Source organism: Massilia orientalis, assembly GCF_030411975.2.
Classification (GTDB): domain Bacteria; phylum Pseudomonadota; class Gammaproteobacteria; order Burkholderiales; family Burkholderiaceae_D; genus Telluria; species Telluria orientalis.
The window spans coordinates 1-57,117 of the sequence record NZ_JASNRB020000001.1; the positions used below are offsets into that span (position 1 = coordinate 1).

General features: G+C 66.2%; 53 protein-coding genes and 2 pseudogenes (1 of these 55 only partly in view). 33 read left to right on the top strand and 22 right to left on the bottom strand.

Going from position 1 to position 57,117, the window contains the following annotated elements; genetic code table 11:
- From QPK29_RS00005 to QPK29_RS00020, 4 genes and pseudogenes are all read left to right on the top strand, one after another.
- Positions 1-180, top strand: a pseudogene (locus tag QPK29_RS00005) (sodium transporter); the annotation flags it as partial.
- Positions 181-418: 238 nt separating this feature from the next.
- Complete coding sequence (locus QPK29_RS00010) at positions 419-3,037, top strand: TonB-dependent receptor (RefSeq protein WP_371769177.1); 2,619 nt, start codon at positions 419-421, stop codon at positions 3,035-3,037.
- Positions 3,038-3,045: 8 nt separating this feature from the next.
- A complete protein-coding gene (locus tag QPK29_RS00015; RefSeq protein WP_371769178.1) occupies positions 3,046-5,481 on the top strand; it encodes a beta-galactosidase in 2,436 nt (811 codons plus the stop codon).
- A 270-nt stretch (positions 5,482-5,751) separates the two neighbouring features.
- Positions 5,752-6,228 carry a hypothetical protein gene (locus QPK29_RS00020; protein ID WP_371769179.1) on the top strand — a complete coding sequence of 159 codons (477 nt, stop codon included), beginning with the start codon at positions 5,752-5,754 and terminating at the stop codon, positions 6,226-6,228.
- Here QPK29_RS00020 and QPK29_RS00025 read toward each other — a convergent pair.
- On the bottom strand, positions 6,197-7,789 hold the full coding sequence (locus QPK29_RS00025) for a rhamnogalacturonidase (protein ID WP_371769180.1): 1,593 nt from the start codon (positions 7,787-7,789) through the stop codon (positions 6,197-6,199). The genes QPK29_RS00020 and QPK29_RS00025 overlap by 32 nt on opposite strands.
- A gap of 134 nt (positions 7,790-7,923) precedes the next feature.
- Between QPK29_RS00025 and QPK29_RS00030 the strand changes: the two genes are divergently transcribed.
- Entirely contained in the window at positions 7,924-8,511 is a 588-nt protein-coding gene (locus QPK29_RS00030; protein WP_371769181.1) for a LysE family translocator, read from the top strand.
- A 3-nt stretch (positions 8,512-8,514) separates the two neighbouring features.
- Here QPK29_RS00030 and QPK29_RS00035 read toward each other — a convergent pair whose 3' ends face one another.
- Complete coding sequence (locus QPK29_RS00035) at positions 8,515-9,339, bottom strand: helix-turn-helix transcriptional regulator (RefSeq protein WP_371769182.1); 825 nt, start codon at positions 9,337-9,339, stop codon at positions 8,515-8,517.
- Positions 9,340-9,468: 129 nt separating this feature from the next.
- On the opposite strand from QPK29_RS00035, the gene QPK29_RS00040 reads away from it, so the two are divergent.
- Together QPK29_RS00040 and QPK29_RS00045 are read left to right on the top strand one after the other, a co-directional pair.
- Complete coding sequence (locus QPK29_RS00040) at positions 9,469-9,600, top strand: hypothetical protein (RefSeq protein ID WP_371769183.1); 132 nt, start codon at positions 9,469-9,471, stop codon at positions 9,598-9,600.
- A 44-nt stretch (positions 9,601-9,644) separates the two neighbouring features.
- A complete protein-coding gene (locus tag QPK29_RS00045) occupies positions 9,645-10,943 on the top strand; it encodes a hypothetical protein (RefSeq protein ID WP_371769184.1) in 1,299 nt (432 codons plus the stop codon).
- A 47-nt stretch (positions 10,944-10,990) separates the two neighbouring features.
- On the opposite strand, the gene QPK29_RS00050 is transcribed toward QPK29_RS00045, so the two are convergent.
- The 6 genes from QPK29_RS00050 to QPK29_RS00075 all read right to left on the bottom strand — a co-directional run bounded on the left by QPK29_RS00050 (position 10,991) and on the right by QPK29_RS00075 (position 15,742).
- Complete coding sequence (locus tag QPK29_RS00050) at positions 10,991-11,593, bottom strand: 2-dehydro-3-deoxy-6-phosphogalactonate aldolase (protein WP_056129809.1); 603 nt, start codon at positions 11,591-11,593, stop codon at positions 10,991-10,993.
- Complete coding sequence (locus QPK29_RS00055) at positions 11,590-12,498, bottom strand: 2-dehydro-3-deoxygalactonokinase (RefSeq protein WP_371769185.1); 909 nt, start codon at positions 12,496-12,498, stop codon at positions 11,590-11,592. The genes QPK29_RS00050 and QPK29_RS00055 overlap by 4 nt, the downstream gene beginning before the upstream one ends.
- Positions 12,499-12,507: 9 nt before the next feature.
- Positions 12,508-13,482, bottom strand: coding sequence for a LysR substrate-binding domain-containing protein (locus QPK29_RS00060; protein WP_056129803.1), 975 nt, complete (start codon positions 13,480-13,482; stop codon positions 12,508-12,510).
- A gap of 120 nt (positions 13,483-13,602) precedes the next feature.
- Positions 13,603-14,199: an NADPH-dependent F420 reductase gene (locus tag QPK29_RS00065; RefSeq protein WP_371769186.1), complete on the bottom strand. Its 597-nt coding sequence runs from the start codon at positions 14,197-14,199 to the stop codon at positions 13,603-13,605.
- Positions 14,200-14,226: 27 nt separating this feature from the next.
- Positions 14,227-14,994 (bottom strand): SDR family NAD(P)-dependent oxidoreductase, encoded by a 768-nt coding sequence (locus QPK29_RS00070; RefSeq protein WP_371769187.1) that lies wholly within the window; start codon positions 14,992-14,994, stop codon positions 14,227-14,229.
- A gap of 13 nt (positions 14,995-15,007) precedes the next feature.
- Entirely contained in the window at positions 15,008-15,742 is a 735-nt protein-coding gene (locus tag QPK29_RS00075) for an SDR family NAD(P)-dependent oxidoreductase (protein ID WP_371769188.1), read from the bottom strand.
- A 124-nt stretch (positions 15,743-15,866) separates the two neighbouring features.
- Here QPK29_RS00075 and QPK29_RS00080 point away from each other — a divergent pair, with 124 nt between their 5' ends.
- Positions 15,867-16,412: a TetR/AcrR family transcriptional regulator gene (locus QPK29_RS00080; protein ID WP_056129793.1), complete on the top strand. Its 546-nt coding sequence runs from the start codon at positions 15,867-15,869 to the stop codon at positions 16,410-16,412.
- 68 nt (positions 16,413-16,480) lie between these two features.
- Here the strand turns inward: QPK29_RS00080 and QPK29_RS00085 are convergent, their stop codons facing one another.
- Positions 16,481-17,362 (bottom strand): LysR family transcriptional regulator, encoded by an 882-nt coding sequence (locus QPK29_RS00085; RefSeq protein WP_371769189.1) that lies wholly within the window; start codon positions 17,360-17,362, stop codon positions 16,481-16,483.
- Between the two features lie 98 nt (positions 17,363-17,460).
- Between QPK29_RS00085 and QPK29_RS00090 the strand changes: the two genes are divergently transcribed.
- From QPK29_RS00090 to QPK29_RS00130, 9 genes are all read left to right on the top strand, one after another.
- Positions 17,461-18,060: an NADPH-dependent F420 reductase gene (locus QPK29_RS00090; protein WP_371769190.1), complete on the top strand. Its 600-nt coding sequence runs from the start codon at positions 17,461-17,463 to the stop codon at positions 18,058-18,060.
- A gap of 53 nt (positions 18,061-18,113) precedes the next feature.
- Entirely contained in the window at positions 18,114-18,617 is a 504-nt protein-coding gene (locus QPK29_RS00095; protein ID WP_371769191.1) for an SRPBCC domain-containing protein, read from the top strand.
- Position 18,618: 1 nt separating this feature from the next.
- The gene (locus QPK29_RS00100; protein WP_371769192.1) at positions 18,619-19,413 is read left to right on the top strand and encodes an SDR family NAD(P)-dependent oxidoreductase; all 795 of its coding nucleotides are present in this window, start codon (positions 18,619-18,621) and stop codon (positions 19,411-19,413) included.
- An 80-nt stretch (positions 19,414-19,493) separates the two neighbouring features.
- On the top strand, positions 19,494-20,270 hold the full coding sequence (locus QPK29_RS00105; RefSeq protein WP_371769193.1) for a hypothetical protein: 777 nt from the start codon (positions 19,494-19,496) through the stop codon (positions 20,268-20,270).
- Between the two features lie 10 nt (positions 20,271-20,280).
- Entirely contained in the window at positions 20,281-20,562 is a 282-nt protein-coding gene (locus QPK29_RS00110) for a hypothetical protein (RefSeq protein ID WP_371769194.1), read from the top strand.
- 281 nt (positions 20,563-20,843) lie between these two features.
- The gene (locus QPK29_RS00115) at positions 20,844-21,155 is read left to right on the top strand and encodes a hypothetical protein (protein ID WP_371769195.1); all 312 of its coding nucleotides are present in this window, start codon (positions 20,844-20,846) and stop codon (positions 21,153-21,155) included.
- A 124-nt stretch (positions 21,156-21,279) separates the two neighbouring features.
- A complete protein-coding gene (locus QPK29_RS00120) occupies positions 21,280-21,660 on the top strand; it encodes a DUF7677 family protein (protein ID WP_371769196.1) in 381 nt (126 codons plus the stop codon).
- 813 nt (positions 21,661-22,473) lie between these two features.
- Complete coding sequence (locus QPK29_RS00125; RefSeq protein ID WP_371769503.1) at positions 22,474-22,974, top strand: hypothetical protein; 501 nt, start codon at positions 22,474-22,476, stop codon at positions 22,972-22,974.
- Between the two features lie 304 nt (positions 22,975-23,278).
- Positions 23,279-24,106 carry an alpha/beta hydrolase gene (locus tag QPK29_RS00130; protein ID WP_371769197.1) on the top strand — a complete coding sequence of 276 codons (828 nt, stop codon included), beginning with the start codon at positions 23,279-23,281 and terminating at the stop codon, positions 24,104-24,106.
- Positions 24,107-24,196: 90 nt separating this feature from the next.
- On the opposite strand, the gene QPK29_RS00135 is transcribed toward QPK29_RS00130, so the two are convergent.
- The 3 genes from QPK29_RS00135 to QPK29_RS00145 form a co-directional block, all read right to left on the bottom strand.
- Positions 24,197-24,970, bottom strand: a complete 774-nt coding sequence (locus tag QPK29_RS00135) for an SDR family oxidoreductase (protein WP_160408198.1) — start codon at positions 24,968-24,970, stop codon at positions 24,197-24,199.
- A gap of 70 nt (positions 24,971-25,040) precedes the next feature.
- Positions 25,041-26,189 (bottom strand): galactonate dehydratase, encoded by a 1,149-nt coding sequence (gene dgoD, locus QPK29_RS00140; RefSeq protein WP_371769198.1) that lies wholly within the window; start codon positions 26,187-26,189, stop codon positions 25,041-25,043.
- Positions 26,190-26,270: 81 nt separating this feature from the next.
- Complete coding sequence (locus tag QPK29_RS00145; RefSeq protein ID WP_400189704.1) at positions 26,271-27,005, bottom strand: substrate-binding periplasmic protein; 735 nt, start codon at positions 27,003-27,005, stop codon at positions 26,271-26,273.
- 73 nt (positions 27,006-27,078) lie between these two features.
- Between QPK29_RS00145 and QPK29_RS00150 the strand changes: the two genes are divergently transcribed.
- A complete protein-coding gene (locus QPK29_RS00150; RefSeq protein WP_160408194.1) occupies positions 27,079-27,291 on the top strand; it encodes a DUF7661 family protein in 213 nt (70 codons plus the stop codon).
- A gap of 80 nt (positions 27,292-27,371) precedes the next feature.
- Positions 27,372-28,001, top strand: a pseudogene (locus QPK29_RS00155) (sterol desaturase family protein); the annotation flags it as partial.
- Positions 28,002-28,005: 4 nt separating this feature from the next.
- Here the strand turns inward: QPK29_RS00155 and QPK29_RS00160 are convergent.
- Positions 28,006-29,127, bottom strand: coding sequence for a PepSY-associated TM helix domain-containing protein (locus QPK29_RS00160; protein WP_371769200.1), 1,122 nt, complete (start codon positions 29,125-29,127; stop codon positions 28,006-28,008).
- A 94-nt stretch (positions 29,128-29,221) separates the two neighbouring features.
- Between QPK29_RS00160 and QPK29_RS00165 the strand changes: the two genes are divergently transcribed.
- The 4 genes from QPK29_RS00165 to QPK29_RS00180 all read left to right on the top strand — a co-directional run bounded on the left by QPK29_RS00165 (position 29,222) and on the right by QPK29_RS00180 (position 35,020).
- Positions 29,222-31,240, top strand: coding sequence for a TonB-dependent receptor (locus QPK29_RS00165; RefSeq protein ID WP_371769201.1), 2,019 nt, complete (start codon positions 29,222-29,224; stop codon positions 31,238-31,240).
- Between the two features lie 121 nt (positions 31,241-31,361).
- Entirely contained in the window at positions 31,362-32,573 is a 1,212-nt protein-coding gene (locus QPK29_RS00170; protein WP_371769202.1) for a hypothetical protein, read from the top strand.
- A gap of 24 nt (positions 32,574-32,597) precedes the next feature.
- On the top strand, positions 32,598-33,692 hold the full coding sequence (locus tag QPK29_RS00175) for an acyltransferase family protein (protein WP_371769203.1): 1,095 nt from the start codon (positions 32,598-32,600) through the stop codon (positions 33,690-33,692).
- A gap of 110 nt (positions 33,693-33,802) precedes the next feature.
- The gene (locus QPK29_RS00180; RefSeq protein WP_371769204.1) at positions 33,803-35,020 is read left to right on the top strand and encodes an NHL repeat-containing protein; all 1,218 of its coding nucleotides are present in this window, start codon (positions 33,803-33,805) and stop codon (positions 35,018-35,020) included.
- A 4-nt stretch (positions 35,021-35,024) separates the two neighbouring features.
- Here the strand turns inward: QPK29_RS00180 and QPK29_RS00185 are convergent, their stop codons facing one another.
- Positions 35,025-35,423 (bottom strand): VOC family protein, encoded by a 399-nt coding sequence (locus QPK29_RS00185; RefSeq protein ID WP_160408183.1) that lies wholly within the window; start codon positions 35,421-35,423, stop codon positions 35,025-35,027.
- A gap of 83 nt (positions 35,424-35,506) precedes the next feature.
- Between QPK29_RS00185 and QPK29_RS00190 the strand changes: the two genes are divergently transcribed.
- Positions 35,507-36,460, top strand: a complete 954-nt coding sequence (locus QPK29_RS00190; protein WP_371769205.1) for an NAD-dependent epimerase/dehydratase family protein — start codon at positions 35,507-35,509, stop codon at positions 36,458-36,460.
- Here QPK29_RS00190 and QPK29_RS00195 read toward each other — a convergent pair.
- Entirely contained in the window at positions 36,450-36,743 is a 294-nt protein-coding gene (locus QPK29_RS00195) for an H-NS histone family protein (protein ID WP_371769206.1), read from the bottom strand. The two genes, QPK29_RS00190 and QPK29_RS00195, sit on opposite strands and share 11 nt — an antisense overlap.
- Before the next feature lie 225 nt (positions 36,744-36,968).
- Between QPK29_RS00195 and QPK29_RS00200 the strand changes: the two genes are divergently transcribed.
- The gene (locus QPK29_RS00200; protein ID WP_371769207.1) at positions 36,969-39,641 is read left to right on the top strand and encodes a sensor domain-containing diguanylate cyclase; all 2,673 of its coding nucleotides are present in this window, start codon (positions 36,969-36,971) and stop codon (positions 39,639-39,641) included.
- Between the two features lie 10 nt (positions 39,642-39,651).
- Here QPK29_RS00200 and QPK29_RS00205 read toward each other — a convergent pair whose 3' ends face one another.
- The 5 genes from QPK29_RS00205 to QPK29_RS00225 form a co-directional block, all read right to left on the bottom strand.
- A complete protein-coding gene (locus tag QPK29_RS00205) occupies positions 39,652-39,939 on the bottom strand; it encodes a hypothetical protein (RefSeq protein WP_200948949.1) in 288 nt (95 codons plus the stop codon).
- A gap of 18 nt (positions 39,940-39,957) precedes the next feature.
- Complete coding sequence (locus tag QPK29_RS00210) at positions 39,958-42,348, bottom strand: sensor domain-containing protein (RefSeq protein ID WP_371769208.1); 2,391 nt, start codon at positions 42,346-42,348, stop codon at positions 39,958-39,960.
- 212 nt (positions 42,349-42,560) lie between these two features.
- Entirely contained in the window at positions 42,561-44,159 is a 1,599-nt protein-coding gene (locus QPK29_RS00215; protein WP_371769209.1) for an SDR family oxidoreductase, read from the bottom strand.
- A 15-nt stretch (positions 44,160-44,174) separates the two neighbouring features.
- Entirely contained in the window at positions 44,175-45,182 is a 1,008-nt protein-coding gene (locus QPK29_RS00220; protein ID WP_371769210.1) for a DUF2156 domain-containing protein, read from the bottom strand.
- Positions 45,183-45,229: 47 nt separating this feature from the next.
- On the bottom strand, positions 45,230-45,880 hold the full coding sequence (locus QPK29_RS00225; RefSeq protein ID WP_371769211.1) for a class I SAM-dependent methyltransferase: 651 nt from the start codon (positions 45,878-45,880) through the stop codon (positions 45,230-45,232).
- A gap of 285 nt (positions 45,881-46,165) precedes the next feature.
- Between QPK29_RS00225 and QPK29_RS00230 the strand changes: the two genes are divergently transcribed.
- The 7 genes from QPK29_RS00230 (at position 46,166) to QPK29_RS00260 (ending at position 55,352) form a co-directional block, all read left to right on the top strand.
- Positions 46,166-47,380: a DUF4861 family protein gene (locus QPK29_RS00230; protein ID WP_371769212.1), complete on the top strand. Its 1,215-nt coding sequence runs from the start codon at positions 46,166-46,168 to the stop codon at positions 47,378-47,380.
- Positions 47,380-50,058: an exo-rhamnogalacturonan lyase family protein gene (locus QPK29_RS00235; RefSeq protein ID WP_371769213.1), complete on the top strand. Its 2,679-nt coding sequence runs from the start codon at positions 47,380-47,382 to the stop codon at positions 50,056-50,058. The genes QPK29_RS00230 and QPK29_RS00235 overlap by 1 nt, the downstream gene beginning before the upstream one ends.
- A gap of 9 nt (positions 50,059-50,067) precedes the next feature.
- Positions 50,068-51,363: a right-handed parallel beta-helix repeat-containing protein gene (locus QPK29_RS00240; RefSeq protein WP_371769214.1), complete on the top strand. Its 1,296-nt coding sequence runs from the start codon at positions 50,068-50,070 to the stop codon at positions 51,361-51,363.
- A 19-nt stretch (positions 51,364-51,382) separates the two neighbouring features.
- Positions 51,383-52,648, top strand: coding sequence for a rhamnogalacturonan acetylesterase (locus QPK29_RS00245; RefSeq protein ID WP_371769215.1), 1,266 nt, complete (start codon positions 51,383-51,385; stop codon positions 52,646-52,648).
- On the top strand, positions 52,645-53,619 hold the full coding sequence (locus QPK29_RS00250) for a family 43 glycosylhydrolase (protein WP_371769216.1): 975 nt from the start codon (positions 52,645-52,647) through the stop codon (positions 53,617-53,619). The genes QPK29_RS00245 and QPK29_RS00250 overlap by 4 nt, the downstream gene beginning before the upstream one ends.
- 114 nt (positions 53,620-53,733) lie before the next feature.
- Positions 53,734-54,165 carry a YsnF/AvaK domain-containing protein gene (locus QPK29_RS00255; RefSeq protein WP_400189705.1) on the top strand — a complete coding sequence of 144 codons (432 nt, stop codon included), beginning with the start codon at positions 53,734-53,736 and terminating at the stop codon, positions 54,163-54,165.
- 20 nt (positions 54,166-54,185) lie between these two features.
- Entirely contained in the window at positions 54,186-55,352 is a 1,167-nt protein-coding gene (locus QPK29_RS00260; RefSeq protein ID WP_371769218.1) for a DUF2382 domain-containing protein, read from the top strand.
- Positions 55,353-55,383: 31 nt separating this feature from the next.
- Here the strand turns inward: QPK29_RS00260 and QPK29_RS00265 are convergent, their stop codons facing one another.
- Together QPK29_RS00265 and QPK29_RS00270 are read right to left on the bottom strand one after the other, a co-directional pair.
- Complete coding sequence (locus tag QPK29_RS00265) at positions 55,384-56,304, bottom strand: NAD(P)/FAD-dependent oxidoreductase (RefSeq protein WP_371769219.1); 921 nt, start codon at positions 56,302-56,304, stop codon at positions 55,384-55,386.
- A complete protein-coding gene (locus QPK29_RS00270) occupies positions 56,285-56,740 on the bottom strand; it encodes an Rrf2 family transcriptional regulator (protein ID WP_371769220.1) in 456 nt (151 codons plus the stop codon). The genes QPK29_RS00265 and QPK29_RS00270 overlap by 20 nt, the downstream gene beginning before the upstream one ends.
- A 61-nt stretch (positions 56,741-56,801) precedes the next feature.
- Between QPK29_RS00270 and QPK29_RS00275 the strand changes: the two genes are divergently transcribed.
- Positions 56,802-57,117, top strand: the beginning of a protein-coding gene (locus QPK29_RS00275; RefSeq protein ID WP_371769221.1) for a GMC family oxidoreductase N-terminal domain-containing protein. It continues 1,004 nt past the right edge of the window; 316 of the gene's 1,320 nt are visible here — the first part of the coding sequence; its start codon is at positions 56,802-56,804; its stop codon lies off the right edge, out of view.

The window sequence follows — 57,117 nt, forward strand, 5'->3', positions numbered from 1 at the left end:
ATGTTCATCGTGTTCTGGCTGGTCGTCGCCGGCATGGTCCTGCTCAGCACCGTGTTCGCCCGCGGCAAGGTGAAGGGACTGATCGTCGACACCAAGCTGTTCAAGGTCGACGGCGCGTTTGCGCTCGGCTCGGCCGTCATCTGCGTGGTGCTGGCCACCATCTACGGCATGTGGTGGTAGAACTCTCGGAGCAATAGAAGGCAGCCTGCGGGCTGGCAAAGGACAGCCCCCCAGGCTGTCCTTTTTTTATACTTTTCACCAGGGTATATCAACTTCGTATATACGCTGGTGAAAAACACAATGGTTGTACTCCTTGCAACGCGACAGAATGCCGGTCAGTCGCTTGATTGGTTCGCTCGACGCACCAACAAAGTCGACAACAACACATAAGTCCAAACGACAAAAGCAAGGAGATTACATGCAGCAGAAAACCCTGAGCGTACTCGTACGCTCGCTCTTCCCATTGTTGGCCCTCCCCGCAATTCCCGCCCTCGCCCAGCAAAGCGCACCGGCCGAACCGCCCGCCGGCGGCGACACCGCCGTGCAGCAGGTCGTCGTGTCCGGCATCCGCGCGTCCGTGCGCAGCGCCCTCTCCGTCAAGGAGAACTCCAACAGCATGGTCGAAGTCGTCGCCTCCGAAGACATCGGCAAACTGCCCGACACCACCATCGCCGAATCGCTGGCGCGCCTGCCGGGCCTCGCCGCCGGTCTCGATCGCGGCAACGCGAGCCAGATCGTCGCGCGCGGCATGGGCGAACGCTTCATCGGCGCCACGCTGAACGGCCGCGAACTCGCTTCGTCCGAGCCGAACCGCGCCGTGCGCTTCGAGCAGTTCCCGTCCGAGTCGCTGTCCGGCGCCATCGTCTACAAGACGCAGAACGCCGACCTGGTCGAAGGCGGCGTCGCGACGACCATCGACCTGCAGACCGTGCAGCCGCTGAAGTACAACGGCCGCCAGGCGTCGCTGAAGGCCGACGCGCTGTACTACCCGCTGGCGAAGGACGTCGACGCGCAGACCGTGCGCCCGCGCCTGGGCGGCATCTGGATCGACCAGTTCGCGAACCGGAGCGTAGGCGCGGCCGTCGCGTTCAGCTACCAGAAGCAGCCGTCGATCGAGGAACGCAAGAACCACTGGGGCTTCAACGAAGACCACTCCGCCGACCTGAATGGCGACGGCAAGGTCGACAAGACGCCGTGGGGCTTCGAGGATGAACTGAAGAGCGGCACCAATGAACGCAGCAGCGTGCTGGGCAAGCTGGAATGGAAGGCGAGCCCGGATGCCCTGATCACGGCCGACCTGTACTTCGCCCGCAACAAGATCCGCGAACCGAGCGTGCAGCACTGGACCGGCGACGTCGGCAACTGGGACGGCTGGCAGACCGGGAATTACTCGAACGTCGACATCCGCGACGGCTACGTCACCGGGGCGACCGTCAAGGACGTCAGCCTGACCACGCACAGCACGCGCTGGATCCAGAACATGGACAACTTCGCCGGTGGCCTGAACGGCAAGTTCAACGTGGGCGACTGGAAGGTCGAGGCGGACGTCGCGACGTCGCGCGCGAGCCGCGCCAGCCAGTGGGCCGACGTGCGCAATACCACCGCGAATAACGGCACCCTGTCGTGGGCCTTCACCGGCAACGAGCAGCAGTCGTATTCGTACAGCCAGGACACGGGCAACCTCGCGACGTTCGGCGCACCGCAGCTGGTCATCGACAACGACGGCCACGTGCACGACCGCCTCGATTCCGCGCAGCTGAGCGGCGCGCTGCCGCTCGACCTGGGCCCGGTCAGCCGCATCAAGATCGGCGCGCGCTTTGCCGACCGCGAGAAGTCCTACCGCCAGACCACGTGGAACATCTCGCCGAACAATGCGGCGATCCCGGCCTCCGCGTACACGACCATCAACGTGCCGGGCTACTTCCCCGCGCTGATGCTGAACGATTTCGAAGGCACCGTGTCCTCCACGTTCGGTCCGGGCGCCCTCGATGCGGGCGGCCGCACGCCGACCGCGAACGACCTGCTGGCCGGCTGGCGCGTCAAGGAGCGCACGAGCGCCCTGTACGCCCAGGCCGACCTGGACGGCGAGATGTTCGGCCTGAAGTACCGCGGCAATGCGGGCGTGCGCGTGCTGCACACCAGCCAGACGGGCGAAGGCATGGAGTCCGTCAACGGCGCCGCGCCGACGGCGGTGTCGGGCGGCGCGTCGTACACGAAGGCCCTGCCGAGCATGAACCTGATCTTCGGCCTCGACGAAGAACAGAAGCACCAGGTGCGCTTCTCGCTGGCCCGCGCCATGTCGCGCGCGCCGATGGACGAGATGCGCGCGTCGCGCCAGATCTCGATGGACACGACGCCGGGCTCGCAGCAGCCGCTGACGGGCAGCGCCGGCAATCCGGGCCTGCTGCCGATGATGGCCAACCAGGCCGACCTCGCGTACCAGTGGTACTTCGACAAGGGCTCGCTGTTCTCGGCCGCGCTGTTCTACAAGCAGATCGGCAGCTACATCGGCATCACGACCGACACGACGACCATCGGCAACCGCCAGGCGGTCATCACCCGCTCCATCAACGGCGAAGGCGGCTACGTACGCGGCCTGGAACTGGTGTACCAGCACGCGTTCACGCGCCTGCCGGCACCGTTCGACGGCCTGGGCGTCGCCGCGAACTGGTCGTACAACGAGAGCGACATCCACGAGTACACGAATGACTACCCGATGGAAGGCCTGATGCGCAACAACGGCGGCGTCACGCTCTGGTACGAAAAGAACGGCTTCGAGGCCCGCCTGTCCGCCAACTACCACAGCCCGTTCGTGCGCATGCCCCGCTGGACGGCCGGCTACATGGCGGAAAACGGCGAGGAGACCTACGTTACCGCGAACTTCTCGTACTACCTGACGCCGCAGCTGCAGCTGCGCGTGGGCCTGGACAACATCACGAACCAGAAAGTGGTCTACACGCAGAACGCGAACGCGTACATGCAGAACGTGATGGAATACGGCCGCCGCTACAACGTGGGCCTCTCGTACAAGTTCTGATGATGACGATGACCCGACCCACGCTGCTCCGCGCCGCCCTGCTGCTGGCCTTCGCCGGCCCCGGCATGGCGGGCGCGGAACAACTCCTCACCGTCGACGCGACCGCGCCGGCGCCCGATCCGCGCACCGGCACCATCAAGCTGGGCACGGCGGCGGCGCCGGGCGGCCACACGCTCGGCATCAACAACCAGTACCTCACGCGCGACGGCAAGCCCTGGCTGCCGGTGATGGGCGAGTTCCACTACACGCGCAGCCCGGCCGCCAGCTGGGATGCGGAACTCGCCAAGATGAAATCGGCCGGCATCGACATCGTCGCCAGCTACATCATCTGGAACCACCACGAAGCGGCCGAAGGAAAATTCGACTGGTCCGGCAACCGCGACCTGCGCCGCTTCGTGCAGCTCGCGCACAAGCACGGCCTGGACGTCGTCGTGCGCGTCGGCCCGTGGTCGCACGCCGAGGTGCGCTACGGCGGCTTCCCGGACTGGGTGGTCGACGCGATGCCCACGCGCGGCAACGATCCGACCTACCTGCGCTTCGTCGAGCGCTACTACCGCGAGATCGGGCGCCAGCTGGACGGCCTGCTGTACAAGCAGGGCGGCCCGGTCATCGGCGCCCAGATCGAGAACGAGTACAACCTGGCCGGCCCGGGCCGCGGCGCGGAGCACATCCGCACGCTGAAGGATCTTGCCGTGAAGGCGGGCATCGACGTGCCCTACTACACCGTCACGGGCTGGGACCAGACCTTGTACCCGTCGGGCGAAGTGACGCCGGTGTTCGGCGGCTATCCGGACGAACCGTGGGCGACGAGCACGAAGGAACTCCCGCCCAAGGAAACGTACGCGTTCCGCTTCGACACGCGCGTGAGCGGCGACCTCGGTGCGCAGACCCGCGCGAGCCAGCAGGGCACGGCGGAAACGGACATGGACAAGACCCCGTTCCTCGGCGCGGAATACGGCGCGGGCCTGCCCGCGATGTACCGCCGCCGCACGCTCGTATCAAGCGACGACATCGCCTCGATGCTCCCTGTGCAACTGGGCTCCGGCGTCAACCTGATGGGGTACTACATGTTCCACGGCGGGCGCAATCCCGTGGGCGGCACGACCCTGGAAGAGAGTACGAAGAGCGGTGGCTACAACGACGTCCCCGCGATCAACTACGACTTCAACGCGCCGCTGGGCCCGGACGGCCAGCAGCGCGACGTGCTGGCCAGCCTGCGTCCGTTCCACTGGTTCCTGCACGACTTCGGCGCGCGCCTGGCGCCGATGACCGTGCGCAAACCGGACGTGGTGCCGAAGGATCCGGCCGACCTGGGCCCTCCCCGCTGGTCCGTGCGCAGCCGCGGCGATGCCGCGTTCCTGTTCTACGATGGGCACATCCGCCAGTATCCGACGCCCGCGCGCGAACAGGTCCGCTTCGTGGTCAAGCTGCCCGGCGGCACGGTCACCCTGCCCCGTCAACCCGTCGACCTGCCGGCCGGCGCGTACTTCGCCTGGCCCGTCAATTTCGACTTAGGTGACGAGCGCGGCCAGCGCCTGACGTATGCGACGGCGCAGCCACTCGCGCAGCTCGATGACGGCACGTGGGTGTTCGCGGCGCAGGACGGCGTCCCCGTCGAATTCGCGTTCGGCGAAAAAGCCCGCGGTTGCGTGCAGGCCCCGCATGCGCACGTCGACGAGCGTGCCGGGGCGGTCGTCGTGGACGGCATCCGGCCCGGCCTCGATGCGGCGTTCACGCTGCGCTGCCCGGGCGCGACGCCGCTGACGGTGCTCGTGCTGTCGCAGGCGCAGGCGCGCCAGGCGGCGATCGGCACGTTCCAGGGCCGGCGCCGGCTCGTGCTCAGCGAGGCGCAGGCGTACTTCGACGGCGGGCGGCTCGTACTGCGCAGCGCGGGCCAGCCGCACGTGCGCGCGGCCGTCTATCCATCGACGACGCTGCAGAGCGCCGGCCGCGACGGCCTGTTCCAGGTGTTCGACACGACGCTGCCGACGCGCGCCGTGGCGGTGGCCGTCAAACCGCTGCGCGACGCCCAGCCCGCACGCCCGGTCCGCATCGGCGGCAACGCCAACGCGGCCGTGCAGCCGGATCCGGAAGCATTCGGCGCGTCGGCCGCGTGGCTGCTCGATGTCGGGGCGGCGAATCGGTCGAAGGACGTGGACAGCCTGCTGCTCGACATCGACTTCACGGGCGACGTGGCCCGGCTGTTCGACGGCACGCGCATGGTCGACGACTGGTATTACAACGGCCAGCGCTGGCAATTCGACCTGGGTAACCTGCCGCAGAAACGCCAGGGTCCGCTGACCTTGACCGTGCTGCCGCTGCGCGCGGATGCGCCGATCTACCTGCCGCGCGAGCATCGTCCGGACTTCGGCGGCAAGCCGCAGCTGGCCGAGCTGAAGGGCGTGAAGGTGGTGCCGGTCTACCGCGTCGAGATCGGCAAGTAGTCGATACCCCCACCGGTGGGGCGTGACCGTCCATGGCGCGAATGTCAAGATGCGCGCCATGGACACGTCAACCACCCGAACTATCCCGCTCCCGCGGCGCGGCGCAACGCTCGATACGGTCGAGCGTTGCGTCGTCAGCGCCGCACGGTGCCTGCTCGAACAGCAGCTGGGCTTCGTCCCGGCGTGGGCGGTACTCGGGGATTACCTCGGCAGCGTTGGCGTGCGTGTCATCGCAACTTTGGCCCGTGCCGTCACTTCCCGAGGAGAACCATGATCTTTCACGCTTCCATCCCCGCGCGCGATCCCGAGCGCGTCGCCGCCGTCATTGCCGAGATCTGGGGCGGCCAGTCGTTCCGCTTCCCGCCCTGGCCCGGCGCGTGGGTCGCGATGGCCGGCGACGTGCGCGGGTCGATGGTCGAGGTCTATCCGCACACGCTGCCGATGGCGCCGGGGAACGGCGCCGGGATGGCCCGGCCGCATCCGGACGCCGCCCCGCGCCCGTACGCCTGCTTCCACCTGGCCATCGCGACCGAGCGCTCCGTCGAGGAGATCGTCGCGATCGGCCGGCGCGAAGGCTGGCGCGCCGTGCCCTGCTCGCGCGGCGGCGTGTTCGACGTCGTCGAGCTGTGGCTCGAGAATGGCCTGATGTTCGAGGTGCTGACGCCCGAGATGCAGCACGATTACCGCAAGGGCGTGAACCTGGACATGTGGCGCATCACCCGCGCGGAGGAACCGATGCCGGCCTGACCCGCCGTATGGCCGGCACGCCGGCCGCGCGTCCGAGCCGTACGTGGTCGAAGCGCTCGTCTTTCACATCGTCCAGCACGACGGGCGGCCGCGCATCCGGCGCCGCCGTGCGCAGGTCGGCGTGATGCACCTCCACGTTGCGCGCGTGGCGCACGTACAGGCCGTAGGCCGGCGTCACGCCGAACATGCTCGGTTCCGGATAATGGTCCGGTACCTCGGGCGGCACGCGGCGCGCATCCGCCGCCGTGCCCCCGCCGCCGTACACGATCGTGATGTTCGACAGCCGCACGTCCTCGACGGGCGCCTCCGGCAGGCCGGCCACGATAGCCGCGTACGGCGCATTCGCCTGCGACGCGACCACGTTGCTGATGTTAACCCGCCGGATCGCCCCGACGCGTGTGCCCGCGGGCGCGCGCATGCGCCGGCCCAGGCGGATGAACAGCGGCGCCGTCGTCAGGTCGCGCATGGCGAGGTTGTCGACCGTGACGTCCTCGATGACGGCGCCGTCCACGCTTTCGATCGCCAGGCCGCGGCAGTGCTCGAACACGCAGTTCGCGATGACGATATTGCGGAAGCCGCCGTTCGATTCCGTGCCCAGCTTGATGCGGCCGCACACGCCCTCCTCGTCCGGCGCTTTCAGCTGCGTCTTCTGATAGGTGCCGTCCAGCAGCGTGCCGAGGTCGAAGCCCGAGACCTGGCAGCCCGTGATCGTCACGTGCTCCGTGTAGCGCGCGCGGCCCAGTGCATAGGAACTCTTCAGGCAGATCGCGTCGTCGTTCGGCGTATTGACCGCACAGTCGCTGATGCGGACATTCCGGCAGCAGTCGATATCGAAGCCGTCGCGCTCCGTGTCGACGGTGAGGTTCGCGATCGTCAGGTTGTCCACGCCCGTCGCCAGGACGGCAAAGTGGCCGCACTTGAGCATCGAGAAGTCGCGCAGGAGCACGTTGCGGCAGTTCTTCAGCGCGATCGCCTTGTTGCCCTTGCCGTCCATCTCCGCGCCGAACACGGCGCCGGACTTCCTGCGCTCGCCCATCGGGTCCTTGCCGCCGAGCGAGGACGGCATGTCGCCGGCGTTGAGCGGCCGGTTCGCGCCCGGCCCCGAGCGCGTCAGGCCGCGGCCCCAGATGCGGCCCGGGCCCAGGATCGCCACGTCTTCGAGAGACTCGCCCCAGATCAGCGAGTTGTGCCAGTGGCTGTGGCCGAAGTCCTGGTAGGCATCGTGCGGGTTCGGTTCTGCCGGGTCGTAGCGACCCTGGCCATCCGCCGGGTCGGCCGCCACGATCACGCTGCCGGCGTCCAGGTACAGCGCGACGCGGCTTTGCAGGCGGATCGAAAAGCTCAGGTAGCGGCCGGACGGGAAACGTACGGTGCCGCCGCCGGCGGCGCTCGCCGCGGCGATGGCGGCATGGATGGCGTCCGTGTCCAGCGTGGTGCCGTCGCCGCGGGCGCCGAACGTACGCACGTCGAAGTCCGCGGCCAGCGCCGGTGCGCACACGGCTGCGCAGGCGGCGCCGAGGCCCTGCAGGAGGCGGCGTCGGGTCGTGTCGAAGGAAGTCATCGCATCACCTTACCATCGCCACGCCGCGCCGAATGCGCAAGTTGCTGAGCAATTGGTTGGGTCATTTTTTTCAATACCGGCCCGCGTGCCGCCGCTATCGTCTGCCGCATCCCTCGACATGAAAGGAAACGCAGATGAGCATGTTCGCTTCGATGGCCGCTTTCGCCCTCGCCACCTCGATCTCTCCGGGCCCCGTCAACGTCGTCGCCCTCGGCAGCGGCGCCCGCCACGGCTTCACGGCCAGCCTCGCCCACGTCACCGGCGCCACCGCCGGGTTCTGCCTGCTGCTCGTGCTGGCCGGGCTCGGGCTGCACGAAGTGGTCGCCGCCTGGCCGCAGGTGACGAACGTCGTGCGCTGGGCCGGCGTGGTCTTCCTGCTCTACATGGCGTGGAAACTGGCGGCCGACGCGGGCGAGCTGGATGCGGGCGAAGCCGCGGCGCGGCCGACGATGCTGCAGGGCGCCGCCCTCCAATGGCTGAGTCCCAAGGCGTGGCTGGCCGCGCTGGCGGGCATGGGCACGTATGCGTCCGACGGCGCGCCGTCCGCCGTCTGGCTGTTCGCCGCCATCTACTTCGTCGTGTGCTGGCTGTCGGTCGCCGCGTGGGCCTGGGCCGGCAGCCGTTTGCAGGCCTACCTGCGCACGCCGCATCGGGTGCGCGTCTTCAACCGGACGATGGCCGGCATGCTCGTGGCGAGCGTCGTCTGGCTGGCTGCCGCCTGACGCTCAGTCGCGGTACTGGCCCGGCGTGGCGGCGGTCATCCGCTTGAACACGCGCTGGAAGTGGGCCTGGTCGGCAAAGCCCACATCGAGCGCGACCTCGGCGATGGGCGCGCCGGCCCGCAGCCGCGCCTTCGCGTACTGGATGCGGCGGTTGGTCTGGTATTCGTGCGGCGCGACGCCGTAGCGCTTCTTGAAGGCGCGGATCAGGTAGGAGCCGGACAGGTTCGCCGCCTCGCACAAGTCCTGCAGCGGCAGGGCGTCCGCGAAATGCGCGTCGATGTGGCGCGCGACGCGTGCCACCTTCGGCGCGACGGCCTCCGGTACCGATCCGGGCGCGAGCGCGCCATCCAGTTGCGCGACGAAATCCACGACCGCGGCCTCGCGTTCGGCGGTGCCGCGGCGCGCATCCGCCAGCACGGCGAACAGCCGCACGCCCGCCGCCACCAGGTGCGGCGCGCGCAACGCCGCCTGTGCATACGGGCGGAACGCGGGATCCGCCAGGCCGCGCACGCGCGCCTGGACGCGGCCCAGCCACACGGGATCGAAGTAGAACATCACATAGGACCACGGCGCCTCGTCGACCGGATTGCAGCCGTGGACGTCGCCCGGATTGACGACGACGACGGCGCCCTGCTCCACCACCTCCGCATGCGCGCCGTTGACATAGGTGCTGCGGCCGCCCGTGATGACGCCGACGGAATGCGTCTCGTGCCAGTGGCGCCCGTAGTGCAGGCCGCGCCCGTCCGCGACGTGGCGCGCTTCGATGAACGGCAAGGCGGGGTCGCGCCAGAAGACCTGGGCGGCGGGATGGCGGTCGGGTCGGGACATGATCGTGCGCTTTGAAGATCGACCATCCATTCTAGCAGCCGTGACAAAGCGTGCATCTTTTCGCGACGCGATCCGGTAAGCTGCCGGCCGTCGACACTTCGGGATCATCGCCGTGACAAGGATTCAAGCGTGGCCACCCTTGCACGTGCCCTCTTCGGCCGCAGCGCGGAAACGGGCACGCAGATCCGTGAACTCGGGATCCTGTTCGATCCGGATGGGCGGGTGCGCAAATTCAGGTCGCAGGATATTCGTGTCCAATAGAATGCCTGGACAAACAAGAACCGAACTGTTTTCAAGGTGAATCGATGGCGCTGATTAAACACGCGGGCGTGAATTGCACCGACGCCTACAACAGCATTTTTTCCGACGCTCACATTCGTTGCGCGAGCGGGAGCAGCGTGCGGGACGAGCCGCATTTCGTGCGGGACCTGATCTCGGAGCAGACCGTTCGGCGATTGAATGCAGAGTCGCCCAGTCTGTACGACCAGAACGTCAACGCCGTGAATTTCCGGGCGACTTTCTTGCACGGTTCTCCGTATGCGAAGTTCACGGCCGGCCAAGAAAACCCGAGGTGCGAGCTCGCGGATGGGATGTTCGTCGTTTACGTCACCGAACCGGCGGGCAATGGAATACACAGGGTCACCCGCAGGGCCGCCTGCTTGCTGATGGTGAAGCGCTCCGGCGACCAGCGTCCCCTCACGTTCCCGTACGATCCCGTCAACGGTCCGGACCCGGTCGGCACCGACCATTCGCAGTTCTACCTGTTCCATCGATGGCCGCGATTCGAACTCCAGACAGGGTACGCCTCACGGCCGAAAGGCCACGGCTTCTACCAGATTGCCGTGCCGCCCAATGGCGCCGGTGCCGCAGCCCACGATATCGGAAAATTTGGTGTCCTGTGGGACCACGGCTCCGGAAGGACGACGTGGAAGACCAATCAGAACTCGGTTCACTGGCTTGCGGGCGAGCCGATACCCGGCACCCCGGTGGACCCGGCCCATGAATCGCTAGGCAAATTACTGGAAGATCTTGTCGATGGCGCAACGGGCGCAGGGCGCGAATTCAAGCCGGCGCCGTCCAATCCTGGCGGCTGGGATGGGCTGATGGGCACGTTGCTGGGCTACCCCATCGCAGGGCCGACCGCGCCCGGGGCAGCGCCGCTGACCGTGGACAGCATCATGGCGAAGTGGACATGGGGCGGCAAGCAGAAGCGCGACGTCAATCCGCTTGGGCTGGGTTTCCTCGCCCAACATCGAAGCCCGATCGGATTGGACGTATTCGAGGCGCTCGATACGGTCCGGGGAACGATTGCCCAGCACGCTCGTCAACTGGCCCTCGGAGATTTCGACCATTTACCATTCCATGCGCGCCATTCATTTCCGCTTCACTATCTCAACGATGCGATGAAGCCAACGCCGCCACACTTTTACGACCTTGCGGGTGAAGCGCCGCCGCCCCGGTTTCCCGTGCTGATCGCTACGGTGACCCGGTTCAGATCCGACGAGCTGCCTTTGGAGAGCCGCGCTCTCACCCTGGAACAAAGGGCAACCGCGACCGACCGTGCGATCGAGCAAGCATACGACTTACTCTGGTACCTGAGCTGAACTTGCGCCCACGGGCCGTTGGCGGCGGCCAGGTTCCGCCCGGGTGCTCACCCGCGCCAGGCCCCGACGAACGCCCGCGCACGCGCGGCCAGGTCGTCCGGCGTCACGCCGGGCGTGAACAGCTGGCTGCCGATGCCCGCGCCCGTCGCGCCGGCCGCCTTCCACGCCGGGATCTGTTCGGGCGTGACGCCGCCCACGGGCCACAACGGCGTATCGGCCGGCAGGACCGATTTCATCGCCTTCAGCCCGGCCGGGCCGATCGATTCGGCCGGGAACAGCTTCAACGCATGGGCGCCCGCATCCAACGCGGCGAAAGCTTCCGTCGGCGTCGCGATGCCGGGCGCGCACAGCATGCCGGCCGCGCGCGCGTGCGCGATGACGGCGGGATTGCAGTTCGGGGACACGAACAGCCGGCCGCCCGCCTGCGCGACGGCGTCGACGTCCGCCACGCTCAGCATCGTCCCGCCGCCCACGATGGCGTCCGGCGGGGCCATCTCGACGAGGATGCGGATGGCGTCGAGCGCGCCCGGCCGGTTCAGCGGCACTTCGAGCAGGCGCCAGCCGGCGTCGAACAGGACGCGGCCGACGGCGCCGGCGTCGGCCGGATCGAGGCCGCGGAGGATTGCAACGAGGGGCAAGGCAAAATTCATGAGGGAATCCGGTCGAGGAAGCGCGCCAGTGCGGCGCAATACACGCGGTCCGGATCGAGGCCGGCGAGCGTGGTGCCGAAATGGACGGCCGCGCGCGCGTAGCGGGCCCGCAGCACGGGAGATCCGATGCAGGTCGGCGGCACGCCCCCACCCGTCAGCCCGACCGCGGCGACGAATTCCGTCCCGACGAGCAGGCCGCTGACGAACGAGCGCGCCTGCGCGGCCGGCATGGCGCCCGAGACGACGCGCGCACGGACGCCGAACAGCGCGTTCGACAACGGCGCGCCGCGGCGGGCCGCATCCAGGCCGGTGACGAATGCGCTGTCGTCGTCATGCGCGCCCGCCATCAGCGGCGCCAGCGTGCCGTGTGCGGACACCATCGCGAACAGCTCGCCCGTCATGAACGTGGCGATGCGGCGGATGACGCCGTCCGCCAGATGCACCCACTTGCTGTGCGTGCCGGGCAGGACGAACCAGCCGTCGCGCCGGCCCAGCGCCACGGCGCCCAGCAACTGTGTCTCTTCGCCGCGCATGACGTCGACGTGTTCGCCGCGCTGCACGTAGCCGGGCACGATGAAGCACGGACGGCCGGCGCGCGGGTCGTCGACGCGGACCACGTGGTCGGGCAGCGCGTCCAGCGGCACGCCGATGTCGAGATAAGGCACTTCGCGCCAGCCCTGGGCGCTGCCGACCATGCCGGAGGCGACGGCGGGAATAGCCGGATCGACGCCCATCGCCGCCACGAGGGCCGCGAAGGAGCCGGCGAAATCGGGGCGCACGGCGAGCATGCCCTGGTCGTCGGCGCGCGTGGCGAGGCAGGTGCCGGCGGCGTCGACGAGATAGGCGCGGCGGTTGCTCGAGCCCCAGTCGATACCGAGCAGGCGGTGTGATGCGGATGAAGCCATCGCGCCAGCTTACACCGATTTGATGTACGTGACGCGCGCCGTCGGTTTCGGCCGCGTGGCCGTCTCGCGCAGCGCGCCGAGCATGGCTTCCGCCGCCGGCGACAGCTGGTGATGGCGGCGCGTGATGATGCCGTAGACGTCCATCCGCAAATTCAGTTCGTACGGCAGCACGGCCAGCAGGCCGCTGTCCAGGTAGGGCTTGACGAGTTCGACCGACATGGGCGCGACCATGTCGCTGCCCAGCAGCAGCGTCGTCACGACGGGCAGTTCGGCCGTCGACACGGTCTCCGCGGGCTGCTCCAGGCCTTGCGTGAGGAACAGGGACGCCATCCGGTCGCGCACCATGCTGCCGGCCGGCGGCACGATCCACGCCTGCTGCGCGAGTTCGGCCAGGTCCAGCCCACGCGCGCCCAGCAGCGGGTGCCCGGCGCGCACGATCAGGCTGTGCGGCTCGTCGGTGATCGGCTCGAAGTGGAATTCGTCGGCGATGGAACCGTCCACGACGCGGCCGATGACGATGTCGAGGTCGCCCGCGCGCAGGCGCTCGACGAGCTGCTTGCTGCTGCCGACCTCGATCGACACGTTCAGGCGCGCATGCCGCGTCTTGAGCAGGGTGACGGCGGCCGGCACGAGGGTCGTTGACGGCGTCAGGATCGCCCCGACCGCGACGCGCCCGCGCAGGCCGGACATCAGTTCCATCACTTCCTGGTACGCGGCGTCCATCTCGGCCAGCGAGGCGCCGGCGCGGCGGATGAGCACCTTGCCGTACCACGTGGGCTCGACCCCGCGCGGCAGGCGCTCGAACAAGGTGACGCCCAGCGCGTGTTCCAGTTCGCCGAGCAGTTTAGACGCCGCCGGCTGCGTGAGGTTCGCGGCCTGCGCGGCCTGCATGATCGACCCGTGCCGGCCCAATTCGACGAGCAGGACGAGGTGGCGCGTCTTCAGGTAGGCGCGGACGAAGCGGTCGGAGCGGGGATCGGACATGGCAGAGCGGCGTAAGCCTCGAAAGTTTCCACAATGATAGTTGCCCATCCGCTCAGGGTCAAACTCGGGAATAATACTTAGTGCGGCTTACCTGCCAGCGCCGCCCGCGCGTCGATCGGATCAGTCGAACTTGACGAGGTCCTTGAAGATCAACTGCCCCCAACTTGGCCCGCGCGCATGCACCAGCAATCCGCCTTCTGAAAGTCCACCGAGCTTTATCGGCGAGAAACCGAGATTTTCCGCAAGCGCGGCGACCTCCGATGCGGCGTCGCTATCGTCACTCGCCAGGAAGACGACCCGCCTGCCACCGTGTACGGACGGGTCCTGGCCGAGCACGCCAGCGACGAGATGGTTGAAGCCTTTCACCAGCCTGGCCCCGGTAAACCCCTTCGCGACAAAAGCGGAGGACGGGAGACCGTCCAACGCTTCAAGCGGAGCCTGCGTGTTCATCACGTCGATGATGGTCTTCCCGTTCCAGTCGGCCAGGGCTTGTGCGACCTCCGGGTGCGACTCGAACCGGACAGCCAGAAAGATGATATCCGCCTTGACGGCTTCCGCCAGGGTTTCGGGAATGATCGTAGGCCCGATGGCGGCCGCCTCGGCGGCAAAGCTGCGCGGGTCGCGGGTGCTTGCCACAGCCACTTCGATGCCTTTGCGGGCGAACGCCTTGGCCAGTGCGTGGCCAATCTTGCCGAAGCCAATAATTGCGTAACTCATATGTTTCTCCTTCGTTCCTGGGGGCGGTCAGAGCTTGTAACCACCACTTGCTTCAATAGTTTGGCCCGTCACCCAATGACCCTCATCGGAGGCCAGGAACGCCACGACGGCGGCGATTTCCGAAGGCTCGCCAAAGCGGCCCAGGGCGATTTGGGCCTCGACCGCCTTGACGAGTTCGGGATTCTCGCGGAAATCGGCGTTCGCGTCGGTTCGCGTGAAGCCCGGCGCGACGGCGTTCGCCGTGATGCGGCGCGGCCCCAACTCGATTGCGAGCGTGTGGGTCAGGGTGTTGATGGCCGCTTTCGCCATCGAGTAAACGGGCGCAGCCGTCACCGGCTTCGTGGCTGCTGCGGAAGAAATGTTGATGATGCGTCCGCCATCGGCAAGCCGATCGAGCGCGGCCTGAACGATGAAGAACGGCGCGCGGGCGTAGACGGCCATCAGCGTGTCCCAACTTTCCGGCGTGGCGTCCTTGAAGCCAAGCCAACCGGAATTGCCGGCGTTGTTGACCAGAATGTCGAGCACTTTGCTACCGTTCCGTTGCGTGAACTCGTCGTCGAGTCTCGCAAACAAGGCCGGGACAGTGTCCGGATCGACGAGATCCGCATGGATCGCGAACGCGGCGCCTCCCGCTTGCTCGATCGCCGCGACGACCTCGTCGGCACTGGATTTGCCGGCGTTATAGGTCAGTGCCACAGTCGCACCGTCCTTTGCGAGACGTTCGGCGATTGCGCGGCCGATGCCCCGCGATGCCCCGGTGACGAGAGCTGTCTTTCCCTTCAGTGATCGTGTCATTCGAATTCTCTCCTCAGAGCTGTGCCAGGCCACCGTCGACGGCGACCTCGCTGGCGGTCATGAAGCTGCTGTCCGACGAGGCAAGAAAGGCGGCCGCCGCCCCGATCTCTGCCGGATCGGCCATGCGCTGGAGCGGTGTCATCGCGCCGTACGCCTTCTGGCCCTCTTCGCCTAGCGCCTGCTTGGCGAGTTCGGTCGCCGTCGCCCCCGGCGACAGCACGTTGACCCGGATGCCGGTGCCTTTCAAATCCTCCGCCCAGGTCCGGGCAAGATTGCGCACCGCCGCCTTGCTCGCGCTGTAGGCCGTGAATCCCGGGGCTCCCGTGGTGCCGGCGCTCGATCCGGTCAGGATGATCGACCCGCCTGGGCCCATCAGCGGCAGCGCCTTCTGGACCGTAAAGATCGTCCCCTTCACATTCGTGTCGAAGGTGTCGTCGATGTGCTCGGCGGTGATCTGGCCGAGAGGAAGTGGACTTCCCGCCCCAGCGTTGGCCAGGACGATGTCGAGGGTGCCGCGCTCGGCCTTCACCGCCGCGTAGAGTCGATCAAGGTCAGCCAGCTCGGAGACTGAGCCGGGCACGGCGCGGGCATTGGGCCCGAGGGCGGTGACAGCGGCATCGAGCGCGTCCTGACGGCGCCCGAAGATGAAGACGAAGGCGCCTTCCTCGATGAAGCGCTTGGCCGCGGCGAGGCCGATGCCGGTTGCGCCCCCGGTGATGACGGCGGTCTTTCCATGTAGTCTGTTCATGTCGTGTGCTCTTTCATAGGCGTTGCGCGGGCGCTGGAAAAATTCCAGCTGGCGCTGTATTATGCGGATCACCGATCCACATAATCTACTATATGGATCACTGATCCACTTGTCAAGGGAACTTATGCGAGCCGACGCCCAAAAAAATCGCAATCAAATCCTCACGGTCGCGCGTGACGTGGTCGCCGAGCATGGCGCCGAGGCCTCGATGCGCGATATCGCCCGCCGCGCCGGCGTAGGCCTGGCGACATTGCTTCGTCATTTTTCGACACGGGAGGCCTTGTTCGAGGCGTTGCTGTGCACCCATCTGGACACACTGACTCGGAAGGCGGACGAACTCGAAAGCTCGGCCTCGGCTGACGAGGCACTTCTCACCTGGTTTCGGGAACTGGTGGCATTCACCCGCAGCTACAGAGGCGTTGTCGCCATGATGGCGGCCGCCCACGCCAATCCGGACTCCGCGCTTTATGCGTCATGCGCCGCAGTGCACTCGGCAGGCGCGCGGCTGCTGCAGCGTGCCCAGGACGAAGGAACGGCACGCGCCGACATGACCGGGGACGACCTGTTCGCGCTGATAACGGCGCTCGGCTGGACGGTCGATCAACCGTCGTTTGCGCCGCGCGCGGACCATCTCGTCAAGTTGATGACGAGCGCCATCCTGAAAAGCTGACCTGGCGCCGATGCAAAGTGCGCACGGGATTGCGGCAGTTGGCCGGCCCCGTGAAAACCGGACCTGCCCTAAATGCGGAGCGCGAGGGCCGTCGCAAAGAAATCGGTTACTGCGCGCACGCGGGTGGGTACGAAGCGGCGCTTGGGCCAGACAAGGCTGATATCGCGCGGCTCGTGGATGAAATTATCAAGTACCGTCACCACGTCCGCATCACGGAATTCCTCGACAAGAGATGCCCGATGGAACATTCCAATCCCCACGCCGGCTTTCACGCCGGCCAGAATGGTTTCGGCGCTGTTGGATGACAGGTTGCCGCGCACCGGCACACTGAAGCGGCCTTGGGGCCCGTAGAAATTCCACTCGGTCATTTCGCCGTAAATCAGGCAGTTGTGGTGGGCCAGGTCGGCGGGCATCCTTGGTTGTCCGCGTTGTTCGAAATAGCGGCGCGCGCCGGCGCAGATCAAGGACGTGCCCGCCACACGGCGAACGACGGAATCCGGATCGTTGACCATCGTCAGTCGGATCGCCAGATCGATGCGGTCTTCAACCATGTCGCGCAGCGCGTCGGACAGTACAAGATCCACGCGCAAGTCTGGATGGCGCACCAGCAATTCTGGAATCAGTGGCAGTACGTGCAGGCGTGCGAACGTCGAAGGCGCCGCGATGCGCACGAGGCCCGAAACGGCCAGTGTGCTGCTGGCCAGTTCGCTGTCTGCGAACTGAATCTCCTCGAGCAGCGGCTTGGTACGCTCGTAGTACCGCTGCCCTTGCTCGGTGAGCGTCACCTTTCGTGTGCTGCGATGAAGCAGTGCTACCCCGAGTCGCTTTTCCAGGGCGTTCACCGCCTTGCTGACGGCAGACTGCGACTCACCTCGCTTGCGTGCCGCTGAGGAAAAGCCGCCGGTCTCCACCACGGCGATGAAAGCATGCAATTCCTGGAACTGATCCATTCTATTTTGGAATAAGTCTTATGAATATTTTGCGGATTATCACTTAGCGGACACTAAATTACCATCCTCTCGTCAACTTTTTGTATGGGAGAGACTCTGTGACTTACGCAATCATCGGCTTTGGAGAAGTAGGACAGGCACTCGCCAGTGCCTTCGCCCGCATGAACATGGACGTAGCCGTCGCTGCGCGGCGTACACCTGACGCGTTGGCGTCGCAAGCGTTGGCCATTGGCGGATCAGTTCGACCGAAGACCTTGGAAGACGCCCTGCAAGCCGACGTCATCTTCCTCGCTGTGCCGTTCCTGGAACATGCAACCGTTGCCAAGGCGCTGCCGAACTGGCAGGGCAAGACGATCATCGATGCGACCAATGCCTATGGCGTGCCGGTCGACGTACTGGACGGCCAGCCATCTACCGCCGCCATCGCCAGGGCATTCGTCGGCGCTTCGGTCGTGAAAGGCTTTAACCATCTTCCTGCCGGTGTGCTGGCCGCCGATCCACGCGTCAAGGGCGGGAGACGCGTGGTCTTCCTGTCCAGCGACCACGACGAGGCAGTGCCGCAGGTCGCGGCGTTGGCCGAACGCCTCGGCTACGCGCCGGTATGGCTGGGCAAACTCGGCGAAGGCGGTGCGCTGGTTCAGGCGCGCGGACGCAGTTGGGCACCGCTGATCTTCCAGGACCTCGTCAAAGCAGACTGACGCGGCGAGCGCATCGATTCAAATCGCGCAATGAACTCATCAGGTTGCATAACATGATCGACAAAGTCATCTGGCCCGAACGCTACCATCCGGGCATCTCGTCCATCTACGCCCTCAACGACATCGACGTGAATGCCCCGCCGGAAGTCGTGTGGAAACTGCTGGTCGACGCGGCGCATTGGTCGAATTATTTTCCTCCTGAAGACCAGGTCAACATCCTCTCCGGCGAATCCGAGTTGCGGCTGGGTACGCGCTTTCACCGCGTCACGGTTGGCTATCCGATGAGCTTGACCGTAACCGAGTGCATTCCGAATCATCGACTAGCATGGGAGACTACCGTCGATGCGGACGACACCGGTTCCAGCGCGTACCACGGCTGGGTCATCACGCCAACGGAAAAGGGTTGCCACGTGCTGACCGAGGAAACCCAGCAAGGAGAGTTCTTCCTCGATGTGATCGGCCACGAATATCCCGGTGCGCTTTATCGCTACCACCAGGACTGGATTGAACGCCTCGCTCGCGCGGCGGAAACGGCATTAACAGAATCGGAGCAATAACATGAAAATCGAACTTGAAAACCGCACAGCCGTCGTGACCGGCTCCACCGCCGGCATCGGCCGCGCGATCGCTGAAGGACTTGCACGCGCGGGCGCGTCAGTCGTGATCAATGGGCGCACGCAGGAACGCGTGGACGCGGCGCTCCACGACATGCGCGCGCTGCTACCAAACGCCAAATTAAGCGGCGTCGCCGCCGACATCGCCACACCGGAAGGTTGCGCAGCGTTGATCGCACGGGTGCCTGACACCGACATCCTGGTCAACAACGCGGGCACCGCCCGTCCGAAAAACTTCTTTGACCAGACTGACGAAGAGTGGCTCGACCTGTTCCAGCTGAATGTGTTGAGCAGTGTCCGGTTGTCGCGGCATTACATTCCGAAGATGACAGCGCGCGGCTGGGGCCGCGTGGTTTTCATCAGCAGCGAATCGGCATTGAACATTCCGAAGGAAATGATCGACTACGGCATGACCAAGACTGCAATGCTGGCGGTGTCGCGCGGCTTGGCCGAACTCGTCGCCGGCAGCGGCGTGACCGTCAACGCCGTGCTGCCCGGTCCGACGGATTCGGAGATTCTGTCGAACTGGATGAAATCCACAGCTCAGGAGCAAGGCATCACGCCCGCCCAGGCCGAGCAGGATTTCCTGAAAACGATGCGTCCGACCACGCTGATCCAACGCTTCGCCACCACCGAGGAAGTGGCGAACATGGTAGTTTATGTCGCCTCGGAACAGGCATCGGCGACGACAGGTTCGGCTTTACGTGTCGACGGTGGTGTCGTTCGCACAATTACCTGATTCGCTAGGCAGCAGCGGTGGAAAAGCGCGCATCTTCACGGGCCCACAACTGCTAAGCTGCAAGGATGAATGCAAAAGTAATGAACCGACGTATCGGTTGGGCGATTGCGGCCATCGCGGTCGCGCTGCCCGTCGTCGTCCCCCACGCCAGACCCGCCGCCCCAGATGGCGTGTCCTGCGGGCTCGGCCTGCCGCCCGGCGCTCCCGGCTTCGCGGAAGCCCAGGCGAAGCGAGCTCTCGAAGCCAAAACTAACGGCTATCTGAAGGTATGCGAGGCAAACCTGGAGCGCTACCGCATTGCATTCCGACCGTCCGCGCCGATCATGGCCGATTTGTCATTCCAGCCGGTGAACCTCTCTGGCACGCAGTTCGCCAATTTCAAGAGCTTGGGTGCGATGATCGAGCCCGACAATACTCCGCATACGCGCTTGTACCGCGGCTTTCTCATGCCCGACGGTCATAATGTGACGCTATTCGAGCAAGACATGTCCGTTGATGGCACCCGTAGTTGGCGTGCCCCGGAGGATGAGCCCGAACGCATCAACAGCATGCCGGCACGGCTCAGCGTGTTTCAGGCACCTTCCGGCAACGCGATCTCGCACCTGTCCTGGGTCGAGCGGCGACGTGCTTACGAACTCTGGATCGATGCCAACGTTGTAGATACACCGCTGCGTCAGCAATTATTTGCGCTGGCGGCATCGCTTCCGCCTTCGGTCCCGGCTTGCCCGAACGAAGCGCCGCCCAAGCCCGCACGAATAGGTGCCGATGGTTTTCCGGCAGATGAGCCGATGCTGATAACGCTGACCCAGGCGGAAATCGATGGCATGTCCGACAGGAGCAAAAGGCCGTGTAAATAACGACCAACGCTTGCAGGCGAATCCCCGGATTTTAAACGTCCGCAAGGGGGCGGCTGAGGAGCTTCAGCAATGGCTGCTGGCGGCCAATCGGCCTTTTAACTACGAAATAATGGATTCTATGAGCGATTCACCCGATAAAAAAGTTAGCAAGTTCATGGGTGTCGGGATTTGTTTTGGAGTGGCGATTGGGTGCGCAATTGGCGTCGCGATCGGCAATCTTGCTCTCGGCATTGGTCCAGGGGTCGCAATTGGAGTTGTTATTGGCGCCTTGATTTCGAAGTCCCGGCGCTAGATTTTGCATTGGGCCGTCAATATAGCGCTGTTATTTTGCATCGAAGATTATGCACGACTTCCCCTTTGGCGCATCGCTTCGTACGGTCGGGAAGTATCCGGTTTAGGATGCAAGAATTTTCGTTTTGGGGTATGTGCCAGCGCGGCACAAGCACGCTGGCTTAGAACGCCTAACAAAACCCTCTAGTTGCTCTGCAGTCAACAGCCGGGTACGCTGAGCCTTGCCGACCGCCCGCAATCGGCCAGGAGCGGACGGAAGCCTAGCCCCCCGAGAAGGAAATCATGGACTACCAACTCGTTCTCCAGTTCAAAGCGAACGCGATTCCGGACTTCGACTTACTGGTCACGCTCGAAGAGAATTTACGGCGAGTCGTAGAGCCGATTGCCGAGGTAGACGGACATGACATTGGCAGCGGAGAGATAAACATATTCGTTCTTACCACTGATCCAGTTGCAACGTTTGAACGAGCTAAAACGCTTCTCTCGGACGCATCCCTACTGCACAAGGTTGGCAGTGCTTACCGAGACCTGCGTTCCGATAAGTACACCATTGTCTGGCCCGAGAGTTCGACGGAAGCCTTCACGATCGCTTAGTCCGCTTTGGGTCGACTGCCGCCCGTGGTGACAGTTCGCGGATTTTGCAAAGAGGCAAGGCGCTACGCTGAGTCCGACGGCCTGATCCGGCCAGGAGCGGACCTTGCAGTAACAGGAGCAACCAATGGAATTTTTTTCTAAAGCGAAGCTGACGCATGACCCGCTTGGCTACCCCAAAAAATTGAGCCCGGAGTTCTCTGGAGCACTGCGGACGTTCAGTTTCTGGATCGCAAATGGGAGTGTCGGCCATCCTTTGCTTGAAGGAATAGACTACCGACCGGCGATGCTTGAGTCGCCCAGTTTGATGGAACAGGCCTACGCCATCTTTGCGAATGTCATCGAGCTTTCCCCCGACGGGCTCCCAGTGAACGCCAAATACGCTGAGTATCGAGCTGCGCAATACATCCGCAGCTACTGTGACCCGGCGTACGTCGTTAATCCGCCATTCAAAGGTTGGGAGGTCGAACTATTCGGCGCCCCACCTCGCAAGGACGGCAAGCCTTGACCTTCAGGTATCGAACTTTGAGACCGTCCGCTTTGGGTCGTAAGCGGCCTGTCGTGACAGTCCGCGACTTTTCCAGCTCGGCAACCTGCTATGCTGAGCCGAACCGCCGGGATCGGCCAAAAGCGGCCACAGGATCTTTATGCGCGTTATCGAACTGTCGTATTCTTTACATAACGAATGTGGATGTTTTTCGAAGAATGACAACGAAGAGTTATTTTCAGAAGCAATCTATTGGACTCGCTGCGCTCGCCTCAACGCGTGACTGGGCAATTTTCTTAGGCGTTGTGCTCGGTTTTCTAGGTTTAGCAGAAGCCGCCTTGGCATGGTCATACTTGGACAAGGACGATCTGCAAATCATATTAATCGGTACATTTTTAGGAATGCTGCCTTCGATCTTGATGTGCTTGCCGGTGTATGGGACCGTCGACGAAATGTCACGCGATGCGCTTGAATCTTTCCTGCGGTCGAGCAAGTTCGTTTGTTATTCCAAACGAAACGAAACTCTGTTCTGTACTCAAAACACGCCCACATGGATGCGGTGGGACTCAAATCGCGTGACGATTAGGCCTCTATCTAACGGACAGTTAAGTGTAACAATGCCACTCTACTGTTATCGAATTCTTATGCAACGGAAATGAGCCGTTCAGCTGCCAACGTCCGCAGTGGGTCGATAGCTGACGTACGCAGGCTCAGTCAGGGCACTAACATGGCCTCCGTGTTTGTAAACGGACTGATGCTATGGCCCGCGCACTTCCTCCCGAAGACCTGTGCTCGCTTATAGCAGATCATCTCTGACTGGAATCCTGTTTGCTGGTGGATGAGCTTGGGCGTCCCCTAGTGGCCCAGATCTCAGGTGCGCGGCTACACGACTCGCGTTTCCTCATCCCTTTCGTCGAGTCGATCCCGGCAGTTAAAGGGCTGGCGGGCCGTGCCCGCAAACGTCCAGGTAAGCTGCATGCCAATCGAGCGTACGCTTCGAGAGCCCATCGGGCCTGGCTGCGCAGTCGAGGCATCGCAGCTCGTATCGCGCGCTACGGCGTGAAGTCGCGCGAAAGGCTTGGACGGTGGCGTTGGGTCGTGAAGCGGACCTTGGGTTGGCTACACCGCTCCCGCAGATTGCGCATTCGGCATCAGCGACGAGCAGACGTGCACCAGGCGTACGTGTCGCTTGCCGGCTCGCTCATCTGTTGTCGATATGTAGAGAGGTTTTGTCAGGCGCTCTTAATCCCGATGGCACGACACGCGCACGTGCCCTCGCGGTCGCAAGCAAGCCGACCATTCAGAGTGGGAAGAACAGGATTCGGGCTTTCATGACTTTCAGTTGCTCCGACAACAGCAGCCCGGCACGCTGCCCCATGCTGACCGTCCGCTATCGACCAAGAGCGGACCGATTGCAAAGCCGCTACCGGTAACTCATCACGCAGTCCGCTCGGTTCGTCACACGCCTGCCCATTGAGCCCCAATCTGATCGACACTTCCCGCGCAGCCCGGGACGGGGCGCAAATGTAAATCATTCAAGGGGAAGGCCGTGCGTACATGTTTCTTGATAAGTCTAGCTGCTCTTTTGATAAGCTTCGCGCCCGCCCGAGCTGCGACCTGGCAGCCGTCGCCGGGACATGTGCAGATTGATATCTGGCCCGGTGCGGTTCCCGACGCGGCGCCCACCCAGCAGCCAGAATCGGTCGTCGCTGCGGCAGGACACGGTGGATGGGCACAGGTCAATGACGTGAGCAATCCAACGATGACCGTGTACTCGCCGAAGGGCCTGAACACCGGAGCCGCTGTCATCGTATTTCCCGGTGGAGGATTCCGAGTCCTGGCCATTGACCTGGAAGGGACGGAAATCTGCGACTGGCTGACATCACGTGGGATTACCTGCGTATTGCTCAAATACCGCGTCCCCGGTGGGAACGACTACTGGGATGAAAAATGCAGATGCAGGATCTTTCCAAAGATACCGCTTGCACTGCAGGATGCCCAGCGGACCATTAAGCTGGTGCGGTCGAAGGTAACGGAACTGAACCTGAACCCGCGAAAGATCGGTGTAATCGGCTTCTCGGCCGGAGGCTATCTGGTCGCCCAGACCAGCAACATCGTGGCGTCTGCCTATGCGCCGGTCGACGCTGTGGACAAGTTAAGCAGTCGCCCTGACTTTGCGATTGCGCTTTATCCGGGTCACCTGTGTCGCGCCGGAGCACTCGAACCAAGCATTCGCGTGACGAAGGACACACCGCCCACATTTCTATTGCAAGCTTGGGACGATCCGGTCGATCCTATCTGCAATAGCACACTGTACGCCCGGGCGCTCAACCAGGCAGGTGTGCCGGCAGAGGTTCATCTTTTTGCAAAAGGAGGGCGCGCCTTCGGTCTTCGGGAGAAAGATCACCCTTTAGCAGCTTGGCCTTCGTTGGTGGAAAACTGGCTCAAGGAAACCGGTGTCCTATAAGTGTAGCAAGGTCAATGCCGGCTTCGGGTCGATAGCGGACGTACGGACCCAGTCCGAGCACCAGGAAAGCGGCCGGGCGTCCAGTCGCTTTTAGTCGTGATACACCTGGCTCCTGCCCCCATCCACGAGCAGATCCGCCGCATTCACGAACCGCGCCTCGTCGCTGGCCAGGAACAGCGCCGCGTTCGCGACGTCCTTCGGTTCCCCGATCCAGCCGCACGGCAGCAGCGCGGCCTGGCGCCGGCGTTCTGCCTCCGGATCGGGGCAGCCGGCGAGCCACGCCTCGATCCGCTCCGTCATGATCAGGCCGGGCGAGATCGAATTCACGCGGATGCCGCGCGCCGCGTACTCGACGCCGAGCGAGCGCGTGAGGCCGATCAGCCCGTGCTTCGCGACGGGATACGGGAAACAGCCCTTGATGACCTTGTGGCCGTGCACCGATGCGATGTTGACGATGCTGCCGCTGCCTGCCGCCAGCATGGACGGGAGCACGGCGCGGCACGCGTTCCACGCGCCTTCCAGGTCGAGCGTGAGGCAGCGCCGCCAGCCTTCCGCATCCAGTTCCAGCGGATCGGAAAACACGTTCACGCCCGCGTTGTTGACGAGGATGTCGACCTGCCCGAAGCGTTCCAGCGTGCGCGCCGCCAGCCGCTCCATCGCGGTCGGATCCGTGATGTCGGCCTGGACGAACAGGCTGCGTGTCCCGCCCAGTTCCTCGTGCAGCGCCCGTGCGGCCGCGTCGTCGACGTGGCTGTTGATCACGACGCGCGCACCTTCCTCCATGAAGCGCCGCGCGACGGCCGCGCCGATGCCCATGGTGGAGCCGGTGACGATCGCCACCTTCCCTTCGAGTCTTCCGTTCATCTCTTCCTGCCGCTTCCCTGGCCCTGCATGTTTTTGTATGACATGCATCGTACACCAGCGGCAGGCCGGCCTACCACTCCGCGACGCTGCCGTCGGCGTGGCGCCAGACCGGGTTGCGCCAGTCGGTTGCCGCGCGGCTGGCCTCGATCACGCGTTCCTCGTCGATCTCGACGCCGAGCCCAGGCTTCGGCAGCGGCCGGATCCAGCCGGACGACAGGAGGAAGTCTTCCTTGTTCTTCACGTAGTCCAGCAGCTCGGCCCCCTGGTTGTAATGGATGCCCATGCTCTGCTCCTGCAGCACGGCGTTGTGCGCGACGAAGTCCACCTGCAGGCAGGACGCCAGCGCCACCGGCCCGAGCGGGCAATGCGGCGCGAACGCGATGTCGTGCGCTTCCGCCATCGCCGCGATCTTGACGCATTCCGTGATGCCGCCCGCGTGCGACAGGTCCGGCTGGACGATGGCGAGACCGCCCCGCTCGAACACGCGCTTGAAGTCGAAGCGCGAGTACATCCGCTCGCCGGCCGCCAGCGGGATCGACGTCGCGTCGGCCAATGCGCGGTAGTACTCGTCCTGCTCGGCCAGCACCGGTTCCTCGACGAACAGCGGCCGGTACGGCTCCAGTTCGCGCAGCAGCACCTTCGCCATCGGCGCGGACACGCGGCCATGGAAGTCGACGCCGAATTCGATCTCGGAGCCGAACTTCGCGCGCACCTCGGCCACGCGCGCGACGGCCTGGTCGATCTTGCGCGCGTTGTCGATGATGCCCAGTTCTTCGGTGCCGTTCATCTTGAAGGTGTCGAAACCGGCTTCGCGCAGCGCGCCGATGCCCGCGATCAGCTCTGCGGGACGGTCGCCGCCCACCCAGCTGTACGTCTTCATGCGGTCACGCACGAGGCCGCCCAGCAGCTCGTAAACAGGCTGCCCCAGCACCTTGCCCTTGATGTCCCACAGCGCCTGGTCGACGCCGGCGATGGCGCTCATCAGGATCGGGCCGCCGCGATAGAAGCCCGCGCGGTACATCGTCTGCCACAGGTCGTTGATGCGCCCCGGATCCTTGCCGACGAGGTAGTCCGACAGTTCGTGCACGGCCGCCTCGACGGTGCGCGCGCGCCCCTCGATGACAGGTTCGCCCCAGCCGGTGACGCCTTCATCAGTCTCGATCTTCAGCAGCATCCAGCGCGGCGGGACGCGGTAAGTGGTGAGTCGGGTGATTTTCATGGCGGCCAGTGTAGCCGCGCCCGGGCCGCCGCATGCATGCGCAATCGCGGGGGATCTATACAGTTCCGATATAGACCGCGGTCAGGCCAGTCCGTACTGCCGGAAAATGCGCTTGTGGGTACCGTCGGCGACCAGTTCCGCCATCGCCGCGCGCCAGCGGGCCGCTTCCTGCTCGCCGATATCGCGCGAGCCCGCCAGCCAGGCGGTGGTCGTCCGCACGGACTCACCAAGATGGAAGTCCTTCTCGACGCCGCGCATCTCGAGCGACCGATGGATGATCGCGCGCTCGCCGAACACGGCATCCGCCATACCCGCGAGCAGGAAGCGGTGCACTTCATCGATGGACGATGCCTCCACCAGTCGCCGGAACCCCAACTCGCGCAGAATGGCCGATTGGGCCGCGCCGCGCAGCAGGGCGATGCGCTTGTCCGTCATGCCCTGCGGACGGTGGACGTCGAAGTCGCTCCCCTTGTGCGCCATGAAAATATAGTTTTCCTCGTACAGCGGCGCGAGCCAGTGGTATCGCCGCTCACGCTCGGGCAGCCGGGTCACGGGGAAAATCGCGGAATTCGGCGTCGTGGCAGCGACATACAATGCGCGCCGCCAGGGCATGAACTCGATGTCCGGCACCACGCCGAGGCGCTTGCAAAGCGCGTCCACGAGTTCGCGCAACGCGCCAGGCTGTTTGTCGCCCGGCGCCATCACCAGCGGCGGCAGGTGCGCCGTCACGATATGCAGCGGCGCCTGCCCGGCGTGGGCGCCGGCACCGCTCGCGGCGCCTAGCGCCAGCAGCAACACATCCCGTCTCGTAATCAATACCGTCCCCGTCTTGTCAGCAGGCGCCATCGTAACGCAGGTTACACTGGAGCGAACAGCAACAGGAGCATCGATGCGTTTCAATATCTACGGCCGCTTCCACGTCGACGTCCGGCGCGAGAACGACGCTTGGGCCGTGTATCGCGCGGTTCCCGGCAAGCGGACCCCGTTCGAGGAAGTCGTCATTCCAGCGGACGTGCCGGCGGACGAGCTGGCGACGTGGCTCGACGATATCTTTCACGAATATGCCGGGCACGGGGACATGGTCGAACCGATCCCCGATTGAAGGCCAGGTGACAATCCGCGCCTTTTCGCGCGCCTCAAAATGCTATGCTCCGCCGCCCCTGATCGCCACGAACGGATCGCATCGTCGGCCTGGCGCTGCTGACCGTGAACTTTGCCATTCACCGCCTGTTCGGCTGGATGGCGGGCGACACGATACAGGATACGGTGCAATCGATCCCGTTCCTGCCCCAGCTGCTGCTGTGCATCCTGTGCGCGGACCTGGTGCAATACTGCACCCACCGTGCCTACCACGAGATTCCTTTCCTGTGGCGTTTCCACGCCGTGCATCATTCGGCGAAAACGATGGATTGGCTGGCCGGCTCGCGCCAGCACATGGTGGAACTGATCATCACCCGGGTGGGCGTGCTGGGCGCCCTGTACGTGCTCGGCTTCGAAAAGAACGTCATGGACGTGTATATCGTCGTGGTCGGATTCCAGGCCGTCTTCAACCACGCGAACGTGCATTTGCCGTGGGGTCCGCTGAAATACGTGATCGTCACGCCGGATTTCCACCACTGGCACCATTCGTCGGACGACGTGGCCATCGACAAGAATTACGCCGCGCATTTCGCTTTCATCGATCACATCCTCGGTACGGCCGTCAAAGGCCAGACGGGCTTTCCCGAGCAATACGGCGTGGTCGGCGATTATGTACCGGACGGTTTCACCAGGCAGCTGATGTTTCCGTTCCGGTCCCGCAAGGACGACTGAGCCGTCAATTTACCGCGGTCGTCACGGGCGCACGCCCGCGTTTGCGCGCCTCCGCCCGTTTCCTCGCGAGCCTGTTCCTGACCCACATCCAGCCGCCGGACAGCGACATCAGCGCGAGCGACAGGCCGAACAGGACGTTCAGCACGCGGGTCGCCGTCCCGCCGTACGCGCCGGTATGCAGCGGATAGAACCAGGCATTGATGCGCGTGGCCAGGTTCGATTCGAGGACGTTGTCCGTCCGCAGCAGCCTGCCGTCGTACCGGTCGAAGTGGACGAACGTGCGGCCGATCTGGTGGATTTCTCCGGGCAGCCGCATGCGTACCGTCACCGCGCCGTTCGGCGTGGCGGGCATCATCAGGCGCGTGATCCGTCCCCCCGGGAACGCCGCTTCGGCGCGCCGGACCATCGCGTCGAGCGACGCGGGCGGCCCGGCGCGGGATGACGAGGCCGGCGCGGCCTGTTTCGCCCCCGCGCCGGTGAGGGCGACCAGCAACGGCTCCGTCAACACGCCGGGCAGCGCCAGCGCCGCGCCGCTCCCGGCGATCACGACGAGGAACACGCCCGTCACGCTGCCCGCCACTTTGTGGACGTCCAGCCAGACACGCGCGGCACCCGCATCCCATTTGACGGTGAATGCCTGGCGCCAGCGGCCGCGCCGGGGCCACCACAACCAGACGCCCACGACGATGAGCAGCACGGCGGCCAGGCCGAACCAGCCGATGACCGCCCTGCCCGTCTCGCCCGACAGCAGGTTCGTGTGCAGGTCGACGAGGATGCCCATCAGCGAATCGTGCGTGTCGCGCAGGCCGAGCACGTGGCCGTCGTGCGGATCGAGGTACGCCCGCATGCTGCTGCCCCGGTACCAGACCTCCACGGCATCCCCTGGCGACGCCGGCAGGACGAGCATGCGCACCGGGTCGCGCGGCCAGGCGTCACGGGCGCCGGCCGCCAGGGTGTCGACGCCAGCGCCGCCCGGCCGCGGCTCGACACGGCGCAACTCCGGGTGCGCCGCCCGGTCGAGCTCGCCATCGAAGGTAATCACGGCGCCCGTGATGCCGCTCATGACGAGCACGACGACCGCCGCCAGCCCGACATACCGGTGCAACCATGAGATGAATCTGCGCATACCCCCTCGTTGTTTCAATGCGAATCATTCTCATTATAATTTACAGTCCAATGTATGTGGGGTAAGATCTAACTTTTCTTTCTATCAACACTTGATGATGTTTTATCGTAAGAAGACGGTCGTCCTTGCCATCGGACTGTATTTCGCGCTGTCGGCACGCGCGCAAGACACGGCAGACATCACCGCAGCGCCGGCGATGACGGTGGGTCTGGTCACGGTGGTCGGCAAGGCAACGGGACCGCTGGCCACGCGCAATGTCCTGACGTCGGTCGACGTCCTGGACGAGAGCAAGATCGCGACGCAGGCGGTCAGCCACAACTGGCAATTGTTCGGCCAGCTCCCCGGCGTGATGCTCACGCAATACGGCCAGGGCACCACGTCCGGCAAGATGTCGATCCGCGGCTTCACGGGCGAAGGCGAGATCAACGCCGTCAAGCTGCTGATCGACGGGATACCCAGCAACAGCAACGATGGGATGATGCCCTACCTCGACCTGGCGCCGCTGCTGGACATCCGCGCCGTCGAGCTCGTGCGCGGCACGAACGATCCCCGCTACGGCCTCCACAACATCGCCGGCAACGCGAACGTCGTGACAAAGATCGGAGGCAACTACGGCGCGGCGCGCCTCGGCTACGGCAGCTTCGACACGCGCGATGGGCAGGCGGCACTGGGCGTCGACCGCAACGGGTTTTCCCAGAACTACGCCGCGAGCTGGCAAAAGACGGACGGCTACCGCGCCCACTCGGATGCGGACAAGTCCACCTTCTCGGGTAAATGGTTTTATTCGCCCGACAACGGCACGAGCCGGTACGGCCTGATCGTGCGCCACCATGAAGTGCGCGCCGACGAGCCGGGGTTCCTGACGGCTGCGCAAGCCCGCGCGGACTGGGAACAGTCGCTGCCGCACAACGCCACCGACCGCGGCACGCGCCGGATGGACCAGGTGGCCCTGCAGGCCGAGACGGCGCTCGGCCGCCAGCTGTTCTGGACGGCGCAGATCTATCACAATGCCTTGAACGACCACCGCTACGTGACCTTCTCCGCCGGGGTGCGCCAGCAGGAACGCACGATCGAGGAAAACCACACCGGCGCCTCGACGACGTTGACGTGGCGCCCGACCGGCCGGCTGCGTGTCGTCGGCGGGATGGACACGGAGCGCCAGGACAACGCCAGCCAGCGCTGGTTCACGGCGAGCGAGGTGCGGCAATCCCAGACCCGCGACCAGCAGTTCGACCTGAACACGGCAGGCGGCTTCGTCCAGGCCATCTACAAGCCGGTCGCCGACCTGACCATCACCCCGGCGCTGCGCGTCGACAGGCTCACCGGCAGCTACACGAACCTGCTGGACGGCCGCGTCTACGGCATCAACGACTATGGACTGATCCGGCAACCGAAGTTGTCCGCCGTGTACCAGGTCAACGACGCCTGGTCCGTGTACGGGAACGTCGGCCGCACGTTCCAGATCGGCATCGGCACCGCCACCTACAAGGTCAACCAGACCAGCGACCTGTCGCCGTCGATCAACGACGGCTGGGAGACCGGCGTCAAGTTCCGGCCCCTGCAAGGCGTGGAAGGCCGCCTCGCCGTGTGGGAGCAGTATGCGTCGAACGAAGCGCGGCGCAAGATGAACGACCCGGCCAACGATGCCGAGAACATCGGCGAGACGCGGCGCCGGGGCGTGGACCTGCAGCTGAACGTGCAGCCGACGGCGCGCCTGGGCGTGTGGGTGGGCGCCGCCGTGCAACGGGCGCGCATCGTCAAGGCGGACGCCGCGTCGATCGCCACGCAGGGCAACGAGATCGATCACACGCCGCACCTGCTGTACAACGCGGGGGCGGACTACAACGTCAGCGACGTGCTGCGCCTGTCCGGTTCGATCAATGGCCAGAGCGATTACTTCCTCGACCGGACCAACACCACCGGCAAGTTCGGCGCGTATGCCATCGTCAACCTGTCGGCCGCCTACCGCCTCGGGAACAACCTGGACGTGGAGCTCCAGGTCCGCAACGTGGCGGACCGCTACTACGACTACGTGTGGCACGACGGCGCGCAGTCGCTGCACGCGCCGGGCAGTCCGCGCAGCGTCAACCTTATGCTGACCAGCCGCTTCTAGTTGAGTCACATCAAACGAGCTTCAGCATCGTAGCGCATGCTTGACGGGTGCGCGCCAGCCACCCCGTCCCCGGACGGGGGACTTCGGCGACCTTATTCATCCCGGAAATCTTGGTCCAGCCATGAAGAACAAGCGCTCTCCGTCGGGTTTCTCGATCTTGTTCTTCCTGGCGTTTCTCGTCGCGCTCTTCCTGTTATTCACGCCTTTCGAAGAATCCGGCACCCGCGCCACGATGCTGCCGAAGTATCTCGCGGCGGGCGTGGCCATGGTGGCCATGTCGCCTCTGGTGTTCCTCGGGAAGATCCGGATGAAACTGCCTTCCCTGCTCGTGGCGACGCTGCTGTTCACACTGGTTTTTCACGTGGTCGTCGTCAAACCGGTGCCACCGCAATTCGTCCTGCTGATCGCCGCCAACCTGGCGTTGGCCATCGCGATCTTCGAAGCGCGATTTTCGTACAGGAGGGAATTCGAGGCGGCGCTGGCATGCCTGATCGGGATAAACGTACTGACGCTGACCATCCAGGTGATCCTGTACTATTTCGTCACACATTCGATCTACGACGTTCATCAACTCGTGTTCGGAACGGAAAGCCGGGTCACCGAGGAATACTTCAACATCGCCCGCTTTGCGGGCCTGCATGTGGAGCCCGGCACTTACACCAACTACGTATCGTGCATGCTGGCCATTTACGCGTTTTCGGCCGAGTTCAGCAAAAAGCGCATCGTCCTGGCGGTCGGAACCATCATTTCCGTGCTGATGACGCATGCCGCATCCTCGATCTTTTTCGTTTCCGTGCTGTTGCTGCTACTCGGCTGGCTGTGGCGCAAGCGCATCGGCTTACTCGAGATCGTCATCGCACTGTCCGTCGTCGTTTTCTACATTTACGCCTCCAATTTCATCGACCACCTGATGACCCGCTTCGGCGGCCACGATCCCAGCCTGTCGTTCAAGATGCAGGGCATAAACACCTACCTGGATGCCGGCGTGGAAGAGAAGTTCACGGGGTTCGGCTATGGAGCCGATCCGTGCATCGGATGCCATTACCAGGACATCGGCGTCATCCTGAACCTGGTCAGCCGCGGCGGCATCATCGTGACGTTGCCGTTGGCGTTGATCCTGCTGCGCATATTCGCTCTGCACGGCCTCATCCTGGCGACGTTCATCGTCCTGATCCCCGCGTATTGCATCATGTATTTCTACGAGGCACCGATCTGGATATTCCTCCTGTTTGCGATCTCGAGCAGACAGATGCTGGACAAGCGCGGGCAACCCGGCGCGCGAAGTACCGTACCGGGGGCCATCGCGCCCGCAGGCATGGTCGCGCACCACTGAATCCGCCGCGTCGAGCTTCACGCCATGACACGCGCCAGAGTCAACGAGATCGATCTTTTGCGATTCCTGGCGGCGCTCGCCGTCGTCTTCTTTCACTACGCCTACCGCGGGCCGGCCGGCGGGTTCTCGGCGATGCCGTACCCGCTGCTGGCGCCCGTCGCCGAATACGGCTTCCTCGGTGTCGAACTGTTTTTCATGATCAGCGGGTTCGTCGTCCTGATGACCGCGGCCGCCAGCGCGCGCCTGCGCGACTTTTGCATCTCCCGCATCGTACGGCTTTACCCCGCGTTCTGGACGTGCTGCACGATCACCTTTCTCGCCAGCATCGCACTGGCCGCGCGACCCGACGTCACGTTCGTCCAGTACGCCGTCAACATGACGATGGTCGCCGACCTGTTCAGGGTGCCGCTGCTGGAAGGAGCTTACTGGTCGTTGCTGGTCGAGATCCGGTTCTATGCGCTGGTCGCTGCGCTCCTGGTCATCGGGCAAATTCACCAGGCGCAGCGCTACCTCGTCATGTGGCTGCTGGCATGTACCGCGCTCGCACTCCTCTCGCTGTTCCCGGACGCGTCGGCGCCGGCAGGCGCGCTGCATGTCGTCCGTACCCTGCTGATCTTCGATTACGCGGCGTATTTCATCGCCGGCGCCACCTGCTTCCTGATCTGGAAAAAAGGTGCGGCCATGAGCAGGTTGACGGTGCTCGCGGGCGCCTGGGGCCTCGCCCTCTTCCAGTCCGGGGTTATCGTGCGCAAGGTGCGCGCCGAGAACGCGATGTCGACCCTAAACGCCGGTATCGTCATCGGCATCCTGACCCTGTTCTTCGTGGTGATGCTGCTGATTGCATTGGGGCGGACAGGCGCGATCGCCCGCCATCGCTGGCCGTTGGCCGGGGCGATCAGCTATCCCCTGTATCTGCTACACCAGAACATCGGCTATCTCGTGTTCAACCGCTTTTATCCAACTGTAAACGCCCATCTGCTGTTCTGGGGCATGATCGCCGCCGTGCTCGGCGCCGCGTACGGCGTGCACGTTCTGGTCGAGCGGCGGTTCGCCGCGCGCATGAAGACTTACCTGACGGGGGCGCTGATGAGCGTCCCGGCTCCTGCAGCCAAGAAATAAAACCACGACATTCTCGTCGTGACCATTCGTGAGAATTTTTATATCGTTCTCTTGCTATCCTGCATACCGTGGCCACGCCGGCCAGGCTTGCGATAGAAAGAGATCGATCCGTGTTCAACATACCTGCCACCGTACCCGCACGCCGTGCCATCCTCGTCGCGGCAACCGCCACATTGCTGACGTCGTGCGGCGGTGGAGGCGGCTCACCGGATACGACGGCGCCGAGCGCGCCGCCGGTGAATAACCAGGCCATCGTCCTGTTGGCCAACAACCCGACCGGCAATTACCTCAGGGGCGCCATCGCGGTCGGCCCTGACGACACATTGTTCGTGGCGAACGACGCCAACGCCACGATTTTCAAATTGACGCAGGACGGCGTCGTGTCCGGCTTTGTCGGCAAGGATGGCGTGCCCCCGGGGACGGATGGAACCGGCAGTGCGGCCGGCTTTACGAAGCAGATCGCGAAGCTTCTTTTCGATAAGAACAGCCAGGTGCTCTACGCCCTGGACGGCTGGGGCTTGCAAACTTATGACGGGTCGCCTGCCATCGCCCTGCGCCGCATCACGCTGGACGGGGTCACCAGCACGATGTCGCTGTCGAGGTTCCCGACGCATGCGCCGGCCAACCGTCTCCTGCCGCAGAACCTGGGGGACAATCCGTCCACGCTGGCGCTTGGCCCCGACGGCACGTTGTACGCGACGACCGCGATCATGGCTGGAGGAGGCTCCAGCACTCCCGCCACCGGGAGCCACGAAGCGCAACATCGCGGCTGGCGGACCGTGGACAGCAACGGCGGCGGCCGCCTCCTGTTCGTCCAGGAGTCCGGCTCGTTCGTGCCGGGCTATTCCGACCCAAGCCCTCCTGTGAGCTATCAGTTTCCGGCCGATTTGAGCGCCACCGCCGGGATGCTGGGCGTGGCCTTGACGGGCCTTGCAGTGGACCGCGCCGGCAACGGCTATATCTCGGATTCGAAACGCCACATCATCGTCAAGGTCACCCCGGGCGGCTCGGCCAGCATCTTCGCGGGCACCGCCGACAAACCCGGCGCGGCCGACGGTACCGGCACGGCGGCGCAATTCAACGGGCCGGGAGAGATGGTGATCGACAAAGCGGACAACCTGTACGTCGTCGACGGCGGCAACCAGACGATCCGCAAGATCACGCCGGGCGGCGTGGTCACGACCGTGGCCGGCCAGGTCGGCCTGTGGCAGACGCGACCCGGCCCCCTCCCCGGCGGCCTCAACAATCCAGGAGGCCTGGCGATCGACGACAAGGGCCGTCTCTATGTGACCGTCTCCGACGGCGTGGTCCGCGTGCAACTGCCCTGACGGGTCATTCCTGCGGCGCAGTCCAGACCAGGTTCCACAGATGGCCGTCGAGATCCTCGAAGCCCTGGTCGTACATGAAGCCATGATCCTCGGGCGGGTGCGGAATCCGCGCACCCGCCGCCTGCGCCCGGGCGATCAGGCTGTCGACCTCGTCGCGGCTTTCGCAGCTCAGGCAGATGATCACCTCGTTGGCGTCGCGCGCCCGCACGGCCGGCTTGTTGATGAGGGACTCGAAGAACGCTTCCGTCATCAGCATGACGTGCAGGGTGTCGTCGACGACGTTCATGAACAGCGCGTTCTCGTTGCTGTAGCGCGGATTGATGGTGAAGCCGAGCGCCGAAAAGAAGGCCTTCGAACGGTCCAGGTCCTGCACCGGCAGGTTGAAGATGATTTGCTTGTTCATGATGTCCTCTTGTCATAATGTTGGTTGGAAAACGGGTCCCGCACCCTGACGACGAACGGCACCCCACGACTTCGACATCGAACATGCAAATTCTCCTGACCGGCTCCTCCGGCTGGCTTGGCCGCTTCCTGTCCCCTTTGCTGCGGCAGGCGGGCCACGTCCCGCTCGGCCTCGACGTGGCGCCCGGCCCGCACACCGACGTGGTCGGCAGCGTCGCCGACGCGCCGCTGGTCCGGCGCCTGTTCGCCGATCACCGGTTCGACGGCGTGATCCACGCGGCCGCGCTCCACAAACCCGACATCGCGCGCTATCCGCGCCAGGCGTTCGTCGACGTGAACGTCACCGGGACGCTCAACCTGCTGGAAGCGGCCGTGGCCCACGGCGCGAGCCGGTTCGTGTTCACGTCGACCACCTCGCTGATGATCACGCAGGCCATCCGCGCCGAGACCGCGCCCGCCGCCGTCTGGCTGGACGAGACGAGCGGACCGCTGCAGCCCCGGAACATCTATGGCGTGACCAAGCGCACGGCCGAGGAGCTGGCGCGGCTGTTCCATGCGGACCACGGCCTGCCCGTGATCGTGCTGAGGACGGCACGATTCTTCCCGGAAGAGGATGACACGCACGACCATCTTGCCGGCGAAAACATGAAGGCGAACGAATTCCTGCACCGCCGCCTGACCGTCGAAGACTGCGCGCGCGCGCACCTCGCCGCGCTGGAGAAGGCGCCGGCCATCGGCTTCGGCCTGTACGTCGTGTCGGCGCCGACGCTCTTCGACCGCGCGGAGGCGGCCCGGCTGAAGACGGACGCGCCGGCGGTGATCGCCCGGCACTTCCCGGACGCGGCCAGGCTCTACGCGGCCCGGGGCTGGTCGCTGCCGGCCAGCATCGGCCGCGTGTACGACGCGGCCGCGATCGAACGCGACCTGGGATTCCGCTGCCGGACCGACTTCGCAGCGGTCCTCGCCGCACTGCGCGCAAACCGGCCGCTTCCCTTTGCCCACGATCCGGCTTACACGTCGCCGATGCTCAGATCTTGAAATCGTCCAGCGAGCGCCCGCTGGCCAGCGCCTCGGCGATCCAGCGCGGCTGGCGCCCGCGGCCCGTCCAGGTCTGGCCGCTGTCGGCCGGATTGCGGTAGCGCGGCGCCGCGGTCTCGACGAGCGCGTCGAGCGGGATGCCCGCGCCGGCCGCGAGCGCGTGGATGCGGTCGCGCGCCCGGTCGCGCTCGTCGCGCGCGCGGCGCTTGATCTCCAGCTCGATATCGAAAAGCAAACCTTTCAGTTCGGCGAGGTCATAGCCGTTGAGATCGATCGGCGCCATGGGGAAACATCCTTTGCCAGGAGGGGAACGCGGGCCTCCATTTTACTATGTCGGCGCCCGTGCAATATGTGAACTGCAACGTAGTCGTCGCGCCACATTCCACAAAAATGAAAATTTCCGTGAGGAATTTAGTGTTACCATTCCCCCGGACACTCGCCCCAACACCCGGCGAGCGCCTTCCTTGCGGCCCCTGCCCCGCCGCCGTTCACACCACCTGGAACGGCCATGCTGATGACCAAGACGATCTCGGAAACTTCTCGCCTCGCGGCACTGACCGCGCTCGACTTGCTGGATACCCGGCCGGAGCCCCGCTTCGACCGCTACACGCGCCTGGCCGCGTTGACCTTCGGCGTGCCCATCGCACTCATCACGCTGGTCGACGACAAGCGCCAGTGGTTCAAGTCGCGCTGCGGCCTCGACGTGGAACAGACGGCCCGCGAGGATGCCTTCTGCGCCCACACGGTGGCGCATTGCGAGACGTTCGTCGTCGAGGATGCGGCCGCCGATCCGCGCTTCGCCGGCAATCCACTCGTCAAGGGCGAGCCGCACGTCCGTTTCTATGCCGGGCAGCCCCTCTTTTGCGACGGCCACGCCGTGGGCACGCTGTGCATCGTCGACCGCAACCCGCGCCGCTTCTCCGACGCGCAGCGCCAGTGCCTGCGCGACCTGGCCGACCTGGTCCAAGTGGAGCTGAACCAGGCCCGCGTCACGACGGCGCGCGTGATGGCCGAACAGGCCCTCAAGTCGCTCAACGCGGAACTGGAGCAGCGCGTGACCCAACGCACGGCGGAACTGGAAGCCCGCCTGGCGGACCTCACCACGGAAATCGCCCAGCGCAAGGCGGCCGAGACGCTGCTCCGCGATGCCGAAAGCTGGAACCGGACGATCGTCGCGACGTCGTACAGTGCGTTCGTCGGCGCCGATCCCGAGGGCCGCATCACCGAATGGAACCCGGCAGCCGAACGGATCTTCGGCTGGCGCCGGAGCGAGGCCGTGGGCCGTTCGCTGGCGGACCTGATCGTGCCGGAAGAACTGCGCGCGGCGCACGTCGAGGGCATGCGCCGCTTCACGCAGACGGGCTTCAGCACCGTCGTCGACCGGCAGGTCGAACTGCCGGCGCTGACGGCGAGCGGTCGCCGCATAACCATCGAGATGAAAGTCGGCGCCTACGAATGGCAGGGCCGGCGCTGCATCGGCGCGTTCATCGACGACGTCTCTGAACGCAACCGCACGCGCCAGCAGCTCGACGAAAAGCAGGAATTGCTGGACGCCGTGCTGGAATCGATCGACGTCGCCGTCGTCGCCTGCGACGCCGAGGGCAGCCTCACGTTGTTCAACAAGAAGGCCCGCATGCTGCACGGCCTGGACCGCGCCTGCGTCAAGACGGCCGACTGGCCGACGCATTACGCCCTGTACGAAGCGGACGGCCACACGCCGCTCGCGCCGGACGAAGTGCCGCTCGCCCGCGTCCTGCGCGGCGAGGTCGTGCGCGAACAGGCGATGGCCATCGCGCCTCCGGGCCGCCCGGCCGCCACCCTGCTGGCCAGCGGCCGTCCGCTGAAAAGCGCCAACGGGCGGATGCTGGGCGCCGTCGTGGCGATGACCGACATCACCGAACGCAACACGGCGCGCGAACAGCTGGAAGCCAGCGAACGCCGGCTGCGCGCCATCACGGAAAACCTGCCGGCGCTGATCGGCAAGGTGAACGCAGCGGGCAAGTTCGTGTTCCTGAACGGCCGCGCCATCCAGTTCTACGGCAAGGCGGCCGAAGCGCTGATCGGCCACGACGTGCGCGACGCCTATTCGGCACACGAATACGCCAAGCTCGAACCACACCTGCGCCGCGTCCACGCGGGCGAATGCAGCACGTTCGAGGACGTCATCGAGGTGAACGGCCGCCAGCTGCATTACCAGTGCATGTTCGTGCCGCAGCGCGCACTGGACGGTACGCCGGACGGCTATTACGCGATGGCGTTCGACATGACCGCCCGCAAGCTCTCCGAGCTGCGCCAGGCCGAGAGCGAGGAGCGCCTGCGCACGATCACCGACAACGTGCCGGTGCTGATCGCCCACCTGGACGCCGACCGCCGCTATGCGTTCGCCAACGCCGTGCACGCGTCGTGGCTGGGCGTGCCGCCGGAGCGGATCCTCGGCCTCACCGTCGAGGAAGCGTTCGGCCCCGGCTTCTACGCGCCGCAGGCCAGGGCGCTGGAGCAGGCCTGGCTCGGCAACGCGTCGCAGTGCGAACACGAGATCGTGCGCAAGAACCACACGCGCATCGCCCACTCGACGTTCCTCCCGCAGATGCGCGACGGCCGCGTGCTCGGCGTGTACATCCTGACGACGGACGCCACCGCCTCGCGCATGCACGAGCGCAGCCTGCACGCGCTGGCGCACACGGACCCGCTCACGCAGCTGCCGAACCGGCGCCGCTTCGAGCAGGCGCTGGAAGGCGCCGCCAACCGCTCGCGCCAGGGCGACCGCGACTGCGCGCTGCTGTACCTGGACGTGGACTTCTTCAAGCAGATCAACGACCGCTACGGCCACGCGACCGGCGACGACGTGCTTGTGGAGTTCGCGCGCCGGCTGCGCACCAGCGTGCGCTCGACCGACCTCGTCGCGCGCCTGGCCGGCGACGAATTCACGGTGCTGCTGCACGACGTGCGCAGCGACGCCGACGTCGAACGCGTCGCCCGCAAGATCCTGGACGCGATCGCGCAGCCGTTCGCGGCGGCCGGCCGCACCCTGAAAGTCGGGACGACGATCGGCATCGGCCTCGCGTCCGGCGGCAGCGTCGACCCGCGCGCGCTGATGGAAACGGCCGACCGCGCACTGTACGCCGCCAAGGAAGCCGGCCGCCACACCTACGCGGTCCTGCACACGGGGGAGTACGCCTGACAGGCTGGCGTCAGTGGAACACGCCGACGGCGAGTTCTGCCCACGCGAGGAGCAGCCCGAGCGCAAGCAGGCCGCCGACCAGCAGGCGGCCAGCCCGGCCCGCGATGCGCCGCTTCGCGAGTACGTAAGCCAGGCCGGTTCCGGCCAGCAGCGCTCCGCCGACGAGAAAATCGCCGGCGCCCCAGTCGACCTCGTGCGTGAAACGCATCGCCACGGCCGGCACGAGCAGGATGGCCAGCGTGGCCAGCAGCACCCGGCGCACATCGCTGCGCACGGCGTCGACATTCGTCGTCATCATCGTCCACCTCTCCGGTATCTACATCGGCAGGCGCGCGTCGCGCCGCAACATCTCCTGCAGCCCGTCCTGGGCCAGGGCCGGACTGAAATAATAGCCCTGCATCTGGTCGCAGTCGTGAGCGCGCAGGAACGTCAGCTGCTCGATCGTCTCGACGCCTTCCGCGATCACCTGCAGCTTGAGGTTGTGGCCGAGCGCGATGATGGCGCGCGTGATGACTTCATGGCCGTCGTCCGGATCCGTGCCTCCGCCGAGGAACGACCGGTCGATCTTGATGCAGTCGACGGGGAATTTCTGCAGGTGGCTGAGGCTCGAGTAACCGGTCCCGAAATCGTCGATCGAGAGGCGTACGCCCAGCAGCTTCAACTGGGCCAGCGCGTCGCGCGCTTCTTCCGGGTGGTCCATCAGCTGGCTCTCCGTCACTTCCAGCTCCAGGCGGTGCGCGGGGACGCCGTGCCGCGCCAGCGTGTCCGCCAGCCGGTTCACGAAGCGGCGCTGGCGCAGCTGGCGGGCGGACAGGTTCACCGCGATGACGAAGTCCTCGATGCCCACGGCGGCGAGCGCGTGCAGCGTGGCGCATGCCTCGTCCAGCACCCAGTCGCCCAGCGGGATGATCAGGCCCGTCTGCTCGGCGACGGGAATGAAGATGTCGGGCGCGATGATGCCGTCGACCGGATGCTGCCAGCGCACGAGCGCCTCGGCGCCCACCACCTTGCCCGTGCGCAGATCGACCTTCGGCTGGTAGCCGAGCACCAGTTCGCCGTTGCGGATCGCGCGGCTCAGGCTCGCTTCCAGCAACAGGTGCTGGTGCACGACCTGGTTCAGTTCCTCCGAATAGAACTGCACGTTGTTACGGCCGAGGGTCTTGGCGTGGTACATGGCGGCGTCGGCCGCGCGCATGACGGCGTCGACCGTGCGCCCGTCCTGCGGGAACAGGCTGACGCCGATGCTCGTGCCGGGCAGGATCTCCTTGCCCTCGACGACGACGGGCGCCGACACGCTCTGGCGCACCCGCTCGACGAGGCAGGCCAGCTGGGTCACGTCGGTCTGCTCGGCGATCACGAGGACGAATTCGTCGCCGCCCAGGCGCGCCACCGTGTCTTCCTCGCGCATGCTGTCGCGCAGGCGGGCCGCGATCTCGCGCAGGACGGCGTCGCCGGCTTCGTGGCCGAAGGTGTCGTTGATGTGCTTGAAGTTGTCGAGGTCGAGGAACGCGAGCGCGCCCTGGCGGCGATGGGACGACGCCGCATCGATCGCCGCCTTCAGGCGTTCCAGCAGCAGCGTGCGGTTGGCGAGCCCGGTGAGCGCGTCATGGTGCGCGAGGTGCTGCAGCCGGCGCTCGTAATGGCGGGCTTCGGTGATATCGTTGATCACGCCGACGAAGTGCGTCACCTCGCCCTCCATGCTGCCGACGGGATCGATGCGCAAGTCGTTCCAGAAGATCTCGCCGTTCTTGCGCCGGTTGCGCAGGACGGCGCGCACGCTCTGCCGGCGCGCGACGGCGTCGTGGATGCGGTGCTGCTCGCCCACGTCGCAATCCTCGACGCGCATGAAGCGCGGATTGCGGCCCTTCACCTCGGCCAGCGTGTAGCCGGTGATCTGCTCGAACGCGGGATTCACGTACTCGATCACGTTGTCGGCTCCGTCCGCGCAGCACGTGATCACGATCGCGTTCACGCTCGCGTACATGGCCCGCTCGCGCACGCGCAGGCCGCGCTCGGCTTCCTTGCGCGACGTGATGTCGAGGCCCGTGCCGAACACGACCGGCAGGTTGCCCAGGCTCGCACGCGAGCAATGGAACAGGAAGGTCGTGCGCTTGCCGTGCTTCCCGACGAGGTCGGCCTCGTGGTACGACCCGCCGCCCTCGAAGGCGTCCAGGATTTTTTCCACGATCATCGCCTGGTCACGCTCGTCGAAAAAATTCTGAACGTTAAATGTCGGCAACTCTTCGCTCGCCATCTCGAGCGCGTCTTCCAGCTGGTGGTTCCACAACAGCAGATGCCCGCTCTGGTCGATGACGTAGAACACGCACGGCAATTCCTCGATGATGTCGGCGATGGGCAGGTCCTGGATCAATGCGTAACGGGTCGGGGCCAGGCCGGCACGCGGCACGACGATGACGCTGTAGCCGCCGGGCTGGTCGGGATCGAGCGATTGCGGAGCCACCGTCACCCGCACCGGCACCCGGTGCCCGTCCGCGCAAATCAGTTCTCCCGTCGAATCTTCGTTGACGCGGTCGCCGATCCAGGTCGCGGTGGCCGGGTCGTCGAAGGCGATGATCTGGTCGAGGCTGCAGTGACGGATGTCCGCCGCGCCATAGCCCGCCAGCTTTTCGCAGGCGCGGTTCCAGCTCGTGATCCTCCCTGCCGCGTCGACGACGAATACCGCGAGGGGTAAAGGCGAAAGGTTCACGACCTCCTCCAGGGAACCGGCCGGGCGCGCTTGCACGTTGCGTCCATTGGGAAAACATCATAGCGCAGTCACGTCCGAAGGGGCGCATATTTACATCGCATGCCGCCCGCGCCTCCCGGCGTGCTGGTGGCGGGGTTCTGGTATGGGCAGCCGCATTTGTCGGTTAGTTGCATAATTGTCCGACAAGCCGGTCCGGCTTGCCGCGCCGCCCGTCAGCGCGAGGCCGGCGCCGCCAAAGGGTCGACGCCCGCGGCTGCCGCAGCACCGGATGTCGCAACGGCGGCTGCCGGTTCTTCCGGCACCGCGTCCCGCCGCCGCAGCGCATAGCGGTTCAGCCCCGCCATGTGGATGCGGCACAGGTAGTCTTCCCAGTCGACGAGGCGCGCATCCACCGAATACAGCCGCCGCGCCTCCTCCCCGAAGCGCGCAGCCAGGGCCAGCAGGCCGGCGTTGTGGAACCGGTAGCGCGGATGCGCGTAGAACGCGAACGTCAGCGCCAGCAGGCGCGTCGTGCGCAGCTTGTCCAGCGCGTGCAGGGCACCCGGCGCGCCCGCGAGGCGGCGCAGGCCGTTCCACGCCGTCGCGCCGATGCCGAACGCGCCCATGAAAAAGCGGAACGTGCCCTCCCCGACCGTGCGGAAATCGTGCTTCGGCTCGGCGTGGAACAGGCGGTCGTACTTGCGCCAGTTGCGTTTGGATTCCGCCTGCAGCAGCCGGATCAGCTCACCCAGCGCGAGCGGATTCGTGGAACCGCTGCAGCATTGATAGATGCGCCGGCCCGGCCCGGCGGACAGCGCCTCCGCACCCGCCAGCACGATGGCGTTCGCCACGAGGTCGACGGGGATGACGTCGATGATGCCTTCGCGCCGCGCGGGGAAGAAGCTCGTCTTGCCGCGCGCGTAGGCGAGGATGACGGCGTCCGCCACCTTCACGCCTTCGATCCAGCCGGGCGCCGGCTCGCGCAGCGTGCTTTCGATGATGGACGGCCGCACGATCGTCAAGGCATGCCCGTGCATGGCGCGGAGGGCGACCTGCTCGCCGAGCCACTTGGTGAACGTGTAGGTGTCGTTCCAGCCGTGGCGCTGGGCCTGGGCGATGCCGAGGTCCGTCAGGCGCCGGCGCAGCCGTTCCGGATCCGCGCCGTCCGCCTTCGCCCGCACCCGCTCGATCTTGCGCTGCAGGGAAGCGATCAGCGCGTCGACGTCGTACCAGCCGTCGCGATGGCGCGGGATGCCGTCGCGTGCGCTGCCTGCCGGCGCGACGACGTCCTCGCGCATCTCGCCGCGGTGGTAGCCGTTCACATAGCAGGTCGACACGTGCACGAGCGGCGCGCTCGCCACCCGCGCGAACGCCGTCACGTGGCGCAGGCTCAGCGTATTGATGGCGAGCGCTTCGTCGAGCGGTTCGCGGAAGTCGACGCTGGCGGCCGCGTTCACGACCACGTCCACGCCGCGCGCCAGCTCGGCGAAGCGCGCGGGCGCGAGGCCGAAGCCGGGCGCCGTGATCTCGCCCGTCACGCAGTCCACCCGCTCGGCGAGAAAGCGTTCCAGCCAGGCGGGACGCACGGCCCGCAGGTGGTCGAACACGGACGAAGCCGCGACCTCGCGCTCGAAGCGCGCGCGGGCATCGCCGTGGCTGCCTGCGCGGATCAGCAGCACGATGCGCCCGACGTCGGGCACGGTGCGGATCAGCTTTTCCAGCAGGACCTTGGCGACGAAGCCCGTCGCGCCAGTGAGCAGGATGCGCTTGCCGGCAAAGGCGTCGCGCACGTCCGGCAGCCCGTCGGCTGCCTCGTTGATGGTGGTCGTCATGGGTCTCTCCGTGGCCTAGAGGATCCGCGTCAGGCGGAACATGGCCGTCATGGCGAGGGCCGGCAGCGCGTTCCGGTGGCAGCAATACGTCTTGTCGACCTGTCCCTGGAAGCGCGACTTGGCGAATTCCAGCCCCTTGAAGTTGTAGAGGAAGTCCATCCGCTCGCGGATCACGGACAACGTGGCGCGCAGCACGCGCGATTCCTGCGGCTCGACGTCGCCGGCCAGCATCAGCGGCGTCAGGCCCAGGTCCACGCACGGCACGCCTTCTTCCTGGAAGCGCGCGATCGCGTACGCCATCAGCGCATACCAAAGGCCTTGCCGGAAGTTGGCGGACGAGCGCGAGATGTTCGGCACGTAGCCGGCCAGGCGGCCGTCGCGGTACAGCGGATCGAAGAACACGAAGCCGACGGCGTCGATGCCGCGGTAGGCGTAGAAGTAGCGCGTGCCTTCGCGGTAGTCGACGATCATCGGCCGGATCAGAAAGCGGATCTCGTTGTTCTTGCAGCGGCGCGTGCGGAGCCACGCGTCGGAGATACGGCGCACGTCGTGGTCGAAGCCGCCCTCGCGGATCTCGATGCCGTCCGCGCGGGCGGCGTTGATCGCCGTGCGGATGACCTGCTTGCGCGCGCCGCGAAGTGAAAATGTGGCGAGGTCCAGGCGCGACTCGCTGCCGAACTGCGTGCCGTAAAAGCCGTGGCGGGCATGCAGGTGGTCGACGACGCCCTTGCCCACCTGGACGAAGACGGCGTCGGGATAGCGGTCGACGAACGCGGTGAGCATCGCGTCGCGCAGGTGCGGCGGGCACACGGGCTCGCCCAGCGCGAAGCGCATGCCCCAGTATTTTGCGAAGGCGATGTAGCCGACGCCGGGCACGTCGAAATACGACATGCCCGGCTGCATGGTGCAGAACGACAGCGCGTGGCCGCCGTATTGGCGCAGGACGGCGGCACGCCTGGCCGTATCGTGATGGGACAGGTCGGCGGCGATGCGCCGCTCCAGCGCGACAGCGTGTTGGCTCATGTGGGCTCCGGTTGGATTCGATGGGCGTGCAGCACCGGCGTTGGGTCTCAGGCCGGTTTCTGCCCGATGACCGACCAATAGCAGTCGAGCAGCAGCAGCTTGTAGTGCTTCTGTTCGCCGACCTGCAGGCCGAACTTCTTCATCCACTCCGGATAGTTGTAGATGTCGTGGAAGGCGTTCCCGGCGAATAGCCAGAAGAAGCCGACGGCCCCGTACCAGTACAGGGTCTTGACGACACGGCTGAACACGTTCCCGGTCGGGAACGAGAAATCGCCGACGACGATGTGGGCGCCCGGGCGGCCCAAGCGGATCAGGTGCGCGAGCACGCGCAGCATCATGTCCTGCTCGAACACGTTCAGGAAGAAGTTCGCGACGACCATGTCGTACTGCTCGAATTCCTCGACCAGCATGATGTCGCTGTGCACCTGGCGGATGCGCACGTCGACGATGCCTTCGCGTTCGAGATTGGCCTGGAATTTCTTCAGCATCGTGGCCGACAAATCGACCACGGTGACGTCGGCGCCGAGCCGCGCGGCGTGAACCGCGTCGCGGCCGTGGCCGACGCCGGCGAACAGCACCCTGTCGCCCGGACGCAGTTTGTCGAGCATGGCGACCTTGCAGCGGTGGATCGATTTGCCGCTGTAGAACGCGCTGAGCCAGTCGTAGATCGGCCCTACGAGTTTGTACTTGTCTCTCATGTTTGCCCTTCCGGTCTTTCCGACCGATATAAGTGTCTCCCCTGCCCCGTTCACGTTGCATGAACGTCAAGCACCATTAGAGTAATGGAAAGCCCGCGCATTCCACGGCCCGGCGCCTTGTCCTTGCGAGCCAAAACACTGGCTTTGCGGGTCATGCGCGTAAAGACCATCGCTCAACGCGCTGATTGAATGGCGCCCGTCACCGCCCGTAAGTTGACACCCGGGAGCCGCCGAATCGATACTCGACGGGCATATTCCCACTGGACCCTTACGCCGCCACGAACGATGAAACTCTCCCTGCCGCTGTTCGCCCTCGCCGCCCTCGCCACCACTGCCCACGCGGCGGAGCGCCTCACTGTCACCGTCACCCACGATCTCGCCATCGCCCGGCCGGCGGAAACCATCGCCATCCCGTGGAAGAGCGTCAACGACGCGCTGCCGCATGCCGGCATCCAGCACATCGTCGTGAAGGACGCGGCCGGCCGCGTACTGCCGCACCAGGTGACGAACGTGGCGCCGGAAGCGAAGGATCCGCAGAAGAACGGCGTCGCGTACGGCGAACTGCTGTTCCAGCACGACTTCGCGCCGGGCGAGAAGCGCGCCACGTTCACGGTCGAAAAGACGGACGCCGTCGTGCCGCCGTTCCCCACCAAGGTCTGGGCCCGCATCGTGCCGGAACGCCTCGACGACTTCGCGTGGGAGAACGACAAGGTGGCGCACCGCACCTACGGCCCCGCCCTTGCCGCCCCGGCGCCCGCCGGCTCCGACAAGGAAGTCCTGAAGACGAGCGGCCTCGATATCTGGTTCAAGCGGGTCCCGTACCCGATCGTCGACCGCTGGTACAACATCGGCCACGACCATTACCACCACGACGAGGGTGAAGGCATCGACATGTACAACGTCGGCACGACGCTGGGCGCCGGCGGCACGGGCATCTGGGCCGGCGGCAAGCTGGTCTCGGGCATCAACTTCACGCACTGGAAAGTGCTGGCCAACGGCCCCGTGCGCGCGATCTTCGAACTGACCTACGACGGCTGGGACGCGGCCGGCACGAAGGTGGCCGAGGTCAAGCGCTTCACGGTGGACGCGGGCCACTGGTTCGACCGCATCGACAGCACCTTCACGTTCGCGGGCACCGGTCCGCTGCAGGCGGCCGTCGGCCTGAACAAGGAACCGGCCGACAAGGGCGAGGACGGCAAGTCCACGTTCACGGAAGACGCTAAATCGAAAGCCCTCGTCCAGTGGGTCGCGCAAAAGAAGAGCGGCGATTTCGGCGTGGCCGTGATCCTGCCGTCCGCCGGCAACCCGGCCTTCGGCACCGATGCGCGCAACGCGTTCATGCTGGCGCCGGTGACGTCCGGCCAGCCGCTGCGCTATTACGTGGGCGCCGCGTGGACGCGCGCCGGCGAAATCACCTCGCGCGCACAGTGGCAGCGCACCGTGACGGATGAAGCGGCGCGCGTGGCCGCGCCCGTGCGCGTGAGCCTGTCGGCGCGCTGATGGACCGCCGCGACTTCTTCCGCGCCAGCGCACGCGCCACCTCGGTGGCCGCGGCACTGCCTCTGGGCGGGACGGCGCGGGCGGCGGCCACGCCGGCGCAGCCACCCGACGGGGCGGCGCTGGGCTGGCTGGAAGGCGCACCCGCGTTCAGCGCCGGCACGACATTCGGCGTGCCGTGGCCGCGCGGCGCCGTCCGCAAGGACCAGCCATTCGTGGTCGACGGCGCCTCCGGCGACGTGCCCGCGCAAAGCTGGCCGCTGGCGTACTGGCCGGACGGTTCGCTGAAATGGACGGCCCACGCGCTCGGCGCGAGCGTCCGCCCCGACGCCGCCCTGCGCGTGCGTCCGGGCGCGCCGCGCGCCCGCGCGCAACAGGCCGTCACCGTGCGCCGCGCGGCCGGCGGCTTCGTCGCAAGCACGGGCGTCGTCGAATGCGCCGTGCCGTCACGCGGCCCCGTGCTCGTGACGGCCATCCGCCGCGCCGGCCGCGACATCGCGCGCGACGTCCGCCTCGTCGCGCTGCGCGACGACCAGCCGGAAGGCAGTACGCGCCGCAGCGAATTCGTCAGCGAAGTCGAGCAAGTGACGCTGGAGCAGGAAGGCCCGGTGCGCAGCGTGATCAGGCTGGAGGGCAGGCACCGCGACAAGACCCGCGCCTGGCTCCCGTTCACCGTCCGTCTGTACCTGTATGCAGGCGCCGAGTCCATCCGCATCATGCACACGTTCGTGTTCGACGGCGACGAGCTGCAAGACTTCATCCGCGGCATCGGCCTCACGTTCGACGTGCCGCTGCGCGACGCGCTGCACGACCGCCACGTGCGCTTCGCCGGCGAGGACGGCGGCCTGTGGGCCGAGGGCGTGCGCAACCTGACCGGCCTGCGGCGCGACCCGGGCGCCGACGTGCGCCGCGCCCAGCTCGCGGGCGAACGCTGCCCGCCCGTGGCCGACAAGGTCGCGCCGCTGCTGCACCTCGTGCCGGCGTGGGGCGACGTGTCGCTGGCGCAGCTGTCGGCCGACAGCTTCCGCATCCGCAAGCGCACGAAGGCCGGGTGCGGCTGGGTCGATTCGGCCTGGGGCCGGCGCGCGCCCGGTACCGGCTATGTGGGGGGCGTGTCCGGCGGTATGGCCTTCGGCCTGCGCGATTTCTGGCAGCGCCACCCGACGCAGCTGGACATCCGCGACGCCCACACGGACGCGGCGCGCGCCACGGTCTGGATGTGGTCCCCGGACGCGCCCGCGATGGACCTGCGTTTCTACCACGACGGCATGGGCATGGACACGCATGCCGAGGAGCTGCAGGGCCTGGAGATCACGTACGAGGATTACGAGAAAGGCTTCGGCACGCCGGTCGGCGTCGCGCGCAGCAGCGAGATCACGCTGTGGGCGTTCGAGGCGACGCCGCCGCGCGCCCGCCTGGTGGAGATCGCGCAGGCGGTGCAGACGCCGCCGCAGCTCGTGCCCGCACCCGCGCACATCCTCGCGACCCAGGTGTTCGGCACCCTGTGGTCGCTGCCGGACCGCAGCACGCCGGCGCGAGCTGCGATCGAAGACCAGCTGGACGCGCGCTTCGATTTCTACCGCAAGGAAGTCGAGCAGCGCCGCTGGTACGGCTTCTGGGACTACGGCGACATCCGCCACACCTACGACGCCGACCGCCACGACTGGCGCTACGACGTGGGCGGCTTCGCGTGGGACAATTCGGAACTGTCGCCCGACCTGTGGCTGTGGTATTCGTTCCTGCGCACGGGCCGCGCCGACATCTTCCGCATGGGCGAGGCGATGGTGCGGCACACGAGCGAAGTCGACACGTACCACCTGGGCCGTTTCGCGGGGCTCGGCTCGCGCCACAACGTGCAGCATTGGGGCTGCAGCGCCAAGCAGGTGCGCATCAGCACGGCCGTCTACCGGCGGTTTTATTATTACCTGACGGGCGACGAACGCACCGGCGACATCATGCGCGAGGTCCTCGATGCGGACCGCAGGCTGGACGACGTCGATCCGGTCCGCAAGCTCGCGAACCAGCCGCCCAAGGGGCCGTACCCGGCGCGGATCAGCTTCGGCACGGACTGGGCGTCGCTCGTGGCGAACTGGCTGACCGAGTGGGAGCGCACCGGCAGCGCGCGCTACCGCGACAAGATCGTCACCGGCATGCGCGACATCGCCGCCATGCCGCACGGCTTCTTCAACGGCGACCGCATGGGCTACGAGCCGGACACGGGCCGACTGCACAACATGATCGGCAACGACGTGAAGGCCCTGCACCTGAACGCCGTGTTCGGCGCCGTCGAGATCTTCGACGAGCTGATACGCCTGACGGGCGACACGGCCTTCGAACGGGCATGGCTCGACTACTGCGAACTGTTCAACGCGCCGGTCGACGAGCAGCGCCGCCGCCTCGGCGCGCCGCACGGGGCCACGCACGCGCTGTATGTCGGCCACTCGCGCCTGACCGCGTACGCGGCCTGGAAGCGCAAGGACCCCCGGCTGGCGCGGCGCGCGTGGCAGGAGTTCGCGGGCGAAGGCAGGCAGCGGCCGTTCCGCACGGTCCGCGTGGCCGGGCCAGACGTGCTGAATCCCGTCGACGAAGTGCCGTGGGTGAGCACGAACGAGACGGCGCAATGGGGCCTCGCCGCCATCCAGAACCTGGCGCTGATCGGCGCCGCGCTGCCCCGCACTTAGGAGAGCCGCATGCATCGTTTCCTCGTGATTGCCGCGGCCTGCTTCGCCGGGCACGCATCCGCCGCGACCTGGTACGTGGCACCGACCGGCAGCGACACCGCGGCCGGCACCCTGGCCGCCCCATGGCAATCGTTCGCGCACGCGCAGGCCGTGGCGCAGCCGGGCGACACCGTATATTTCCGCGGCGGCCGCTACGCCTACACGAAGGCCACGGCGGCGTGCGCGTCGCGCCGCGCGACCGTGTCCGCCATCGTCCTCGACAAGAGCGGCACGGAACAGCAGCCGATCCGCTACTGGGCGTATCCGGGCGAGACGCCGGTGTTCGACTTCTCTGGCATGAAGGACGATTGCCGCGTCAAGGGCATCGAAGTCGTCGCCGACTGGATCCACCTGAAAGGCCTGGAGATCACGGGCGCGCCGCAGCAGCCGGACAACCGCCTGAACCACGAATCGTGGGGCGTGTGGATCGATGCGAACCACGACGTGTTCGAGCAGCTGAACCTGCACCACAACATGGGCCCGGGCCTGTTCATCAAGGACGGCGGCTGGAACCTCGTGCTGAACAGCGATTCGCACCACAACTACGATCCGTACACATCGAACGGCGCGGGCCAGAGCGCGGACGGCTTCGGCGCCCACGTGAGCGCAGGCCATCCGGGCAACGTGTTCCGCGGGTGCCGCGCGTGGGCGAACACGGACGACGGCTTCGACCTGATCAACGCGTACTCGCCGGTGACCATCGAATACTCGTGGGCGTGGCAGCACGGCTACCTGCCGGGCACGCACACGCCGCTCGCGGCGGGGAACGGCAACGGCATCAAGGCGGGCGGCTACGGCGGCAAATATGTGGCGAACGGCGCGAAGCACGTCGTGCGGTTTTCCGTCGCCTTCGACAACAAGGTGTCGGGATTTTATGCCAACCATCATCCCATCGCGCTGGACTTCTTCGGCAATACCGCTTTTGGAAATGTTATCGATTACAATATGCTCGGCGTGGCCCCTGACGGCGGTCCCGTCTACCTGGGCACCCTGCGCAACAACCTCGCCTACCCGGCGGGTGCGGCGCTGAAGGTGGAAGGCGCGGACAGCGCGGCCAACTCCTGGGATCTGCACCTTGCGTTGAAGCCGTCCGACTTCGACAGCGTGGCGCCCACCGGTTGGGACGCGCCGCGCAAGCCGGACGGCAGCCTGCCGGACTTACCCATGTTCCACCCGTCTGCCGCCAGCGCCGTCATCGACCGCGGCGTCGACGTGGGCCTGCCCTTCCGCGGCAAGGCACCGGACCTGGGCGCGTTCGAGCGCTGAATAGAACCACAGGAAAACCATGAACCCATCGATCCGCGGGGCGATCAGCGCCCTGCTTCTCGCCGCCTGCGCGGCCAACGGCCATGCCGCAGAGTGGAAGTTCGCGTTCGGCCCCGGCAAGGCGCCGGCCGGCTACACGCCCGTCGACGCGGTCTACAGCACCGCGCGCGGCTACGGCCTCGAGCCGGGCGGCCGGCCCGACGGCGTCCATCCCTATTATTTTTCCGTCGACCTCCCCGAAGGGAATTACACGGTGACCGTCACGCTTGGCGACGACAAGGCCGCGACCACGACGACGGTGAAATCCGAACTGCGCCGCCTGATGCTGGAAAACGTGGCGACCCGGCCGGGCGAAACCGTCACGAAGACGTTCATCGTCAACGTGCGCACGCCCAGGATCCCGAGCGGCGGCGAGGTGAAACTGAAAGCGCCGCGCGAAACCGTCGAGGAAGCGTGGAACTGGGATCCGCGCCTGACGCTGGAAATCAACGGCGCGCATCCGGCCGTCCGCACGATCGCCATCGCGCCGGCGCACGTGCCGACCCTGTACCTGCTGGGCGATTCGACCGTCTGCGACCAGCCGGCGGAACCGTACAACAGCTGGGGCCAGATGCTGCCGCGCTTCTTCAAGCCCGGCATCGCCGTCGCCAACCACGGCGAATCGGGCGAGACGTACCGGGACTCGCTCGCGCGCCGCCGGCTGGACAAGATCGTGAGCGGCATGCAGCCGGGCGACACGCTCCTCATGCAGTTCGGCCACAACGACCAGAAGCAGATCAAGGATGGCAAGGGCGGCCCGTTCACGACGTACAAGGCCGAGATCAAGGCCCACGTGGACGCCGTCCGCGCGCACGGCGGCCTGCCCGTGATCGTGTCATCGATGGAGCGGCGCGGCTTCGATGCCGACGGCCATGTGATCCCGTCGCTGAAGGACTACGCCGAGGCCGCGCGCCAGTCCGCGCAGGAATTGAACGTGCCGTTCATCGACCTGAACGCGATGAGCAAAGTCTTTTACGAGGCGCTGGGTCCGGAAGGCTCGAAGGCCGCGTTCGCGGCGCCCGCGCCGGGCCGCCTGGACAACACGCACCACGACAGCTACGGCAGCTACGAGCTGGCGAAGGCCGTCGTGCTGGGCCTGCGCCAGGCGCGCGTACCGGCGGCCGGTTTCATCGTCGACGATTTCGCGTTCGATCCCGCCCATCCCGATCCGGTCGCGGCGTTTGCCGTACCGCCGAGTCCCCATCACACCGTAGAGCGCCCGCTGGGCGACGAGGAGCATAAATGAAACGCCGCACCGTACTGACGGCCCTCGGCGCGGCCGCACTGAGCGGCTGCGCGGGCATCAAACCGGCATCGCAACAGGACGCCTACGTATTCGCCTACTTCATCGACAACGGGCAGGACGGCCTGCACCTGGCCGGGAGCGACGACGGCTACCGCTGGGAAGCGCTGAACGGCGGCCGCAGCTACGTGGCGCCCACGGTCGGCAAGGCGAAGCTGATGCGCGACCCGTGCATCGTGCGCGGCCCGGACGGGATCTACCACATGGTGTGGACGAGCGGCTGGAACGAGACGGGCATCGGCTACGCGTCGTCGCCTGACCTCGTCCACTGGTCGCCGCAACGCGAGCTGCCCGTGATGGCGCACGAGCCGACGACCCTGAACGCGTGGGCGCCAGAGATCGCGTGGGACGAGAAGCGCGGCGAATACCTGATCTTCTGGTCCTCGACGATCCCGGGCCGTTTCGCGGCATCCGAAGCGGCCGGCGACGACGCCGGCGCCAACAAATACAACCACCGCATCTACGCGACGACGACGCGCGACTTCGCCGCGTTCACGCCCACCCGCCTGTTCTACGATCCGGGCTTTTCCGTCATCGACGCGACGTTCCTGCGCACGCACCGCGGCGACTGGCTGCTCGTGAAGGACGAGACCCGCCACCCGCCCCGCAAATACCTGCAGCTGGCGCGCGCCGCCGGCCTGCAGGGGCCGTTCGAACCGCTGGGCGCGCCGATCTCGCCCGCCGGCCTGTGGACCGAGGGCCCGACGGCGCTGCAGGTGGGCGACGACGTCATCGTGTACTACGACGCCTACACGACGAAGCACTACGGCGCGCTGCGCTCGCGCGACCTCGTGCACTGGGAAGACGTGACCGCGCAGATGCGCTTCCCCGACGAAAGCACGGCGCGGCGCATGCGCCACGGGACGGCGCTGCAGGTGCCGGCGGATGTACTTGCCGCGCTGCGCCGGCCATGACGCCGCCCGGCGTCCCGTCCTACAGTCTCGATTGAGGGGAGGCAACGGTGCGCGGGAACCGTAGACAATAGAGTAATCTCGGTCGCTCCAGTGTCGTGATCCCGGAGGCGGACCGTGTCCCTTGACTCAGCAAAACCCGATCAGGAAAAACAGGAGCTCGTGCGGGTTCCCGTGGTCCATGAGGAGGCGTGGGTCGAGAAACGGATCGTCGAGACTGGTCGCGGCGTACGTATCCACAAGACTGTCGCCGAAACCCCTTGCCGGATCGACGAACGCCTGCTGCGCGACGACGTCGAGGTCCACCATGTGCCGGTGGACCGCATCGTCCCGCTCGACCAGGCGCCCGCGACCCGCTACGAAGGGGATACGCTCGTGGTACCGATTCTCGAGGAAGTGCTGGTCGTCGAACGGCGGCTGCGCATCAAGGAAGAGCTCCACATCACGCGCACCCGCCGCGAAGAACACCACGTCGACACGGTCATGCTCAAGTCCGAGCAGGTCAGCGTCGAGCGCTTCGACGAGCACGGCGACACCTCACCCACGTGACAATCACCGGAGGACGCATCATGCAACATACTCTCGTAGCGGTGTTCGACAACCGCAGCGATGCCCAGAACGCGATGGACGAACTGCTGGCATCGGGCTTCACCCGCGACAACGTCTATGTCTCCAGCGCCGACCTGTCCGGCACCACGACGACGGCCGGCGCGACGCTCGGCGCGACCCACGAGGAAGGCGTGGGCGCCTCGATCAAGCACTTCTTCGAAAACCTGTTCGGCTCGGACCACGACGAACATGCGACCCGCTATTCCACCGCAGTCGCGGGCGGCCAGCATGTGCTGACCCTGACCACGTCGTCGGAACCGGAGGTGGAACGCGCCGCGGACGTGATCGAACGCTTCGGCCCGATCGACATCGACGAGCGCCACGACCTGGCGGGCAACGCCGCATCGCTGGGCACGAGCGCCTACCAGCCGCAGACGTCGCCGTCGCTGGCCGCCGGTTCGATGCAGTCGGGCACGCAGGGCGGCAACCTGTCCGGCAGCCTGTCCGACTCGACCTCGCGTTCCGACTCGCTGCAGCGCGAGACGGCCGTCGACCGGACCACCGGCAAGGCCGCGATCCCGGTCGTGCAGGAAGAAGTCCGGGTCGGCAAGCGCCAGGTCGAACGGGGCGGCGTGCGCGTGTTCTCGCGCCTGGTCGAGACGCCCGTGAACGAGACGGTGTCGCTGCGCGAGGAACACGTCAGCGTGGAACGCCGTCCGGTCGACCAGCCGCTCGACCCGGCCGACGTCGCCGCGCTCAAGGACCAGACGATCGAACTGCGCGAAACGGCCGAGGAAGCCATCGTGCAGAAATCCGCGCGCGTGGTCGAGGAAGTCGTCGTCGGCAAGGAAGTCAGCCAGCGCCAGCAAAACATCAAGGACACGGTGCGCCACACGGAAGTCGAGGTGCAGCCGCTGCAGGGCAGCGCGCCCGACGACGACACTTATTACCGCAATGACTGGCAGACGAATTACGCCAGCCTGGGCGGCACCTACGACGACTATGCGCCGGCCTACCGCTACGGCAACGAGATGCGGCGCGACGCCCGCTACCAGGGCCGCAACTGGGACGACGTGGAATCCGACCTGCGCAGCGACTGGGATACCCGCTACGGCGGCAGCGGCTCGTCCACGTGGGAACGCATGAAGGCGGCCGTGCGCTCGGGCTGGAACCGCATGACGTCGTAAGCGTCAAGGGCGCGGCGCGGCATGCCGCGCGTCACGCCAGGACGGCCAGCTCGGGAATCAGGGAACGGTGCGCGGCGATGCCCGCCAGCGCGCCGTCCGCCACCGCGAGCGCCACGTTGCCGGCGGGCCGGGCCAGGTCGCCGCAGCAGAACACGCCCGGCACGCTGCTCGCTTTCTGCGCATCGGTCGCGACGTAAGGCCCCAGCGGTCCGGTTTCCAGCGCGCAGCCCAGCTGCCCGGCCAGCGGGCTGGCGATGTGCGTGCGGGTCGCGACGAACAGTCCCGCCAGCGGCAGCCGGCGTCCGTCCTGCAGCACCACGTCGGCCCGGCCTTCGATGCGCGCGACCGGCGTGCGCTCCACGGCCACGCCGCGCCGGGCCAATGCCGCCAGTTGATCCTGCCGCGGTTCGAACGCGCCGTTCAGCAGCAGGGTGACCTGGCCCCAGTCGGGCAGCATCAGCGCCTGGTGCAGCGACGCTTCGCCGGCCGCGAGTACGCCGATGGCGCCTTCATCCAGTTCGTAGCCATGGCAGTACGGACAGTGGAACACGCTCGTGCCCCAGCGTTCCTCCAGGCCGTCCACGGCCGGCAACGTGTCGGCGACGCCGGTGGCGAGGATCAGCCGGCGCCCCCGCACGGTGCCCCCATCGGGCAGCGCGACGTCGAAACCGTCACCGTCGATGCGCGCCGCCACCGCCGTCTCGTTCGCCCACGCGACGTTCGGGTAGGCGCGCAACTGGGCGCGGCCCTGCGCGGCGATGGCCGCCGCTTCCGCGCCATCCTGCGTGAGGAAGCCGTGCGAGCGGTCCGCGTGGCGGTTGCGGCGCCGGCCGGCGTCGATGACGAGCACGCGCCGGCGCGCCCGCGCAAGCTGCATGGCCGCCGACAGGCCGGCGTAGCTGCCGCCCACGACGATCACGTCGAATGCGGACTCATTCTGATGGGTGTGCATGATGTACTCCTCCTTCGGGATACTGCGCGTTGAAGCGCTCGGACAGTTCCGCCAGCGTGACCTGCGCGAAGCGCGCGAGCAGCAGCGCCTCGGCTTCGGCGAGCGCGTCGCCGAGCGACTGGTTGACGACCTTTTCCACGAGACAGCCGGGCTGCTCGACGCGGTTGCCGATCGCGAACACGGTCGGCGACCCCACCGCTTCGTACACGTCGCGCAAGGTCACGCGCCGCAGGTCGGCGGTGACGGCCCAGCCGCCGCCATGTCCCTTCTCCGACGCGACGTAGCCGCGCTCGCGCAGCCCCGCCAGCGTGCGGCGCACGAGCACGGGATTCGTGTGCAGGAAGCCCGCCAGCTCTTCCGACGTCAGCGGACGGTCGCTGTGGGCCATGTGCAGCAACAGGTGCAGGATCGAGGAAAGTTTGCTGTCGGTTCTCATGTAACTTATGATAGTACAAAACTGGCCGGCGTGCACTACGGCGTGCACGCTACAATGCCGCATGTCTTCGAACTCCCCTTCTTTCGACGCCATCGTGGCCGGGACCGGCCCCGGCGGCGCCAGCGTCGCGCGCGAGCTCGCGCGGGCCGGCGCCCGCGTGCTGATGGTGGAAACCGGCGGCGCCGCGCCGCTCGCGGGCACGCTGGCGCAGATGGCCGGCATGGCCGCCGTGCCCGGCAAGGGCGCGTTCCTGCACCGCGACCTGTCGCTGCTCGTGCGTGCGCTGACGACCGGCGGCACGTCGACCATCAATTTCGCCACCGCCGCGCCGCCGCCCGCCGCCATGTTCGCCAGGCACGGCATCGACCTGGCCCCGG

Coding starts and splice junctions, on each gene's coding strand:
- QPK29_RS00010 (WP_371769177.1), top strand. CDS start 419: ATGCAGCAGAAAACCCTGAGCGTACTCGTACGCTCGCTCTTCCCATTG.
- QPK29_RS00015 (WP_371769178.1), top strand. CDS start 3,046: ATGACCCGACCCACGCTGCTCCGCGCCGCCCTGCTGCTGGCCTTCGCC.
- QPK29_RS00020 (WP_371769179.1), top strand. CDS start 5,752: ATGATCTTTCACGCTTCCATCCCCGCGCGCGATCCCGAGCGCGTCGCC.
- QPK29_RS00025 (WP_371769180.1), bottom strand. CDS start 7,789: ATGACTTCCTTCGACACGACCCGACGCCGCCTCCTGCAGGGCCTCGGC.
- QPK29_RS00030 (WP_371769181.1), top strand. CDS start 7,924: ATGAGCATGTTCGCTTCGATGGCCGCTTTCGCCCTCGCCACCTCGATC.
- QPK29_RS00035 (WP_371769182.1), bottom strand. CDS start 9,339: ATGTCCCGACCCGACCGCCATCCCGCCGCCCAGGTCTTCTGGCGCGAC.
- QPK29_RS00045 (WP_371769184.1), top strand. CDS start 9,645: ATGGCGCTGATTAAACACGCGGGCGTGAATTGCACCGACGCCTACAAC.
- QPK29_RS00050 (WP_056129809.1), bottom strand. CDS start 11,593: ATGAATTTTGCCTTGCCCCTCGTTGCAATCCTCCGCGGCCTCGATCCG.
- QPK29_RS00055 (WP_371769185.1), bottom strand. CDS start 12,498: ATGGCTTCATCCGCATCACACCGCCTGCTCGGTATCGACTGGGGCTCG.
- QPK29_RS00060 (WP_056129803.1), bottom strand. CDS start 13,482: ATGTCCGATCCCCGCTCCGACCGCTTCGTCCGCGCCTACCTGAAGACG.
- QPK29_RS00065 (WP_371769186.1), bottom strand. CDS start 14,199: ATGAGTTACGCAATTATTGGCTTCGGCAAGATTGGCCACGCACTGGCC.
- QPK29_RS00070 (WP_371769187.1), bottom strand. CDS start 14,994: ATGACACGATCACTGAAGGGAAAGACAGCTCTCGTCACCGGGGCATCG.
- QPK29_RS00075 (WP_371769188.1), bottom strand. CDS start 15,742: ATGAACAGACTACATGGAAAGACCGCCGTCATCACCGGGGGCGCAACC.
- QPK29_RS00080 (WP_056129793.1), top strand. CDS start 15,867: ATGCGAGCCGACGCCCAAAAAAATCGCAATCAAATCCTCACGGTCGCG.
- QPK29_RS00085 (WP_371769189.1), bottom strand. CDS start 17,362: ATGGATCAGTTCCAGGAATTGCATGCTTTCATCGCCGTGGTGGAGACC.
- QPK29_RS00095 (WP_371769191.1), top strand. CDS start 18,114: ATGATCGACAAAGTCATCTGGCCCGAACGCTACCATCCGGGCATCTCG.
- QPK29_RS00100 (WP_371769192.1), top strand. CDS start 18,619: ATGAAAATCGAACTTGAAAACCGCACAGCCGTCGTGACCGGCTCCACC.
- QPK29_RS00105 (WP_371769193.1), top strand. CDS start 19,494: ATGAACCGACGTATCGGTTGGGCGATTGCGGCCATCGCGGTCGCGCTG.
- QPK29_RS00115 (WP_371769195.1), top strand. CDS start 20,844: ATGGACTACCAACTCGTTCTCCAGTTCAAAGCGAACGCGATTCCGGAC.
- QPK29_RS00120 (WP_371769196.1), top strand. CDS start 21,280: ATGGAATTTTTTTCTAAAGCGAAGCTGACGCATGACCCGCTTGGCTAC.
- QPK29_RS00135 (WP_160408198.1), bottom strand. CDS start 24,970: ATGAACGGAAGACTCGAAGGGAAGGTGGCGATCGTCACCGGCTCCACC.
- dgoD (WP_371769198.1), bottom strand. CDS start 26,189: ATGAAAATCACCCGACTCACCACTTACCGCGTCCCGCCGCGCTGGATG.
- QPK29_RS00150 (WP_160408194.1), top strand. CDS start 27,079: ATGCGTTTCAATATCTACGGCCGCTTCCACGTCGACGTCCGGCGCGAG.
- QPK29_RS00160 (WP_371769200.1), bottom strand. CDS start 29,127: ATGCGCAGATTCATCTCATGGTTGCACCGGTATGTCGGGCTGGCGGCG.
- QPK29_RS00165 (WP_371769201.1), top strand. CDS start 29,222: ATGATGTTTTATCGTAAGAAGACGGTCGTCCTTGCCATCGGACTGTAT.
- QPK29_RS00170 (WP_371769202.1), top strand. CDS start 31,362: ATGAAGAACAAGCGCTCTCCGTCGGGTTTCTCGATCTTGTTCTTCCTG.
- QPK29_RS00175 (WP_371769203.1), top strand. CDS start 32,598: ATGACACGCGCCAGAGTCAACGAGATCGATCTTTTGCGATTCCTGGCG.
- QPK29_RS00185 (WP_160408183.1), bottom strand. CDS start 35,423: ATGAACAAGCAAATCATCTTCAACCTGCCGGTGCAGGACCTGGACCGT.
- QPK29_RS00190 (WP_371769205.1), top strand. CDS start 35,507: ATGCAAATTCTCCTGACCGGCTCCTCCGGCTGGCTTGGCCGCTTCCTG.
- QPK29_RS00195 (WP_371769206.1), bottom strand. CDS start 36,743: ATGGCGCCGATCGATCTCAACGGCTATGACCTCGCCGAACTGAAAGGT.
- QPK29_RS00200 (WP_371769207.1), top strand. CDS start 36,969: ATGCTGATGACCAAGACGATCTCGGAAACTTCTCGCCTCGCGGCACTG.
- QPK29_RS00205 (WP_200948949.1), bottom strand. CDS start 39,939: ATGATGACGACGAATGTCGACGCCGTGCGCAGCGATGTGCGCCGGGTG.
- QPK29_RS00215 (WP_371769209.1), bottom strand. CDS start 44,159: ATGACGACCACCATCAACGAGGCAGCCGACGGGCTGCCGGACGTGCGC.
- QPK29_RS00220 (WP_371769210.1), bottom strand. CDS start 45,182: ATGAGCCAACACGCTGTCGCGCTGGAGCGGCGCATCGCCGCCGACCTG.
- QPK29_RS00225 (WP_371769211.1), bottom strand. CDS start 45,880: ATGAGAGACAAGTACAAACTCGTAGGGCCGATCTACGACTGGCTCAGC.
- QPK29_RS00230 (WP_371769212.1), top strand. CDS start 46,166: ATGAAACTCTCCCTGCCGCTGTTCGCCCTCGCCGCCCTCGCCACCACT.
- QPK29_RS00235 (WP_371769213.1), top strand. CDS start 47,380: ATGGACCGCCGCGACTTCTTCCGCGCCAGCGCACGCGCCACCTCGGTG.
- QPK29_RS00240 (WP_371769214.1), top strand. CDS start 50,068: ATGCATCGTTTCCTCGTGATTGCCGCGGCCTGCTTCGCCGGGCACGCA.
- QPK29_RS00245 (WP_371769215.1), top strand. CDS start 51,383: ATGAACCCATCGATCCGCGGGGCGATCAGCGCCCTGCTTCTCGCCGCC.
- QPK29_RS00250 (WP_371769216.1), top strand. CDS start 52,645: ATGAAACGCCGCACCGTACTGACGGCCCTCGGCGCGGCCGCACTGAGC.
- QPK29_RS00260 (WP_371769218.1), top strand. CDS start 54,186: ATGCAACATACTCTCGTAGCGGTGTTCGACAACCGCAGCGATGCCCAG.
- QPK29_RS00265 (WP_371769219.1), bottom strand. CDS start 56,304: ATGCACACCCATCAGAATGAGTCCGCATTCGACGTGATCGTCGTGGGC.
- QPK29_RS00270 (WP_371769220.1), bottom strand. CDS start 56,740: ATGAGAACCGACAGCAAACTTTCCTCGATCCTGCACCTGTTGCTGCAC.